The sequence below is a fragment of the Halomonas sp. BMC6 genome (genome assembly GCF_964204995.1).
Classification (GTDB): Bacteria; Pseudomonadota; Gammaproteobacteria; order Pseudomonadales; family Halomonadaceae; genus Vreelandella.
This window is the reverse complement of record NZ_CAXNSH010000001.1, coordinates 2,105,626-2,162,811: the sequence shown is the minus strand read 5'-3', so window position 1 is coordinate 2,162,811 and position 57,186 is coordinate 2,105,626. Positions and strand designations below refer to the sequence as shown.

The 57,186-nt window shown below is 57.5% G+C and carries 51 protein-coding genes and 3 rRNA genes (2 of these 54 cut by a window edge); 22 read left to right on the top strand and 32 right to left on the bottom strand.

Annotated elements, in window-relative coordinates:
- From AB6K10_RS10410 to AB6K10_RS10390, 5 genes are all read right to left on the bottom strand, one after another.
- Window positions 1-575, bottom strand: the 5' portion of a protein-coding gene (locus tag AB6K10_RS10410) for a rhomboid family intramembrane serine protease (RefSeq protein WP_339118643.1). Its footprint begins 277 nt before the window's first position; 575 of the gene's 852 nt are visible here — the first part of the coding sequence; its start codon is at window positions 573-575; its stop codon lies off the left edge, out of view.
- A 199-nt stretch (window positions 576-774) separates the two neighbouring features.
- The gene (locus AB6K10_RS10405; RefSeq protein WP_159341797.1) at window positions 775-1,761 is read right to left on the bottom strand and encodes a metallophosphoesterase; all 987 of its coding nucleotides are present in this window, start codon (window positions 1,759-1,761) and stop codon (window positions 775-777) included.
- Between the two features lies 1 nt (window position 1,762).
- Window positions 1,763-2,695, bottom strand: a complete 933-nt coding sequence (locus AB6K10_RS10400; protein ID WP_159341796.1) for an NAD(+) kinase — start codon at window positions 2,693-2,695, stop codon at window positions 1,763-1,765.
- Between the two features lie 104 nt (window positions 2,696-2,799).
- The gene (locus AB6K10_RS10395; RefSeq protein ID WP_339118642.1) at window positions 2,800-3,675 is read right to left on the bottom strand and encodes a carboxylate/amino acid/amine transporter; all 876 of its coding nucleotides are present in this window, start codon (window positions 3,673-3,675) and stop codon (window positions 2,800-2,802) included.
- 85 nt (window positions 3,676-3,760) lie between these two features.
- Window positions 3,761-4,294, bottom strand: coding sequence for a YqaE/Pmp3 family membrane protein (locus AB6K10_RS10390; RefSeq protein ID WP_339118641.1), 534 nt, complete (start codon window positions 4,292-4,294; stop codon window positions 3,761-3,763).
- Window positions 4,295-4,436: 142 nt separating this feature from the next.
- Here AB6K10_RS10390 and AB6K10_RS10385 point away from each other — a divergent pair, with 142 nt between their 5' ends.
- From AB6K10_RS10385 to AB6K10_RS10360, 6 genes are all read left to right on the top strand, one after another.
- Window positions 4,437-4,844 (top strand): CBS domain-containing protein, encoded by a 408-nt coding sequence (locus tag AB6K10_RS10385; protein ID WP_159341793.1) that lies wholly within the window; start codon window positions 4,437-4,439, stop codon window positions 4,842-4,844.
- A 305-nt stretch (window positions 4,845-5,149) separates the two neighbouring features.
- A complete protein-coding gene (locus AB6K10_RS10380) occupies window positions 5,150-5,509 on the top strand; it encodes a hypothetical protein (protein ID WP_159341792.1) in 360 nt (119 codons plus the stop codon).
- 27 nt (window positions 5,510-5,536) lie between these two features.
- The gene (locus AB6K10_RS10375) at window positions 5,537-6,403 is read left to right on the top strand and encodes an AraC family transcriptional regulator (protein ID WP_339118640.1); all 867 of its coding nucleotides are present in this window, start codon (window positions 5,537-5,539) and stop codon (window positions 6,401-6,403) included.
- A gap of 255 nt (window positions 6,404-6,658) precedes the next feature.
- The gene (gene putA, locus AB6K10_RS10370) at window positions 6,659-9,850 is read left to right on the top strand and encodes a bifunctional proline dehydrogenase/L-glutamate gamma-semialdehyde dehydrogenase PutA (protein WP_159341790.1); all 3,192 of its coding nucleotides are present in this window, start codon (window positions 6,659-6,661) and stop codon (window positions 9,848-9,850) included.
- Between the two features lie 345 nt (window positions 9,851-10,195).
- Window positions 10,196-11,695, top strand: coding sequence for a sodium/proline symporter PutP (putP, locus tag AB6K10_RS10365; RefSeq protein ID WP_159341789.1), 1,500 nt, complete (start codon window positions 10,196-10,198; stop codon window positions 11,693-11,695).
- A gap of 203 nt (window positions 11,696-11,898) precedes the next feature.
- Entirely contained in the window at window positions 11,899-12,525 is a 627-nt protein-coding gene (locus AB6K10_RS10360; RefSeq protein WP_339118639.1) for an OmpW family outer membrane protein, read from the top strand.
- A gap of 71 nt (window positions 12,526-12,596) precedes the next feature.
- Here AB6K10_RS10360 and AB6K10_RS10355 read toward each other — a convergent pair whose 3' ends face one another.
- Window positions 12,597-12,929: a YqcC family protein gene (locus AB6K10_RS10355; RefSeq protein ID WP_159341787.1), complete on the bottom strand. Its 333-nt coding sequence runs from the start codon at window positions 12,927-12,929 to the stop codon at window positions 12,597-12,599.
- Between the two features lie 285 nt (window positions 12,930-13,214).
- Between AB6K10_RS10355 and AB6K10_RS10350 the strand changes: the two genes are divergently transcribed.
- The 4 genes from AB6K10_RS10350 to AB6K10_RS10335 all read left to right on the top strand — a co-directional run bounded on the left by AB6K10_RS10350 (window position 13,215) and on the right by AB6K10_RS10335 (window position 16,234).
- Window positions 13,215-14,258, top strand: a complete 1,044-nt coding sequence (locus AB6K10_RS10350; protein WP_339118638.1) for a DUF3549 family protein — start codon at window positions 13,215-13,217, stop codon at window positions 14,256-14,258.
- 52 nt (window positions 14,259-14,310) lie between these two features.
- A complete protein-coding gene (locus tag AB6K10_RS10345) occupies window positions 14,311-14,751 on the top strand; it encodes a RimK/LysX family protein (RefSeq protein ID WP_153843938.1) in 441 nt (146 codons plus the stop codon).
- Between the two features lie 39 nt (window positions 14,752-14,790).
- Window positions 14,791-15,699: a 30S ribosomal protein S6--L-glutamate ligase gene (rimK, locus tag AB6K10_RS10340; RefSeq protein ID WP_044629759.1), complete on the top strand. Its 909-nt coding sequence runs from the start codon at window positions 14,791-14,793 to the stop codon at window positions 15,697-15,699.
- 88 nt (window positions 15,700-15,787) lie between these two features.
- Window positions 15,788-16,234, top strand: a complete 447-nt coding sequence (locus tag AB6K10_RS10335) for a hypothetical protein (RefSeq protein WP_159341785.1) — start codon at window positions 15,788-15,790, stop codon at window positions 16,232-16,234.
- Window positions 16,235-16,286: 52 nt separating this feature from the next.
- Here the strand turns inward: AB6K10_RS10335 and AB6K10_RS10330 are convergent, their stop codons facing one another.
- From AB6K10_RS10330 to AB6K10_RS10285, 10 genes are all read right to left on the bottom strand, one after another.
- Window positions 16,287-17,045, bottom strand: a complete 759-nt coding sequence (locus AB6K10_RS10330) for a vancomycin high temperature exclusion protein (protein WP_159341784.1) — start codon at window positions 17,043-17,045, stop codon at window positions 16,287-16,289.
- A gap of 18 nt (window positions 17,046-17,063) precedes the next feature.
- Complete coding sequence (sufT, locus tag AB6K10_RS10325; RefSeq protein ID WP_253018976.1) at window positions 17,064-17,633, bottom strand: putative Fe-S cluster assembly protein SufT; 570 nt, start codon at window positions 17,631-17,633, stop codon at window positions 17,064-17,066.
- Window positions 17,634-17,641: 8 nt separating this feature from the next.
- Window positions 17,642-18,907, bottom strand: coding sequence for a cysteine desulfurase (locus tag AB6K10_RS10320; RefSeq protein ID WP_253018977.1), 1,266 nt, complete (start codon window positions 18,905-18,907; stop codon window positions 17,642-17,644).
- Between the two features lie 14 nt (window positions 18,908-18,921).
- Complete coding sequence (gene sufD / locus AB6K10_RS10315) at window positions 18,922-20,262, bottom strand: Fe-S cluster assembly protein SufD (RefSeq protein WP_339118637.1); 1,341 nt, start codon at window positions 20,260-20,262, stop codon at window positions 18,922-18,924.
- Window positions 20,259-21,008 (bottom strand): Fe-S cluster assembly ATPase SufC, encoded by a 750-nt coding sequence (sufC, locus tag AB6K10_RS10310; protein ID WP_139528441.1) that lies wholly within the window; start codon window positions 21,006-21,008, stop codon window positions 20,259-20,261. The genes sufD and sufC overlap by 4 nt, the downstream gene beginning before the upstream one ends.
- A gap of 71 nt (window positions 21,009-21,079) precedes the next feature.
- Window positions 21,080-22,522, bottom strand: coding sequence for a Fe-S cluster assembly protein SufB (gene sufB / locus AB6K10_RS10305; protein WP_159341780.1), 1,443 nt, complete (start codon window positions 22,520-22,522; stop codon window positions 21,080-21,082).
- A gap of 69 nt (window positions 22,523-22,591) precedes the next feature.
- A complete protein-coding gene (locus AB6K10_RS10300) occupies window positions 22,592-23,056 on the bottom strand; it encodes an SUF system Fe-S cluster assembly regulator (protein ID WP_339118636.1) in 465 nt (154 codons plus the stop codon).
- A 245-nt stretch (window positions 23,057-23,301) separates the two neighbouring features.
- Window positions 23,302-23,643 carry a zinc ribbon domain-containing protein YjdM gene (locus AB6K10_RS10295; protein WP_339118635.1) on the bottom strand — a complete coding sequence of 114 codons (342 nt, stop codon included), beginning with the start codon at window positions 23,641-23,643 and terminating at the stop codon, window positions 23,302-23,304.
- A 91-nt stretch (window positions 23,644-23,734) separates the two neighbouring features.
- The gene (locus AB6K10_RS10290) at window positions 23,735-24,211 is read right to left on the bottom strand and encodes a YbhB/YbcL family Raf kinase inhibitor-like protein (RefSeq protein WP_159341777.1); all 477 of its coding nucleotides are present in this window, start codon (window positions 24,209-24,211) and stop codon (window positions 23,735-23,737) included.
- A gap of 52 nt (window positions 24,212-24,263) precedes the next feature.
- Entirely contained in the window at window positions 24,264-24,830 is a 567-nt protein-coding gene (locus tag AB6K10_RS10285; protein WP_339118634.1) for a hypothetical protein, read from the bottom strand.
- A 159-nt stretch (window positions 24,831-24,989) separates the two neighbouring features.
- Between AB6K10_RS10285 and AB6K10_RS10280 the strand changes: the two genes are divergently transcribed.
- A complete protein-coding gene (locus tag AB6K10_RS10280) occupies window positions 24,990-25,451 on the top strand; it encodes a flavodoxin family protein (RefSeq protein ID WP_253018982.1) in 462 nt (153 codons plus the stop codon).
- 62 nt (window positions 25,452-25,513) lie between these two features.
- On the opposite strand, the gene fadA is transcribed toward AB6K10_RS10280, so the two are convergent.
- Window positions 25,514-26,692, bottom strand: a complete 1,179-nt coding sequence (gene fadA / locus AB6K10_RS10275) for an acetyl-CoA C-acyltransferase FadA (RefSeq protein ID WP_159341774.1) — start codon at window positions 26,690-26,692, stop codon at window positions 25,514-25,516.
- A 24-nt stretch (window positions 26,693-26,716) separates the two neighbouring features.
- Window positions 26,717-28,903 carry a fatty acid oxidation complex subunit alpha FadB gene (fadB, locus tag AB6K10_RS10270; RefSeq protein ID WP_339118633.1) on the bottom strand — a complete coding sequence of 729 codons (2,187 nt, stop codon included), beginning with the start codon at window positions 28,901-28,903 and terminating at the stop codon, window positions 26,717-26,719.
- A gap of 258 nt (window positions 28,904-29,161) precedes the next feature.
- On the opposite strand from fadB, the gene AB6K10_RS10265 reads away from it, so the two are divergent.
- Both AB6K10_RS10265 and slyA read left to right on the top strand, forming a co-directional pair.
- Window positions 29,162-30,319 (top strand): DUF5924 family protein, encoded by a 1,158-nt coding sequence (locus AB6K10_RS10265; RefSeq protein WP_305947915.1) that lies wholly within the window; start codon window positions 29,162-29,164, stop codon window positions 30,317-30,319.
- 72 nt (window positions 30,320-30,391) lie between these two features.
- Entirely contained in the window at window positions 30,392-30,844 is a 453-nt protein-coding gene (slyA, locus tag AB6K10_RS10260) for a transcriptional regulator SlyA (RefSeq protein WP_159341771.1), read from the top strand.
- 4 nt (window positions 30,845-30,848) lie between these two features.
- On the opposite strand, the gene AB6K10_RS10255 is transcribed toward slyA, so the two are convergent.
- Window positions 30,849-31,400, bottom strand: a complete 552-nt coding sequence (locus AB6K10_RS10255) for a preprotein translocase subunit YajC (protein ID WP_253018985.1) — start codon at window positions 31,398-31,400, stop codon at window positions 30,849-30,851.
- A 145-nt stretch (window positions 31,401-31,545) separates the two neighbouring features.
- On the opposite strand from AB6K10_RS10255, the gene AB6K10_RS10250 reads away from it, so the two are divergent.
- Window positions 31,546-31,998, top strand: a complete 453-nt coding sequence (locus AB6K10_RS10250; RefSeq protein WP_159341769.1) for a universal stress protein — start codon at window positions 31,546-31,548, stop codon at window positions 31,996-31,998.
- Window positions 31,999-32,051: 53 nt separating this feature from the next.
- Here the strand turns inward: AB6K10_RS10250 and AB6K10_RS10245 are convergent, their stop codons facing one another.
- Together AB6K10_RS10245 and AB6K10_RS10240 are read right to left on the bottom strand one after the other, a co-directional pair.
- Window positions 32,052-33,971: an ATP-binding cassette domain-containing protein gene (locus tag AB6K10_RS10245; RefSeq protein WP_339118632.1), complete on the bottom strand. Its 1,920-nt coding sequence runs from the start codon at window positions 33,969-33,971 to the stop codon at window positions 32,052-32,054.
- A gap of 122 nt (window positions 33,972-34,093) precedes the next feature.
- Window positions 34,094-35,746: a fatty acid--CoA ligase gene (locus AB6K10_RS10240; RefSeq protein WP_339118631.1), complete on the bottom strand. Its 1,653-nt coding sequence runs from the start codon at window positions 35,744-35,746 to the stop codon at window positions 34,094-34,096.
- A 159-nt stretch (window positions 35,747-35,905) separates the two neighbouring features.
- Here AB6K10_RS10240 and AB6K10_RS10235 point away from each other — a divergent pair, with 159 nt between their 5' ends.
- Entirely contained in the window at window positions 35,906-36,757 is an 852-nt protein-coding gene (locus tag AB6K10_RS10235) for a TatD family hydrolase (RefSeq protein ID WP_339118630.1), read from the top strand.
- A 13-nt stretch (window positions 36,758-36,770) separates the two neighbouring features.
- Window positions 36,771-37,250 (top strand): hypothetical protein, encoded by a 480-nt coding sequence (locus AB6K10_RS10230; RefSeq protein WP_159341765.1) that lies wholly within the window; start codon window positions 36,771-36,773, stop codon window positions 37,248-37,250.
- Here AB6K10_RS10230 and AB6K10_RS10225 read toward each other — a convergent pair.
- Window positions 37,247-37,825 carry an elongation factor P hydroxylase gene (locus AB6K10_RS10225; RefSeq protein ID WP_339118629.1) on the bottom strand — a complete coding sequence of 193 codons (579 nt, stop codon included), beginning with the start codon at window positions 37,823-37,825 and terminating at the stop codon, window positions 37,247-37,249. The two genes, AB6K10_RS10230 and AB6K10_RS10225, sit on opposite strands and share 4 nt — an antisense overlap.
- 136 nt (window positions 37,826-37,961) lie before the next feature.
- Here AB6K10_RS10225 and AB6K10_RS10220 point away from each other — a divergent pair, with 136 nt between their 5' ends.
- From AB6K10_RS10220 to AB6K10_RS10210, 3 genes are all read left to right on the top strand, one after another.
- Window positions 37,962-39,380 carry an MATE family efflux transporter gene (locus AB6K10_RS10220; RefSeq protein WP_339118628.1) on the top strand — a complete coding sequence of 473 codons (1,419 nt, stop codon included), beginning with the start codon at window positions 37,962-37,964 and terminating at the stop codon, window positions 39,378-39,380.
- 3 nt (window positions 39,381-39,383) lie between these two features.
- The gene (locus AB6K10_RS10215; protein ID WP_339118627.1) at window positions 39,384-40,376 is read left to right on the top strand and encodes a DUF3080 family protein; all 993 of its coding nucleotides are present in this window, start codon (window positions 39,384-39,386) and stop codon (window positions 40,374-40,376) included.
- Between the two features lie 112 nt (window positions 40,377-40,488).
- Window positions 40,489-41,193 carry a hypothetical protein gene (locus AB6K10_RS10210; protein WP_159341761.1) on the top strand — a complete coding sequence of 235 codons (705 nt, stop codon included), beginning with the start codon at window positions 40,489-40,491 and terminating at the stop codon, window positions 41,191-41,193.
- Window positions 41,194-41,252: 59 nt separating this feature from the next.
- On the opposite strand, the gene tusA is transcribed toward AB6K10_RS10210, so the two are convergent.
- Window positions 41,253-41,504 (bottom strand): sulfurtransferase TusA, encoded by a 252-nt coding sequence (gene tusA / locus AB6K10_RS10205; protein ID WP_305947923.1) that lies wholly within the window; start codon window positions 41,502-41,504, stop codon window positions 41,253-41,255.
- A 27-nt stretch (window positions 41,505-41,531) separates the two neighbouring features.
- Here tusA and AB6K10_RS10200 point away from each other — a divergent pair, with 27 nt between their 5' ends.
- Window positions 41,532-41,819, top strand: a complete 288-nt coding sequence (locus AB6K10_RS10200; RefSeq protein ID WP_159341759.1) for an antibiotic biosynthesis monooxygenase — start codon at window positions 41,532-41,534, stop codon at window positions 41,817-41,819.
- Window positions 41,820-41,835: 16 nt separating this feature from the next.
- Here the strand turns inward: AB6K10_RS10200 and rlmM are convergent, their stop codons facing one another.
- The gene (rlmM, locus tag AB6K10_RS10195; RefSeq protein ID WP_339118626.1) at window positions 41,836-42,885 is read right to left on the bottom strand and encodes a 23S rRNA (cytidine(2498)-2'-O)-methyltransferase RlmM; all 1,050 of its coding nucleotides are present in this window, start codon (window positions 42,883-42,885) and stop codon (window positions 41,836-41,838) included.
- 264 nt (window positions 42,886-43,149) lie between these two features.
- Here rlmM and rnk point away from each other — a divergent pair, with 264 nt between their 5' ends.
- Complete coding sequence (rnk, locus tag AB6K10_RS10190) at window positions 43,150-43,563, top strand: nucleoside diphosphate kinase regulator (protein WP_159341757.1); 414 nt, start codon at window positions 43,150-43,152, stop codon at window positions 43,561-43,563.
- Between the two features lie 186 nt (window positions 43,564-43,749).
- On the opposite strand, the gene rrf is transcribed toward rnk, so the two are convergent.
- The 7 genes from rrf to AB6K10_RS10155 form a co-directional block, all read right to left on the bottom strand.
- A 5S ribosomal RNA gene (gene rrf, locus AB6K10_RS10185) occupies window positions 43,750-43,865 on the bottom strand.
- Window positions 43,866-44,007: 142 nt separating this feature from the next.
- Window positions 44,008-46,898 (bottom strand): 23S ribosomal RNA (locus AB6K10_RS10180).
- Between the two features lie 293 nt (window positions 46,899-47,191).
- Window positions 47,192-48,724, bottom strand: a 16S ribosomal RNA gene (locus AB6K10_RS10175).
- Together the 16S, 23S and 5S rRNA genes form the textbook arrangement of a ribosomal RNA operon.
- 526 nt (window positions 48,725-49,250) lie before the next feature.
- A complete protein-coding gene (locus tag AB6K10_RS10170; protein WP_339118625.1) occupies window positions 49,251-51,056 on the bottom strand; it encodes an acyl-CoA dehydrogenase C-terminal domain-containing protein in 1,806 nt (601 codons plus the stop codon).
- A gap of 228 nt (window positions 51,057-51,284) precedes the next feature.
- Window positions 51,285-52,052 carry an SDR family NAD(P)-dependent oxidoreductase gene (locus AB6K10_RS10165; RefSeq protein ID WP_339118624.1) on the bottom strand — a complete coding sequence of 256 codons (768 nt, stop codon included), beginning with the start codon at window positions 52,050-52,052 and terminating at the stop codon, window positions 51,285-51,287.
- A 17-nt stretch (window positions 52,053-52,069) separates the two neighbouring features.
- Window positions 52,070-53,740, bottom strand: a complete 1,671-nt coding sequence (locus tag AB6K10_RS10160) for an AMP-binding protein (protein WP_339118623.1) — start codon at window positions 53,738-53,740, stop codon at window positions 52,070-52,072.
- 193 nt (window positions 53,741-53,933) lie between these two features.
- Entirely contained in the window at window positions 53,934-54,497 is a 564-nt protein-coding gene (locus AB6K10_RS10155; RefSeq protein ID WP_339118622.1) for a TetR/AcrR family transcriptional regulator, read from the bottom strand.
- A 127-nt stretch (window positions 54,498-54,624) separates the two neighbouring features.
- Here AB6K10_RS10155 and AB6K10_RS10150 point away from each other — a divergent pair, with 127 nt between their 5' ends.
- Entirely contained in the window at window positions 54,625-55,812 is a 1,188-nt protein-coding gene (locus tag AB6K10_RS10150; RefSeq protein ID WP_159341752.1) for an acetyl-CoA C-acyltransferase, read from the top strand.
- 39 nt (window positions 55,813-55,851) lie between these two features.
- Here AB6K10_RS10150 and AB6K10_RS10145 read toward each other — a convergent pair whose 3' ends face one another.
- Window positions 55,852-57,186 carry the 3' portion of a methyl-accepting chemotaxis protein gene (locus tag AB6K10_RS10145; RefSeq protein ID WP_285262534.1) on the bottom strand. Its footprint extends 357 nt past the window's final position, so 1,335 of the gene's 1,692 nt are visible here — the last part of the coding sequence; the start codon falls outside the window, past its right edge; the stop codon is at window positions 55,852-55,854.

Below are 57,186 nucleotides of genomic sequence, written 5' to 3'. Positions count from 1 at the left end.
GCCAAGTTGGCACCAATACCGGCGACGAGAAGCAGTAATAGCATCATTTTACTGCCCTGGCGCTGTTCGATCTGTCGGCCGAAATACCATACCCACATCAGGTTGAAAATCAGGTGCATCCAACCGAAGTGCAAAAACGCGGGGGATAGCAAACGCCACACCTGCCCTCCCATCACGGTGTCCGCTAACGAGCCGTACACCAGCTGACCGCCGGAAATACCCACCGGCACGATGGTCAGGGCCACGACCAGCAAATCGCCAAACACGACGCTCAAGGCGAATACCAGCAGGCTGACACCGATCATGAGAGCCGTCACCGGGACATGGCGCAGCGTCGTGGTGAGATGCTGGACGTTGGCGGCTCGCCGCGGTTGAGCCCCGTCGAGAATCAGCGGTTCACCCCGCTCCCACCGCCCGACGACGGCCTGGAGCTCGTCACGTTGACGAGGGTCGGCCACCCAAAGCAGCTGGCCCTCGGCTTCGTCCGTAATGCGATGGCCAATACGGTAGTGCCATAACGCTTTGCGCAGTGCCTGTGTGTCTGCGCCCGTGGGTAAGAGCATGACGGGATGCATGGCATCTCCCTACTATCCAAGTGGTCGTGCGCCTGAGCGCCAGAGGGCCAACGGATAAACAAAAAAATCCGGCGGAGGGGGCCGCCGGATAAAAGCAAGGGATCATTCAAGGGAACACTTACTCTGATATCCGGCAACGGGGTTAGTTCAGCTGTTTTGCAAAAATTATGTAACCATATGTAACGCTTTAGTCGCCCGCTTAATCAAAATCGATTTCCCACGGTTTAGGTAACGCACGCTCTTCTCTAGGCACTTGAATCCAAACGAAATGATCGGCATTAAGCTGTGTTTCGCCGCTCCAACGATATGCCACTAAACGGCCAAATTTGACGGCGCTATAATCCAGGCAAGCGATATTGGGAGCTGGCAACGCAGGAATCCCTTCACACCAATAATGCCCAATGAAGAGCGGCGGCTGGTCGGGCCCATAATAACTTAGCCGCTGTCGTTCGCTCTGGCTCAACGGCTGCGTCTCTAGGTCGCCGGGCAAGTTGTCGGGTTGAAACACGACATCGCCCCACTGCTGCGGGTTGGCCGACCAAAAATGCGCACGAAAACTTTGCCGGGTGAAACCATCCCCTGAGTGAATCGCTACCCCGGTCGGTAACGGTATATGGGGGCCACGAGTGAGTCGATCAAGGATGCGATACGCCTGGGACGTCGGGTCGGTGGATTCCACCAAAAACTGGCTATCCATCCGTGCAGAGGGCGCACGCTGCTTGAGTTCATGGATCAGCGTCGCGTCCCAGCAGGCGTGCACGACGCGAATGCCGTCCACCTCTAAAAAGAGTGGGATGGTTTTAAACCATGCCAGCGTATCTTCCCATTCGTTGGTGTGGTCGCGGTATTGATCGAGCGTGTCTTGAATGATGCGATTGTGGCGCGGCGTGTGCTCACGCAGCCAGCGCTTGCCGCTGCCTCGTGGCGCAGGGTGGGTATAGGCCAGCGCATTGTATTCGTGGTTCCCCATGACGATATGCGCCTCGCCCGCCTCCACCATGCGCCGGGCAATGGTAACGGCAAGTCGAATGCGTGGCCCGCGATCGATGAGGTCGCCCAAAAAGATCACTTTGCGTCGGGGGTGACGGTAGACACCACGCCGCTGGTGATACCCCAGCTTCTCGAGCAGCGCTGCCAACGTCGCGCCGCAGCCATGGACATCGCCGATGAGGTCGTAACCCTCCATATCAATCCCCCAGCCGATGGCTCCAGCCGAGCTTACTGCGCAGCACGTCGTAGAAATTGTGCCCAATAGGATGCACCAACTGAACGCGCTCCGGCTTACGGGTGATGACCAGCACATCGTCAGGTTTGGCCACCGCGCGCGTTTGGCCATCGCAACTGATATGAGGGTACGTTTGGTTGGTTTCGCCGATATGAATGCGTATTTCACTGGCCGCATCGATCACGATGGGCCGACTCGAGAGCGTGTGTGGGAACATGGGCACTAGCGTCACCACATCCAGCTTGGGATGCATGATTGGCCCACCACCGGACAGCGCATAGGCAGTGGAGCCCGTTGGTGTGGCCACGATCAGTCCATCACTGCGCTGGCTGTAAACGAACTGTCCATCGATGAACAGCTCGAACTCGATCATGCGCACCGCTTTCCCAGGGTGCACGACGACTTCGTTCAGCGCGTCGCCGCTGCCCACCGCCACCCCATTGCGATAGAGCACCGCATCCAGCAGAAAACGCTCCTCCACCTCGAACTCGCCCGCCAAGACTTCGCCAACGCGATGCTCTAGCTCATCCGGTGAAATATCGGTAAGAAACCCCAGCCGCCCACGATTAACGCCCAAAATCAGCGTGCCGCTGCGACACAGAGTACGGGCGGCCCCTAGCAAACTGCCGTCACCGCCCACCACGATCACGAGATCGCATAGCTCGCCCAGCATACGGCGGCTCGCCTCGGGCAAACCGTGCTGCGGTAGCGCCGTGGCGGTTCGGTCTTCGATGAGCACCTTGTAGTCATGCTCGGTCAAATAGCGGACCAAGCGTTGCAGCGAGTCGACGACTTTGTCACTGCCAAGGCGGCCAATCAAGCCGATCGTCTTGAAGGGCTTCGCTGGGTGACGCGGGCTACCGGTATGGGAGCTTGACGATGGGGTGTTAGACATGGGTGACTCTCGCTAGCATCAACCCACATTATGGAGAGGAAGGCGGTATCGAGCAAATCACCCGGCGCGGCAGAAGTGCTCCTAGCGCCGGGCAAATCAGCGGTTTAGCTTGCGGCAGCCGCTACCTTTCGGCGCTGCAGCCACCAGTGGTTCAGCCATAGCGAAGCACCCATGATGGCCGCCCCCAGCAGCAGCTTGTCCAGCTCGGCATCGCGATTCCAGATGACGAGGTTGACGACCAAGCCTGCGGGGACCAACGCATTGTTCATGATGGCGAGCGTGCCCGCATCGACCTTCGTGGCGCCCTGGTTCCAGGCGAAATACCCAACGCCCGACGCCACGAGCCCCAGCCAGGCCAGCACGCCCCACTGCAGCGACGTGGCGGGCAGCGCCGAGTTATTGCCGAACAGCAAGAAAGCAGGCAGCGCCACCAGCATAGCCCCGATGAAGAACCAGCCAAACACGTTGTGCCATGCCAGCGTGGGCGGCAGGCCGGATGCCAAACGGCGATAGCCGACTTGCCCAATGGCAAAACAGAGGTTAGCGCCCTGCACGACCAGAAAACCTAACCAAAAGCCGCTATCTACTCCATCGTAGCGAATGACGCCCGCACCGATCACCGCCAAGACAGCGGTGACCAAATAGATCGGCGTAAAACGCTTGAACATCAGGTCGTCCAACAGCGCGATATACACCGGTGTGAAAATGGTGAATAACAGCACTTCCGGCACAGCGAGCAGCAAAAAGGAGTGATAAAAGAAGGTGTACATCACGCCGAGTTGAATGGCGCCCAGCGCCATCAACGCCAACCGCTGTTTACCGCGCAGCAGGCTGGGACGTAAAAAAGGGAGAAACACCAGCATCGCCAGAGTGACCCGTACCAGCACGGCAAAGTAACTGTCCACCTGACCAGCGAGGTACACCCCAATCAACGAGAACGAAAACGCCCATAGCGCCGTTACGCCTACCAGATAGCCCATTCGTAAACCTCAAACAAAGAGTTAGTTGACGGGAATTATACGTCATTCGCCTCTCCTGCCAATGGGCTAGCGGCAAAAGAGAAAGCTAGCGCTTGTTCAACCACACGAACGCATAGATAACGCCGGGGAGCCAGCCCGCCAGCGTCAGCAGTGCGCTGATGACGACGCGTCGGGCACCGCCATCGGTCAACCCCAGGGCGAGGGGCGGTAGTAACACGGCCAGCGCGCGGTACGCCCACTGCAGTGAGGCCGGCTCGTCGGGGGTGGCGCTGTCCGTCACGACGGAAGAGGGCTCCGAGCGGGTCGTGGCCTCTTTCACCACCGGCGCAGGCGTAAAGTGCTCGACGGGCGCATTGGCTCGTTCGGAGGCCGCCTTTTCCTGGGCGAGCGCTCGACGGTGCGCTTCTTTGTCGATTTTTTGTTCCAGGGAATCCGCACCGTCGGCCAGGTCGTCATGGTAACGCTCCCAATCTTCCCAATCGTGGGGCGTGCCTGCCTTGGGACGACGCTGACCCGAGCCACGAGCACGCTCCCAGGCTTTCTCTTCCAGCGTATTGGGCTTGTCAGGATCTCGATCCAGGCCGACGCCTTTACGGTTTAGGTATTCACGAGCGTCCATCGCGACTCCTCACAGCGGTTGAGGCTTATTTAAAAAAGCAAAGCGTTGAATAGAGACAGTATGGGGGCAGCGCAGGGTGAGTTAAATCACCTACAGTAAGAGAATCGGCGGCAGCCTGCCGATGATGATAAGGAGTGCCCTCATGAACAAAAACATTCCAGACACCGTTCGAGACATCATGTCCCGCGACTGCTACCGCGTCTCAGGAGAGACATCCATCACGACACTCGCCCAAGGGCTGGCACTGCATCGGCTGCCGGGGGCGCCGGTCGTGGATATGTCGGACCGTTTGATCGGATTCATTTCCGAGCAGGATGTCTTGGGGCACGTGCTCGATAGCATTTATCATGACCACGAGGCTCCCTTGGTGCGGGAACTCATGCGTCAAGACGTGCTGACCACCTCGCCCAACAAAAGCGTGACCGATCTCGCGCAGGAAATGCTCGGTGCCAAGCCGAAAATTTACCCGGTCGTCGAGCAGCAACGCTTGGTGGGCATCGTCACGCGTCGGGATATTCTCATGGCTTTACTCACGATTCGTCGTCATTAAGCACGTGAATACCTAATCCCTCGGGCTTTGCCCCATATATCTATAAAAAAACCTATAAAAAAATACCTACAAAAAAAACCGCTGCTTGAATAAGCAGCGGAAGCAAGGGATCGAAAACAATAGCCAGAACAACACTATTAGCGACTGCCATCGCGATGTTGCCTGTACACTCTCAGACACTGCTCAGGGAAAAAGTTCGCAAAAGGTTAAAATTTTCGTCTCGCCGGACGCAGGCGTATACTGGGCATCGACTCTGATACGGGCGCTGAACTTGGCGTCCATCTTGATGCGGGCGGGAGCATAAGATGGCACTTTATCTACTGGTGTTAGGCGTGTGTGTACTCGTGATGGGCGCCGTACTGCTAGTGCTGATGAACGCAGGAACACCCCGCTATCGTACCGAACCCAAGGATTTGATCGCCCTTTTTGACAAAGCCCTGGAGAGCAGCGTGAGCGAGACGGAATGGAACGCCTTGATTGGCTACCCCATTCGCCACGACGAGTATCTCGACAATATTCGCCGCCGAGCGTCCCACCTGATGGATACCCATGGCAGGCGCTGGCAAATTGCCCAAGGCAAACCGCTGCTCAATCAAGAGGGTTACGCAGAGCTAAAAGCACTGCGCGATCATTTAGCGGCACATACAGCGCTTCGTCAGCGCTAACCACGCTGCAGCGACGAGGAGAACCGTATGCCGAGCACCATTCGTCAAATTCCCTTGGAAACGGCGACGAAGCATCACTCCCACAATTTTCACCAGATCGTGATTACGCTTTGCGGCTCCTCAGAGTTCGAAATCGAAGGGCTGGGTGGACGAGTGAATGCGTTTTCCGGCTGCATCGTGCCCGCTAATCATGAGCACTACTATTCCGGCAACGGCCACAACCGCCAACTCATTTTGGACCTTCCCGAGGATGCGCCCGCCCTGACAGGCGAGCATCGTGAATTGGTGGCGCTCTTCGATGCGCCACGCTTTTTCGCTCTGGACAGCCCACTACGCCACTACCTCACCTTCGTTGAGAGTGAGCTCGCCCGAGGATTTGACAACTCTGCGACCTCTTTTCAGCAGGACCGACTGGCCGCCACGCTTCTCGGCTCGCTAAAGGCGCGCCTGGGGGCGTCGAGTACGGCAACCCAGCGTCGCATCGATCTCGATCAAATTGACCGCTTCATACGCCGCCATTTGGCAGACGAGCTGCGCGTGGCAGATCTGGCCAAACTTGCCTGTCTGAGCGAGGCGCACTTCTCCGAACGGTTTCGCGCCCAAACCGGCCTTTCGCCCTGGCAGTACGTTCGTCGGCAGCGCCTTCATGCGGCGCGCCAGCTCATCATGCAGAGCCGCCTGCCGCTCACCGATATTGCCATTCAAACCGGGTTCGCCAATCAAAGCGCCCTATCCCACGCGTTTCGACGCAGCTACGGTGCCTCTCCGCGCCAGTTACGCCAAGGATTGACGGGGCCATCTCTCGATACCGGTCACCGTTCGGCGAGCCCTTCAACGGTGTTATCTACCGCCAGCCCCCCAACGGGGTCAGGCGTTCTCTCGTCTCGTCGATAGCTAACGAGACGCTACACTATAAACGTCGTTGGATGGGCCCCTCGCAAGCGTCAGCCAACTCTACTAAAGTCGTAAATGGGCACCGCTTGCCGAGAAATTGACACGTTTTGCCACGAAAACGACATACACCTAACGGCGGCTAGCTCTACATTCGAACGTCAGCCTGGGCACCTGCCCTGCCACCACTTTTAAACGTTAGCTGACACAGCTATCCGTTCATGCTGTTCGTTTCAGACCTGTCTTACGGGGGCCTCAATGCTCAATGCTAAAAAAATGCGTGACCCTGCCACCTGGCAAACCGACCTTGATACGCTGATGCAGCGTGTCAGCGAACACTATATCGTCGATGAAGATGCCTATGTAGGCGAGCTGATCAAGCTGCTCAACGCCGACCAAGACGATTTCGCGCGCATTGAGGCCAACACGGCAGCGCTGGTGCGCGACGTTCGCAACATGGACACCGCCGTCGACACCATCGACGAGCTGCTTCAGCAGTACAGCCTGGATACCCACGAAGGGCTGATGCTGATGTGTCTTGCCGAGGCGATGCTGCGTATTCCGGACAAAGCCACCGCCGATGCGCTGATCGAAGACAAACTGGGGCCAGCCGATTGGCAGTCCCACGTGGGCAAGAGCGAGTCCTGGATGGTCAACGCCTCGACCTGGGGCCTGCTGATGACCGGACGGGTATTGAAGCTCGATCACCCAAAAGAGGGCCAGCCCGCCCACTTCATCAATCGCATGGTGAACCGCATGGGCGAGCCGGTCATTCGCCGGGCGATGACCGAAGCCATGAAAATCATGGGCAAGCAGTTCGTCCTGGGTCGCGACATCAATGAAGCGCTAAAGCGTTCCAAGCCGCTGTTCAATAAAGGCTACACCTACTCCTACGATATGCTAGGCGAAGCCGCACGCACCCGTGCCGATGCCAAGCGCTACTTTGACGATTACGCACGCGCCATCGAGCAGGTCGGTAAAGCGTGTAAGTCCCTTGGCGACAAAACGCCCGCCCCGTCGGTCTCCATCAAACTCTCTGCCCTGCACCCGCGCTATGAGTTTGGCCGCCGCGAGCAGGTGTTGGCCGAGCTGGTAGATACCGTCATCCAACTGGTCAGCAAAGCGCGCGAGCTGGATGTCGCGGTCACCATCGACGCCGAGGAAGTCGATCGTCTGGAGCTTTCACTGGAAGTGTTCCGGGCGATTTATCAAAGCGACGCCGTCAAAGGTTGGGGCCACTTTGGTCTGGTCGTTCAGGCGTACTCCAAGCGTGCGCTGCCGGTGCTGCACTACATCAACCGCTTGGCCGACGAGCAAGGCGATGAAATTCCGCTGCGGTTGGTCAAAGGCGCGTACTGGGACAGCGAGATCAAAGAGTCACAGCAGCTGGGCATCGACGGGTACCCGGTTTACACCCGCAAGGCGTGTACCGATGTGGCCTACCTAGCCTGCGCACAGTTCCTGCTGTCGGACGATACCCGTGGCCGCATCTTCCCTCAGTTTGCGACCCACAACGCCCACACCGTCACGACCATTCTGGAGCTGGCGAACCACGACAGCCGCCCGTTCGAATTCCAGCGCCTGCACGGTATGGGCGAAGCGCTTTACGATGCGGCCCTCGAGCGTGCTCCCAAAGGCACCTACTGCCGTATTTACGCACCGGTTGGCGCCCATAAAGACCTGCTGCCCTACTTGGTACGTCGCCTGCTGGAAAACGGCGCTAACTCGTCTTTCGTTCACCAGATCGTCGACCCGGACGTGCCGGTGGAGTCGCTCTGCCAGCACCCCATCGACACCCTGCGCCAGCAGAAGACGTTCTACAACAAGCGTATTCCGCTGCCGAAAGACATTTATGGGCCGAAGCGTCGCAACTCCCGTGGGGTCAACCTCAACATCCGTAGCCATTACTACCCGCTGATGGAAAAAATGAGCGGGTTCATGGACAAGCAGTACCCCACCAAGCCGCTACTGGCCTTTGATGTGGCAGACGACAGCGCTAACACGCATAGCGTGACCTCGCCTTTTGATCGCCGCCAAACCGTTGGCAGCGTGCAGTGGACCAGCAAAGAGCAGGCGGCCAAAGCCCTCGATGCGGCTTGGGAAGCCTTCCCACGCTGGGACGCAACGCCCGTTGCCGAACGCGCTGCGATTGTGCGTCGGCTGGGCGACCTGATGGAAGAGCACATGGCGGAGCTGATGACACTCTGCTCCCGGGAGGGCGGCAAGCTGCTCACCGATGGCGTCGATGAAATCAAGGAAGCGGTCGATTTCTGCCGCTACTACGCCATGCGTGCCGAGGAGTCGTTTGGCGAGCCCATCGAGCTACCTGGTCCCACCGGCGAATCCAACCGGTTGACCATGGGCGGTAAAGGCGTTTTTGCTGCCATCAGCCCCTGGAACTTCCCGGTGGCGATTTTCTGCGGGCAAATCGTTGCCGCGGCCGTGGCGGGCAACACCGTGCTAGCGAAACCCGCTGAGCAGACGTCTATTGTCGCTCACCGCGTCATCGAACTGCTTTACGAAGCGGGTATGCCCCGTGACGTGGTGCAGCTGTTGCCGGGGGATGGCCCGACCGTAGGCAGCGTATTGACCTCTGACCCACGCATTACCGGCGTGGTCTTCACCGGCGGTACCGACACGGCGCAAATCATCAACCGCGCGCTGGCCGCCCGCGAAAACGCGCCGCTCCCCACGCTGATCGCTGAAACCGGCGGCATGAACGCGATGATCGTTGACTCCACCGCCCTGCCCGAGCAGGTCGTCGTGGATGTCATTCAATCAGCGTTCCAGAGTGCTGGCCAGCGCTGCTCGGCCCTTCGGGTGCTCTACCTTCAGGAAGACGTTGCTGACCGCGTCATTGAAATACTAAAGGGTGCAATGAGCGAACTGCGCATTGGCGACCCCCGCGACCTGGGTACCGATGTCGGCCCCGTCATCGATGAAGACGCGCGCAACGGCTTGATGGCGCACATCGAAAAGCTCAAAAGCGAAAACCGCTTGGTCGCTGAAACGCCGATGACCGCGGAGCATACCCAACACGGCACTTTCGTACCGCCAGTGGCCTTTACCATCGACAGCATCGACGCCCTGACGCGCGAGCAGTTTGGCCCGGTGCTGCATATCGTGCGCTTCAAAGCACGCGAGCTTGATAAGGTCATCAATGACATCAACGGCCGGGGGTATGGCCTGACGTTTGGGGTGCATAGCCGTAACGAATCCTTTGCCGCTGAAATAGCGCAGAAAATTCGAGTAGGCAATGTGTATATCAACCGTAATATCATCGGGGCTGTTGTTGGCGTTCAGCCGTTCGGTGGCCAAGGGCTGTCCGGCACCGGCCCGAAAGCGGGCGGTCCGCACTACCTGCAGCGCTTCGTGACCGAGAAAACGATTACTAACAACACCGCCGCCCTAGGTGGCAACGCGTCGCTTCTGGCGCTGGGGGATGAGTGAACGGCTCATCAATATAACTAACCTGAACTCCTGAAAAGGAACCGTCTCATGGTTGACAATAATAGAGCAATGGCCCTGGCACGGGCGGCCTGTCTAAGCCGCCCACCGGGCACGGGGAACTTTGCACACACGCGTACCCATCAACTCTCTCATGCTTCGTCGCGCAAAGGCGCGACGGCTGGTAGTGACATCACGACTCAGGGTTAACAACAACAAGGCTGTGTCATGGCCGTGACGATTCGGCCAACGCAGCCCCTGTCGATGCTCGCCGTGTACAAAAGGGTCAGCACCCGCCGATGCTTTTGTACGTAGCGTAGCGTCGTCCTCACACATTGGAGAAGTTTCATGGCTACAGGTGTATGGATTAGCTTATTCGGTTACTTCGCGCTGATGATCGCCATTGGCGTTTATGCAATGCGCAAGGCCACGTCTTCCTCTGAAGACTACATGCTGGGGGGGCGTACCCTCAGTCCACAGGTAGCGGCCCTCTCAGCGGGCGCGTCGGACATGAGCGGCTGGCTGCTGCTGGGGCTACCCGGTGCCATGTTCGTTTCTGGCCTGGGCTCTGCCTGGATCGGCATCGGCCTTCTGGTGGGTGCGTTCTTCAACTGGCTGCTGGTAGCGCCGCGCCTGCGTGAACAAACCATTCACTACGGCAATGCCATTACCATCCCGGCCTTTTTGGCCAACCGCTTCCCGACCCGCGCGCTGTCGCTACGCACGGTATCGGCCGTCGTCATCGTGATCTTCTTTGCCGTCTACACCGCGTCAGGCCTCGTCGCGGGTGGCAAACTGTTCGAAAGCGCTTTCACCGGCGTTTACAACTTCGGTGACATGAGCAACTACGCCATGGGCGTGATCATCACCCTGGGCGTGGTACTGATCTACACCGTCGTAGGCGGCTTCCTCGCCGTGAGCATGACGGACTTCGTTCAGGGCTGCATCATGATGCTGGCGCTGATCATCATGCCTGCCGTCGTACTGTTCGGTGAAGGCGGCGGCGGCTTCTCGCAGGCGTCTCAGACGCTCAATGAAGTCGATCCCACGCTGCTGTCATGGTCAGAAGGTCTCACGTTCATTGGTTGGCTCTCAGCGGTCACCTGGGGCTTAGGCTACTTTGGTCAGCCGCACATCATCGTGCGCTTCATGGCGATCCGTTCGCAGAAAGACGTACCGACGGCCCGTAACATCGGTATGGCGTGGATGCTCATCTCGCTGATTGGTGCCGTGTCTCTGGGTATCTTTGGTCGCGCTTATGCCATTCGCAACGGCTTGGACGTTCAGGATCCGGAAACCATCTTCATCGTGCTGGCCAACCTGCTGTTCCACCCGCTGATCACTGGCTTCCTCTATGCCGCGCTGCTGGCGGCCATCATGAGCACCATTTCCAGTCAGCTGCTGGTGTCCTCTTCCTCGTTGACCGAAGACTTCTACCGCCTGTTCCTGCATAAGAAAGCCTCGGAGCAGCAGTGCGTCGCCGTGGGCCGTATCTGCGTCGTGCTGGTGGGTATCGTCGCCGCGATCATTGCTTCGGACGAAAACTCTCAGGTACTGGGTTTGGTGAGTAACGCCTGGGCAGGCTTCGGTGCGGCTTTCGGCCCGCTGATCATCCTGTCGCTGATGTGGTCACGCACCAACGGTGCGGGCGCCGTTGCCGGTATGATCGTAGGTGCGGTCACCGTCATGCTGTGGATTGCCCTGGGCTGGAACGGCTCCTTCATGGGAGGACCGGGCATCTATGAAATCATTCCTGGCTTCATCGCCTCGTTCATCGCCATTCTGGTGGTGAGCAGCGTGACGGCGGATGCTGGCGAATACAAGCACATCGACCGTCAAGACGCGTAATACGTCGGTTTGATGCAGCAGGCTCAGCGGGGAAACCCGCTGAGCTTTTTTATGGGCAGCGTTCTCACGCCAGCACTCCCTACGAACTCCCCAACTCCCTCCCCCTTTGCCCCAGGTCAATAACGCCCTCGAACTGGCTCGATACACTGGCTCCAGGGTTAACGCAACCCACCATCCTCACACGATCGTCCAGGAGCCACGCTATGCGCCTTTTATCACTGCCTACTCTATTCACCGCCGGACTTGCCGCCGCTACCTTAGCCGCCAGTTCCCAGGCGTTCGCCTATGGGGCGGGCGATATTTTCACCCGCGTGGGGGTCGCCAAGGTGGCGCCCAAGAGCGACAACGGCTCGCTGGCCGGTGGGGCTTTCGCGGTCGATGTTCAAGACAAAACCGGCCCTGCGTTTACACTAGGCTACCGCTTCCACGATAAAGTAGGTGTCGAGTTACTGGCCGCGCTTCCCTTCGAGCACGACATTGCCCTCAACGGCCACCATCTCGCCTCCACCAAACACCTGCCGCCCACCTTGACCCTACAATATTATCCGTTAGGCGGTAGCGAGTCGCCGGTGCAACCCTACGTCGGCGCGGGCATCAACTACACGCGTTTTTCCGATGAGCGCCTAGCCATTGGCGAACTCGAGCTCGACGACGCCTGGGGCGCCGCCGCTCAAGTGGGGGTCGACCTACTGATCGACGAACACTGGGCACTGAACGCTGCGGCGTGGTACCTGGACATCGACACCGACGCCAAAATCAATGGGGCTGCTGCAGGCACCGTGGCCATCGATCCCATGGTCGTCATGGCGGGATTGAGCTACCGCTTCTGAGTCCACGCAGTCGCGGCAAAAAAATGCCCAGGGCGTTCGCCCTGGGCATTGTCGTTGACGGCACGTCGCTCTTAGTTCTCGGTGACGATTTGGTCGACCCGCTCCACCGCCTTGACGACCAGCACCTGATCGCTGGCACGCGCTTTCTCCTGCATCATGTAAGCCGCCACCGCCGGAGCGACATCGCACTTGGCAGGCATGGCAGCTTTGGCATCGATTAACGCGTTCAAACGCGCAATGAACACATAGCGCACCCACTGAGGCAGCGACATGGTATCGATACAGAAAGGCTGCTGGCTGGCAAATGCCGACGCATCGGGCGTGGGGGTGCGCCACAAATTCGCGGCCTTCATGGCGGCTTCAAGCTCAAGAAGCGCGGTTTGAAGCTGTTGATGGACGCTCATAAACACCTTGGGGTTGGTCAATGTTGACGCCCATTATCCCAACTCTGTGGGTAAGTTGCCACTCGCGAGCCTCTCTCTAAGGCGTTATTCACAGATTCACAGAAAACCTGCAAGAGGCTGTGGATAAACTATGGAAAGGTGTCGCCACCGCTACTCTCACGCGGCTTACGCAAAGTTGTTCAATTTTTAACCACTTAGACAATAAAGCACGGATTAATCAACGGTTGCGGCTGACAGTGGCAAACCAGCAAGGTAGAGTGCAGGCTTGAAAAGCGGAAGGATGTCATGCAGCCAATTCACACCCTTGATGAGTTTTTTACGCGCAGCGGTGCGGAGGTATCGCTTTACCATATGGGGCGCCGGGTCACGGCGTGTCCACGAGACGTATTGCGCGCTTTCGAGAACGCCGAATACGCATGGCCCGAGCCTTGGCAGGGTCAGGCACGGCTCGCCATTGTCTTCCGTTTGGGGGCCATGGAAGAGCCTGCCATTTGGTTCTTGGCACTGCCGCTGGATGAGCAAGGCATGCTCTCGCCTGCCCAGCGTGACGGGTTTATCAATCGTCTGTTGGAAACCCTAGGACGCAACGCCGCCGCGACCGACCTGGACGCAGCCGACACCGCCGATGTCGATCACCTGATGAAAGATAATCCACTGGCGTTTACGCCGGACATTACCTTTCAGGCCATGCTCAATGCCCGGGCCACCCATGCGAGCGGCTTACCGGCCAGCCAGCACCTTGAGCCAGTAGAGGCGTATTTGAGCGGTCAACAGTCGATCGATTGGCAAGCCTTGGGGCTACAAGGCATTGCCGATTACGTCGTTCGCTTGGATACCGCGACGGCAGACGCGCTCGCCGGTCGCATTCCCGATCTGCCGACAAGCGTCATCCACTCCCTCTGCTACTGCTTAGAGCACCACGCCCTACCGGACGCCCTGGTCGATGCCCTACGTTTGCGAGGTGAACACGCCGCCAGTGACGGTGACCTAGAGACGCTGTGCGCCTGCGTGCGCGCAGTAGGCAGCTCGTCTGCGTCAACGGCAGGCACGTGGTACACCCAGCTGCTAAACGACTCGGCCGCGTGCGGCCCCGACTTGATGGCCGCCATGGCCGGGCGCGGGTGGCCGCTGCTGGAAGACGCCGAACGCCTCCCTCTCTTCCTGCAACGTCTGGCGGAAGACGAGCGCAGCCACTTTGCGGCTGCGGTACGGGACATTGCGTTGATTCCTCGGCTACGCTTACCCGTTATGCTAACCCTGCGTGACGCGCCCACGGGGTCCGCCATTCAAACGCGTTTATCGGCCATGCAGCCTTCCCCAAAAGGCTAGCAGGAAGCGTCATCACTATGTCTTGTTTCTCTTATATCGTCAGGAGTGCGCTGTGAAGGAATTACCCTATCAGGCCAAAGCTGTCATCGGCCGCCGCGAAATGGTGACGTTACCTGAATTAGGGCTTCACCTTTGCTGCAAAGCCGATACCGGCGCGCGAACATCGGCGCTGCACGCCGAAGAGATCGAAACCCATGAAGATGCCGACGGGCAGCTATGGGTAAGTTTTCTGACCCACAGCGGTGGGCCCGAGACGCCTGCCCACCGCTACCGGTTACATTTGCACGACCGTCGCCGCGTTACCAGCTCGAACGGCCATAGCGAGTGGCGTTATGTCATTCGAACTCCCATGCAACTGGGCGAACTGAATTTTCCGGTTGAACTAACACTGACCGACCGTAGCAATATGCGCCACGCGATGCTGCTAGGCAGACGGGCCATGCGCCGCCTCCTAGTTGCCCCCGGCGCGGCTTTTTTGCACGGCGAGCCTTAAACACATTTCAACAATCCCTTTTTTGGCCCGGAGCCCTGCATGCACATTGCCCTACTTTCCCGTAACCGCAACCTTTACTCTACCCGCCGACTGGTAGAAGCCGCCGAGCAGCGCGGCCATACCGCTCGCGTGGTCGATACCTTGCGTTGTTACATGAGCATCGCCTCACACCACCCCTCCATTCATTACAAAGGCGCAGAAATCGAGCCGTTCGATGCGGTCATCCCCCGCATTGGCGCATCGGTGACCTTTTACGGCTGCGCGGTGCTGCGCCAGTTCGAAATGATGGGCACCTACGTCATCAACGACTCGGTGGCGATTACTCGCTCACGCGACAAGCTGCGTTCGCTCCAACTGCTCTCTCGCAAGGGGCTGGGTCTGCCAATCACCGGCTTCGCCCACTCCCCGGACGACATTCCCGACCTGATCACCATGGTGAAAGGCGCCCCGCTGGTCATCAAACTCCTAGAGGGCACTCAGGGAATCGGCGTGGTCCTGGCAGAAACCAACCAAGCGGCAGAGTCCGTGATTCAGGCCTTCATGGGCATGAAAGCCAACATCATGGTGCAGGAGTACATCAAAGAAGCTCGCGGTGCGGACATTCGCTGCTTTGTGATTGGCGATAAGGTCGTGGCCTCGATGAAGCGTCAGGCAGCGGACGGCGAATTCCGCTCCAACCTGCACCGCGGTGGCACCGCCAGCGTGATTCGCATTACGCCGGAAGAGCGCTCTACCGCCATTCGTGCGGCCAAGGCCATGGGGCTTCGCGTGGCGGGGGTAGACTTGCTGCGCTCGAACCACGGCCCGGTGATCATGGAGGTCAACTCATCGCCGGGACTGCAGGGCATCGAGAGTGCAACCGGTAAGGACATTGCGGGCATGATTATCGAGCACATCGAAAAGAACGCCGTTCCTGCGCGCAAGGCGCCGCCCAAGCCTAAAGGCTAACGGGCAAATGCAAAAATAATCCCTATTAGGGGTGGCAAATCAACGCTGCCACCCCCACAATCTGCGTCACCGAAGGAGGTAGACGCTCATGTTTCTCGACAATCGCCAAGTGGCGATGGACAGCGTTCTGGAAGCGCTGGCCGATAGCATTGATTATTTCCAGGACAATATCGAACGCCTGCGCCCCTCCCTGCGCGATGCACTGAAGCCGCACTATACCGAGCGACTCAAGCAGATGCGCAAGCTGCAGGAACTCGCCCGTGCGCACTTGAAAATGCTGCCTCGGGATGCCGATGTCGAGCGGGATGACTTTCTATGGCTGTGGAGCCGTTTGAAGAGTTTCGTGGGCAACGATAGTCAAGTACTGATCAATGAGCTGTTGGAACAAGAGCGTGTGCTCATGCAGGCCCTCTCGACACTATTCACGCACCCTCTGCCCGACCCCATCGAGCCCGTCGTGGATGAGTGCATGCAAGGGTGTCGCAAACTCATCCGTGAGCTCTACAGCCTGCAAAAACGCAAGACCCGCCGTTGATCGGCGGCTCTTTGAGGGTGTCGACCTTGGCATACTCAAAACCTGTGATGCCCTACTGCGTCTCCCTACCGGATTCTAAGCGGTCTTGTAACAGCCATACGCCGTCTAGTTCTAACACTTCCGACGCCTCTCGGGCATCTTTGCTACGGCGAAGCTCGATGGGTTCGGCGGGACCAAGAAAGTACGGCTCTCTTCCCCAGAGATAGAGATCACCCACGGTCGCAATACGCGCCACCCACTCCCGCGCCCTCAATCGCCACTCATCGGCGGCTGGTTGCTCTTCCGCTATGCAGCCCGTCACGTCCATTCCCAGTGCTCGACCAATGAACAGCGCGCGCGGCAAGTGCCAACTTTGAGTGACCAGCAGTGCCTCTTGTAGCTGAAACACATCCCGCGCGCGCACCAGGGTGTCGTAGGTACTGAAGCCCGCGAAATCCATCGTCAGCTGGTCGGCGGCCACGCCACGGCGGTATAAGTCTCGCCACATGGCGCGCGGCTCGTTGTACGCTTGAGTGCGGTTATCTCCCGATAGCAACAAGTGCTGCACGCGCTGATCGGCCACCAGCCGGGCAGAGGTGCGCATTCGGGCATGGAAGTGCGGATTTCTGAGCCCGCTGCGGGTCCAGTGGGACGTGCCAAAGACGATGGCCACATCGGTAGGTCGGCACTGCTCCAAATGGCCATCAATGTAGCGGGAAGTGCTAGCCAGCACCCATAAATTACCCGCTATAAACAGCAATGTCGCCAGCAGCAACAAGGCTCCTAGCGACATTAGCAAACGCTTCATCCAACGTAATAACAGGCTGTGCATCCAGCTCCCCAACAGGGGTTAGAACATGCCGAGCTCTAGCTTGGCTTCGTCGCTCATCATGTCACGGCTCCAGGGCGGACTGAAGACGATTTCGGTATGCACCTTGTTGATTTGCGGTGCCCCCAAAATTTTATTGCGCGCATCGGCGGCAATCACGTCTCCCATCCCACAACCTGGCGCGGTCAGCGTCATACGGATAGTGACCATCCGTTCACCGCTAATCAAGCGTTCGATACGGCAGCCGTACACCAACCCCAAATCAACGATGTTGACCGGAATCTCCGGATCGAAGCAGGTGCGCAGTTGGTCCCATACGAACTGCTCGATCTCTTCATCGCTGGCACTCTCAGGAAGCGTCGGCCGGGGGAGCGGTTCTAGACCCAGCGCGTCCAAGTGCCGCCCCTCGATCAAGTACAAACGCCCTTGAAATCCGACACTCACCGAGCTGCCCTTGGCTTGCATCACACTGACGACGCTATCTTCCGCCAGCGTTTCCGTTTTTCCAAACGGAATGGCAATGGCGTCCACATCACGCTGCAGCGGTAGTTGTTGGCCTCGTTCGAGGCTAGCCACTTGCTCGATATCCATAGCAGTCCTTAACGTACCATCCCAATTACGCGGTTAAGCGCCGCCACGAAGGTATCCACTTCATCGAGCGTATTATACGCAGCAAACGATGCGCGACAGGTGGCCTCGACACCAAAATGGTGAAGCAGCGGCTGAGCGCAGTGGTGCCCGGTGCGAATCGCGACGCCCAACTGATCGATGAGCAGACCAATGTCTTGGGCATGTGCCCCCTCGACCACAAAGGAGAGCACGCCCGCTTTGTGTGGCGCGGTTCCCAGAATACGCAGCCCGTCGATTTGACTGACGGCCTGAGTGGCATGATTCAGCAACACGGCCTCCCAGGCGCCAATCGCATCGACACCGATGCCTTCCATCCACTCCAAAGCGCGGCCCAGGGCCACGACCTCGGCAATGGCGGGGGTGCCCGCTTCGAACTTGTGGGGAATGCCCGCAAAGGTAGTGCCAACGTCGAAGGAGACGGTTTTAATCATCTCACCACCGCCCTGCCATGGCGGCATGGCCTCCAACAGCGCCTGCTTGCCGTAGAGCACGCCAACACCCGTAGGACCGTATACTTTATGGCCCGAGAAGGCGTAGAAATCGGCATCGATCTCCTGCACATCGACCTGCTGATGCGGTGTGGCCTGCGCGCCATCGACCAGGATCAGTGCGCCCTGCTGATGCGCCAATGCCGCCATCTCTTTCACGGGGTTGATCGTGCCCAGCGCGTTGGAGACGTGGTTGACGGCCACCAGCTTGGTACGCTCATTCAACAGTTCACGGTATGCCTGCATATCGAGCGCACCGTGGTCATCGACCGGAATCACCTTGATGGTGAACCCACGCTCGGCTGCCAGCAGCTGCCAAGGCACGATGTTGGAGTGGTGCTCCAGCATCGAAATCAACACCTCGTCGCCCGCCTTGAGCTCACTGCGCCCCCAGCTTTGAACGACGAGGTTGATCGCCTCGGTAGTACCCCGCGTGAAGATGATTTGACGGGCATCTTCGGCATTGAGAAACGCTTTGACACGATGGCGCGTGGCTTCGAAAGCCGCTGTCGCTTCATCGGCCAGCGTGTGCAGCCCACGGTGAATATTGGCGTTATAGCGCGAGTAGTAGTCGCTAAATACCTCGATCACCTGCTGGGGCGTTTGGCTGGTGGCCGCATTATCCAAATAGACCAGCGGCTTACCGTGCACTTGACGATTTAAAATCGGAAAGTCGCCACGCAGCGCCTCAACGTCGTACGCCGCAGTGCTGCCCGCCATGGGCTTCTCAATCACGCTATGGGGCATCGATGACTCCTTGATTAATCGTTGAGCGCAGCCGCCGCTTCGACCAGTCCGGCCAAGTTGAAACGCTCCGGCAACTTGCCCGCCACCGCTAGCTCGACGCGCTCGGCAATGGCATCCAACGTCACTTGCTCTAGCACTTCCCCAGCGAACGCCAGCGTCAGCAGGCCACGGGCGGTGGCTTCGTCGATACCGCGGGTACGCAGTGCGTAGATCGCGTCCTCGTCCAACTGACCGGTGGTGGTGCCGTGCGAACACTTCACATCGTCGGCGTAGATTTCGAGCTCGGGTTTTGCGTCGATTTGCGCGCGATCCGATAACAGCAGGTTCTGGTTGCTCTGGAATCCTTCGATCTTCTGGCTGTCACGCTTCACGTAGACCTTACCATTGAAGACACCGTGAGCGCGGTCATCCAGAATGCCTTTGTAGTTCTCGTTCGAGAACGTCAGCGGGGCGTTGTGGTTGACCTTGGTGTGGTTATCCACGTGCTGACGCCCCTGGCCAAAGAACAGCCCATAGAAGTTCGTTTCAGCGCCCTGCCCGTTCAAATCGCTAATCAGGTCGTTACGTACCAGCGCGCCGCCCAGATTCAGGTTGTACGAGGTGTAACGGCTATCACGATTTTGCTCTACATGGATGCTCGCCACGTGCAGATCGCCAAGCGGCGCTTCCTGCAGCTTGTAGTGGTTCAAAATCGCCCCACGATCCAGCATCAACTCAGCCACCACGTTGGTGAAGTTGGCTGCGTCCGCCTCGCCTACGTAGTGCTCGATCAACGTGGCTTCGCTACGCCCAGCCGCTTCCACCAGAATGCGCGGGTGGCTCATCACCGGCGTGCCCGCGCGGGAAAGAAACTGCAGCAGAATGGGCTTTTCGACGACGGTACCCGGCGCGATGCGAACCACGGCACCCTCTTCCATGAACGCCGTGTTCAGCGCGGCAAAGGGCGAGAAGTCGACGCCGGTTAAACGGCCCAACGGACCACCAACGGCTTCATGGTTATCCGTCAGCGCCTTGGAGAGCGGCATGACCTGAACGCTGTCGGGAAGCGCATCGAGGTCCGACAGCGCTGCCGAGAACACACCGTCCACGAACGTCAACCGGTAAGCATCCAGGGGCAGCGTGATGGCAGCCGCCTGGGCCTGGGAGAACTCGGCGCTCTCTGCCAACGCAAAGTTGCCCTGGGCGATGGCACGGACATCGGTGTATTTCCACTCTTCATCACGGCGGGTCGGAAAGCCCATCGCTTCGAAGCGGGCCGCGCCCGCCTGACGGCGAGCGGCGATCCAGGTGGGCTCGCCAGCGCGCTGCTGACTGCGCGCCGCTAGCGTGTCCAGAAAGGTTTGGGTATCGCTCATGCCACGGACTCCTCAATGCCTTCGTAACCGTTGGCCTCTAGCTCTTTGGCAAGCTCGGCATCGCCGGTTTTGACGATGCGGCCGTCGACCAGTACGTGGACTTTGTCCGGTACGATGTAGTCCAGCAGGCGCTGATAGTGGGTGACCAGCAGAATGGCGCGCTCTTCGGCACGCAGGCTGTTCACGCCATCGGCGACGACTTTCATGGCGTCGATGTCGAGGCCAGAGTCGATTTCGTCCAGCATGGCCAGCTTCGGCTGCAGTACCAGCATCTGCAGAATTTCGTTGCGCTTTTTCTCACCGCCGGAGAAACCTTCGTTCACCGCACGCTGCAGGAAGCTGGCGTCCATTTTCATGAAGCCAAGCTTCTCTTTCACCAGCTTCATGAATTCGGGGGCAGGCATTTCACCTTCACCACGGGCAGCGCGCTGAGCGTTCAGCGCGGACTTCAGCAGGTATATGTTTTTCACGCCCGGAATTTCGACCGGGTATTGGAAACCCAGCAGCAGACCCGCTTGGGCGCGCTCTTCGATTTCCATTTCCAGCACGTCCTGACCTTCGAACGTGATGCTGCCTTGGGTTACTTCGTAGCCATCTTTACCAGCAATAACCGCTGACAACGTGGATTTACCCGCGCCGTTGGGGCCCATGATGGCATGCACTTCACCGGCGTTGATGGTGAGTGTCAGGCCTTTCAGAATCTCTTTGCCTTCGACGGTGACGTGTAAATCATTAACTTGCAACATAGTGATCGCCTTTTGAATACATGCGGGTCGCGAGCGCGACGCCCTAAAAATGGTGTTGGGTGCCGGAGCGGTTAGCCCACCGCGCCTTCCAGGGTAACGTTCAGCAGCGCTTCCGCTTCTACCGCGAACTCCATCGGTAGCTCTTGGAAAACGTCTTTACAGAAGCCGTTCACGATCATGCTGACCGCGTCCTCTTCGGAGATACCGCGGCTCTGGCAGTAGAAGAGCTGATCTTCACCGATCTTGGAAGTCGTTGCTTCGTGCTCGATGGTCGCCGTGCTGTTACCGATCTCTTGGTACGGGAAGGTGTGCGCCCCGCACTTGTCACCGATCAGCAGCGAATCGCACTGGGTAAAGTTACGCGCCCCCTTGGCACGAGGCCCGATCTTGACGAGGCCACGGTAGGACTGGTCGCTCTTACCCGCCGAAATCCCCTTGGCCACGATGTAGGAACGCGTGCCCTCACCAATGTGAATCATCTTGGTGCCGGTATCCGCCTGCTGGCGGCCGTTCGTTACTGCAACAGAATAGAATTCACCGATGCTGTCTTTACCGCGCAGCACGCAAGAGGGGTATTTCCAAGTAATCGCAGAGCCGGTTTCTACCTGTGTCCAGCTGATGCGTGAACGCTCACCGCGGCAGTCGCCGCGTTTGGTCACGAAGTTGTAGATGCCGCCTTTACCCTCTTCGTCACCGGGATACCAGTTCTGAACGGTGGAGTATTTGATGTAGGCGTCATCCAGGGCGACCAGTTCGACCACGGCAGCGTGCAGCTGATTCTCGTCGCGCATTGGCGCGGTGCAGCCTTCCAGGTAGGAGACCTGGGCGCGGTCTTCACAGATGATCAACGTCCGCTCGAACTGGCCCGTGTTGGCCGCGTTGATACGGAAGTAGGTGGAGAGTTCCATCGGGCACTTCACGCCTTCCGGTACGAAGACGAACGAGCCATCGGTGAACACCGCAGAGTTCAGGGCAGCGAAGTAGTTATCCGCTACGGGCACGACGGTGCCGAGGTACTGCTTGATCAGATCCGGGTAGTCGCGAATCGCTTCGGAAATGGAGCAAAAAATCACGCCTGCTTCGGCCAGCTCTTTCTTGAAGGTCGTCGCGACAGAGACGGAGTCGAAAACCGCATCGACGGCCACACCTGCCAAGGCTGCACGTTCATGCAGCGGAATACCCAGCTTTTCGTAGGTTTCCAACAGTTTGGGGTCGACTTCGTCGAGACTCTGGGGACGATCCTCAGGGCGCTTGGGCGCACTGAAATAGGAGATCTCTTGGTAATCGATGGGCGGATAGTTCAGGTGTGCCCAGGACGGCTCTTCCATCTTCAACCACTGACGGTAAGCGTCCAGGCGCCACTCCAGCATCCACTCCGGCTCGCCTTTCTTCTTGGAGATGAAGGCGATGGTGTTTTCATCCAGGCCAGGTGGCAGTGTGTCGCTTTCAATATCGGTTACAAAACCATCTTTGTACTCGCGACGAACCAACTGTTCCATTTCTTCGCTTGCCATGGTGATACCCTCCGGGCAGTTGGGTGGCGAGGTTAGCTCGCCGTGAATAGGGTTAAATTGCCTAACGGTTTAAGCCGATGCCGCCGATAGGCTGATACTTTGAATCGGTAACTGTACGGGTAGCTTGATGGGCGCGGTGTCCGCTAAGTGAGCCAGCGTGACGCTCTCTAACAGCGTGCGAATAGCCAACGATACCCGCTGCCAGTTATCTGCTACGCCACAGGTGGCGACCAGTTCACAGCCGCCTTCCGCTTGGCTGCACTCGGTCATCGCGACAGGCCCCTCGATGGCGCTAATGATGTCGGCCGCCGTGATGTGCGACGCGGGGCGTGCCAGGCGGTACCCCCCTTGAACACCGCGCTGAGACTCTAACAGTCCAGCCTTCACCAGCATTTTTAAGGTTTTACTCACGGTGGGATGGGGCAGCTGTACCGCTTCTGCTAAGTCAGCCGCCGCATGCGACGCCTGGGGATGACGGGCAATTTGCGCCATCACCACAGCGGCATAGTCTGTCAGCCGAGAAAGCTTGAGCATAGTCACTCCGTTTGCCATCGCGTGGGGCCGAGCCGTTGGCCTACCCGTTAATTGGGTACCATTTTAGTCCTGTATAAATTTGATGTGAAGCCCTTCTGCAAAATCCTTATCAAATAGCGCGACTTCTTAGCACGTTCGCGGCTGATAACATCAAAAAAGCCAATCATTATCATTTAGGAAAGCTATGGCACACGACAAAAGAAAGCCTGCTCGCAAGCGGCAGGCTTTAAAAGAAGGAGTGACGTTTAAGCTTTCTTGACGAACACCGACTTCAGTTTCATTGGGCCGATACCCTCGACTTTGCAGTCGATGTCGTGATCGCCGTCCACCAATCGAATGTTCTTCACTTTGGTGCCTACTTTGACGACCAAGGAGCTGCCTTTGACTTTGAGGTCTTTGATCACGGTCACCGAGTCACCATCGGCGAGCAGGTTGCCGTTTGCATCACGAATGCCGCCATCCGAGACCACCTCGCTGTCGTTCGCCTCTTCCGACCATTCATGGCCACACTCGGGGCAGACATATTGCAGGCCATCATCGTAGGTAAACTCGGAGGCACAGGCAGGGCAGTTAGGCAGGTTACTCATCAAAGGCTCCATCGCAGCAGACAGTCAGGCAAACAATAGCAAGCGACGGAGCCTACACGGCTTGAGCGCAATGCTCCAGCCTGGTGCCGTATTAGCCGCGCTGGTAGGTACCAACCAGACGATTCATTCCCAGTAGATGGGGCTCCACGGCGGTGAGTAACTCAGGCAATGTCAGCCCCTCGGGCAGTGACGTCTGTTCGTCCAGCGCCAGCACCCAGAAATAGTAAAGGTGGCTGCCATGCCCCTCGGGAGGCATGGGCCCACCGTATCCTGGCTTGCCGAAATCGGTCATGCCAGACGTTCCCAACGCGGTATTTTCTTCCAGCGAGGTGGTCTCAGCAGGCAAGTTGTAAAGCACCCAGTGAACGAAACCGTAACCGCCCTCCTTCACCAATGGCGCATCCGGATCATGACAGATCACCGCATAGCCCTTGGTACCTTCCGGGGCGCCCTCCCACGACAGCGCTGGGGACACGTCTTCGGCCTCGCCGGTGTGCTTGGCAGGAATCGCTTGGTGATGTGCAAACGCCGAGCTGGTGACGCTCATTGAAGATAGTGCAAAAGCCATAATGCTCTCCTATGCGACGGGTGTGATAGCAAAACGTAATGTAGCGAAGAATTTAGCGTAACTCTAACTGCGTGGCGTAACTCTCCCACCACTGCCGTGCAATGCGCCGATTCTCCTCATTGGCACTAGGGTCGAGTACCGTCGGCAGTCGAACGGACTCCCCCCCTGTCTGAAAAGTCACGAGTGGGTCCTGGGTGGCTAACTGCAGCGCATACAGCACCAACATCAGTTCATAAGCGTCATCGGTATGAAGCCTAGCAAACAGCAGGGGCACGGCCGGCATGCCAATCTCACCCAAACGTTCCGCAGCAATGTACCAAGGCCTTGGGTTATCGGACCCGCCATACTGGCTGACGAATCGACGGTCCGCTAATCGGCTGACGTAATAGGCGGCGGCTTCTTCTGGGCTCACCTGTAGCGGCGGCGCCCAATCGTCGGCATGCGCCACGGAGGAAGGTGGCCCTTCTTGCGCGCTGGGCGCTGACGCCGTTTGATGGAGAGCGGTAGCCGTCGGGCGGTCGTCAACGGCAGTCGGGCGTGATTGCCCTGCACAGCCCGCCAGTAAGAGTGTCAATGTACAAAGAGTGGCGATCCCTATCGCTTTGGCCTGCTGACGCATGACGCAATTCCCTGGTTGATCGTTCAACGCTTGATACCTTATCCAAGATGCCGTGTAAGAGCGTTTGATGGGTGTACCCAAAGGCGACTAGGCTATGCCATGGAGTGCTTACAGTGTGGCACCTCTTGAACTCACCGCCAATTGCCTGAAGAACGTCGAATGAAACGCTTATTAATCGTCGCCCACTCCCCTTCCGTCAATACCCGTGCCTTGCGCGATGCCGTGCAGCGAGGGGCAGAACATGACGATATCGAATCCGTGACGTGCATCGTCAAAACGCCTTTCGAAGCAGGGCCAACGGACATCCTCCATTGCGATGGCATCGTCCTGGGAACGACCGAAAACCTAGGCACCATGAGTGGCGCGCTGAAAGATTTTTTCGACCGCAGCTACTACGGGGTACTGGACGAGAAGCAGGGCCTGCCCTGCGCGCTTTATATCCGTGCGGGACATGACGGCACGGGTACTCGTCGGGCGGTGGAGGGCATCGTCACAGGGCTACGTTGGCGCTGGGTTCAGGACCCGCTGATTTTTCGTGGCGAGTGGCAGGAGGCGTTTATCCGCCAAGCCGAGGAGTTGGGCATGACTCTCGCTGCCGGGTTGGATAACGGATTGTTTTAACGCCTTGAAACGAAAAACGGCACCGCTCAGGGTGCCGTTTTCATCACGGGGAAGAGCGCGTATTACTTCAAACGCTCGAACACCGTGGCAACCCCTTGCCCCATGCCAATACACATGGTGGCTAGGCCCAAGGTGGTATCGCGCTGCTGCATGACGTTCAGCAGCGTCGTACAAATGCGCGACCCGGAGCAGCCCAACGGGTGACCCAAGGCAATGGCACCGCCGTGCAGGTTCACTTTTTCGTCCATGGCGTCCAGGAAGCCTAGGTCCTTCAACACTGGCAGCCCCTGTGCGGCAAACGCCTCGTTCAGCTCGACGGTTTCAATGTCCGCCGCGGACAAACCAGCCGCTTTCAAGGCTTTCTTGGACGCGGGCACCGGGCCATAGCCCATGATGGAGGCATCGCAGCCCGCCACACCGGTCGAGAGCACTTTGGCAATCGGCTCCAGCCCCAGCGCCTGGGCGCGCTCGTAGCTCATGACGGCCATGGCAGACGCCCCCACGGAGAGCGCTGACGAGGTGCCCGCCGTTACGGTACCGTTGCGAGGATCAAAAACCGGTTTCAGGTTCGCCATGGATTCCAGGCTGGCATCGGCGCGAATCACTTCGTCGTTTTTTACCAGTACTTTGAAGCCGCGCTGGTCGTGGCCTTCAACGCCGATAATTTCGTTATCGAAGTAGCCTTTCTCCATCGCCGCTTGAGCGCGCTGATGGGAACGGACACCGAACTTGTCCTGGTCTTCGCGGGAAATGCCGTGCATTTTACCCAGCAGTTCCGCCGTGAGGCCCATCATCATGGCGGCTTTGGCTGCGTACTTGCTCGCCGCCGGGTTGACATCGACCCCGTGGGCCATGGGCACGTGCTCCATGTGCTCCACACCGCCAATCACGTAGAAGTCGCCCATGCCGGCTTTAATGTTCGCAGCGGCAATATGCAGCGCGGTCATCGAAGAACCGCATAGGCGGTTGACCGTTTGCGCGGGTACCGAGCGCGGAATGCCGGTCATGATCGCCGCGTTGCGGGCGATGTTCATGGACTGTTCCAGCGTCTGGTTAACGCAGCCCCAGATCACATCATCCACTTCCGACGGATCCAGGTTCGGATTTCGGGTAAACAGCGCCTGCATGACGGCAGCGGAGAGGTTTTCGGCACGCACGTTGCGGAAGGCGCCGTTTTTCGCTTTCGCCATGGCGGTACGAACACCGTCAACCACCACGATATCTCTCGGATTCAAACTCATCTTATTTCTCCTGTGGGTGGTGACTTAGGCCTGAGCGTTTGCCGTGGTGCCAGCGTAGAACTGCTCGTTGTTCTTGGCCATGGCGCGCAGCTTCTCGGTGGGCGCGTACAGCGGCCCCAGCTCTTCGGCCAAACGGTCGGCCAGCGCAACAAACTCGGCTACGCCCAGCGCGTCGATGTAGCGCAGCGCACCGCCACGGAAGGGAGGGAAGCCAATGCCGTAAATCAGCGCCATATCGGCTTCTGCTGGCGTATCGACAATGCCATCTTCCAGGCAGCGTACGGTCTCCAGGCACAGCGGCACCATCATGCGAGCGATGATGTCTTCATCCGAAAACTCTTTCTGCTCTTTCACCACTTCTTTTACTAACGCGTAAGCCTGCTCGTCGCTGACCTTCTTCGGCTTCCCCTTCTTATCTTCTTCGTAAGCGTAGAAGCCTTTGTCGTTCTTCTGGCCCAGGCGCTGGTTGTCGTACATCACTTGAATCGCCGTTTTGCCTTCACGTGCCATACGATCCGGGAAGCCTTCGGCCATCACGTCGTTGGCGTGCACGGCGGTATCCATGCCGACGACATCCAGCAGATAGGCCGGGCCCATGGGCCAGCCAAACTTCTCCATGACTTTATCCACGCGCTGGAAGTCGGCGCCCTGCTCGACCAGGAAGCTAAAGCCACCGAAGTAAGGGAACAGTACGCGGTTGACCAGAAACCCTGGGCAGTCATTCACCACGATGGGGGTTTTACCCATGGCGCGGGCGTAGGCGACGGTCGCTGCCACGGCGGCGTCCGAGGTTTTCTCACCACGGATGACCTCGACCAGCGGCATGCGATGAACCGGGTTGAAGAAGTGCATGCCGCAGAAATTTTCCGGGCGCTTCAGGTTTTTGGCCAGGCGGTTGATCGAAATGGTCGACGTATTGGAGGTCAGAATCGTGTTCTCACCTACCACGCCTTCCACTTCGGTCAACACGGCATCTTTGACGTTGGGGTTCTCGACCACGGCTTCCACGACCAAATCGACGTTACCGAAATCGCCGTAGGAGAGCGTCGGGCGGATGTTGGAAAGTTTCTCGGCCATCTGCTCGGTGGTCAGCTTTTTACGCTCTACCTGCTTGGCAAACAGCTTGCGTGCCTCTTTGAGGCCGAGCTCGATGGCGTCATCCTTGATGTCTTTCATTAGGATGGGCGTGCCTTTGCTGGCACTTTGGTAGGCGATACCGCCCCCCATGATGCCGGCACCCAACACGGCGGTCTGTTTGACCGGCTGGGCCTGCTTTTCGTACTTGCTGCCCTTCTTCTTAACGACCTGGTCGTTCAGGAACAGGCCGACCAGGTTAAAGGCAACGCTGCTTAGCGCCAGCTTGGCGAACGATTTGGCTTCGATCGCCTGAGCGCGGGCGCGGGTTTCACCGGCGCCTTTTTGGATCACTTTGATCGCTTCCACCGGGGCGGGATAGTGCGGGCCTGCTTTGCCAGCCACGTACCCTTTAGCGGTTTCAAACGCCATCATCTGCTCGATGGCATTGAGCTTGAGCGGTGATGTTTTCTCGTCGCGACGGGCGTGATAGTCCAACTCGCCTGCATTGGCGCGGTCGAGAATGTCCAGCGCCGCTTCTTCGAGCAGCTCATGAGCAACGGCCGCGTCTACTGCGCCTACTTTTAGCGCGGCGTCAGCGCGATTTTCGGTACCACCGGCAATCCACTCGACGGCATTATCGGCACCGATCAGACGCGGCAGGCGTACGCAACCACCCCAGCCCGGCAGGATACCCAGCTTGGTTTCCGGTAAGCCAATTTTGGCTTTCTCACTCATCACGCGGAAATCGGTGGTCAGCAGAACTTCGCAGCCACCGCCAAGCGCTAGGCCATTGATCGCCGTCACGGTGGGGAAAGGCAGGTCTTCGATGGCGTTGAAAATATCGTGAACCTTGAGGTTCATCTCTACCAAGTACTCTTCACCCTTATCGAACAGGCTATGGAATTCGGTAATGTCAGCACCGACGATGAAGGCGTCTTTGGCACTGCGAATCATCAACCCTTTCAAACCGTTTTCGGCTTGGAGGGCTTGGACGGCGTCGCCGAGTTCAGCCACGACGGCGCTGGATAGCTTGTTGACGGACTCATCTTTCAAATCGAAAGTGAGCATTGCGATGTCATTGCCACCCTGGGTGTCACGACGCTCCACCGTGATGGCGTTGCCTTGATAGATCATCCGCGCTCTCTCCACAAGTTCGGGCTGGCACGCCGTGGACGTGCCTGCCACGCATTTCATACGGTCGTTTGATTGCCTTAGCTTGGTTGAGTTACACCGGAACGTCAAGCCCTGACTTTTGGCTAATCCGCTCGCAGGAGCCGCTCGTTGACTCATGCACACATTTCTTGCGCTTTTTTCCCTCACACTGACGCATCGCATCGACTTTACCTGCGATCCCAACGATCATATACGTTTCATTGATGAGTTTTTAACGCTATGGGGACACTCTTAACGCCCGCCCGCATGGAAGCCTTGCAAGGGCGCGTCGAACGGATCGTCGAGCGGCTGAAACCTTGGAGCTGGCTCTGGCCGCCGTTGGCATTTGCGGCTGGGCTGGGCAGCTTTTTCCTCGTAGACCGTCAGCAGTGGCTGGGCGCGGCCCTGGCACTTGGGCTGCTGTTGGCTTGGTTGCTGCTGCTCTCTGAAAGCTTGATTGGCCGCTGGCTTTCCCATCGCGGCCACCCCACGTTGCCAAAAGGCGTGACGGCCTTCATTGCGCAAATGATTCACCAGGAGACGCTGTTTTTTACCCTGCCTTTCATTCTGGTGACCACCGTGTGGAACAGCGGCCAAGCGCTATTCGCGCTGTTGGTGATGGGTATGGCCGTGTGGTCGATCATCGACCCGCTCTACTACAAGCTCGCTGGGCGCTGGCGCAGTCTCTATTTCATGTTTCATGCCCAGTGCGTCTTCCTGGTGCTTCTGGTCATCTTGCCTATCATGGTGCATCTCACCACCGGCCAGAGCCTGCTGCTCGCCTTGGTGCTGACCGTCCTGGTGGCCCTTCCCAGTTTCTGGCATCTACTCAAAAAACGCTCGCCAGCTCGCTGGTTGGGATTTTTCGCGCTCACCGTGGCGCTGGCCTATGGGGCGTGGCTTGGCCGTGTGTGGGTGCCGCCCGCCAGTCTATGGATGACCAGCACGGCGCTCTCCCCCGCTTTTGATACGCAGCAGCGCACTCCCCAAGGCTCGCTGACACTGACGCCCGAAGCCATTCGCAACAATGGCCTGTATGTCTATACGGCCATTCGCGCCCCGCGAGGGCTGAGCGAAACGATTTACCATGCGTGGCATCATAATGGCGAAGCGATGGACACCGTGGCATTAGCGATCAACGGCGGTCGGGAACAGGGTTATCGTGCCTGGAGCCATAAGCAGAACTTTCCCGAAGACCCCTCGGGCGAGTGGCGCGTCGATATCATGACCGACGGCGGGCAGCGTTTGGGGCTGATTCGGTTTACCGTCTCGGAAGATGCCAACGCCGCCACCGTGGCCGATGGCACGATTCGACCAAGCGGTCTGAGCGCGTTGAATCTGCGTCGTTTCGTTCCGGGTAACGGCGCTTCCCCAGACGATGCCCAAGCGACCGAGTAACGGAACGCCTTGCATTCAGCGGCGCAGCTTATGACAATTCGCCCACTTACACTTTTTGGCAGTTAGTTACCTATGGCATCAACAATTGGTTTTCGTATTGCTCGCTTGCCCCACCTGTGGCGCTCGATTCTCGATCGCAGGCTTGCGCCACTGGGGCTGACCCAGACCCGCTGGGTGACGCTGTATCATCTTTGGAAGTTGGGCGAAGGCAACCCACAGTGCGATTTGGCTCGCGCGATTGGGGTGGAAGCCCCGTCCCTGGTGCGGACGTTGGGGCAGTTGGAGGAGCAAGGTTTAGTTGAGCGTCGCGCCTGCGATAACGACCGCCGCAGCAAACGCATCTACCTCACCCCGGCAGCGATGCCGCTGTTGGAGCAGATCGACAGTGTCGTGCTCGCCGCCCGCCAGGAGATGCTGGCAGGCTTGAGCGAAGACGACTTGGAACAGTTGGAAAAGTGGCTCGCGCTGATCGAATCCAACGGCCTCGCCATTCAGGCCAGAGACCAAGACGGGCCCTCCGCTTAACGCTCTACCCCTTCTCGCTTCCTTCTTCTTCCGTGCCACCTGTCTCCAGCGGCTTGACAGGTGGGCGGTCTGACAGGCCGCTCAATGCCTCTTTGAGCGGTTCGATATCCGACAAATAGCGGGTGAACCGTTCGGCGGTTTGTGATTCCCACCACCATAGCGTCAGCGAATGGGCGTTAGACTCTAGGACCAACGCGTCCTGAGGCAGGTGTTCGAGTAAGGTTTGCAAATGTTGACTGGCCACATCGGGCAACGGACGCAGCGGCGCGATGCGCCAGCGCCAGCCGGCGTGGTAAGGTTCTAATGCGTCGCTGGCGTTGGAATCCCTCACCAGCAAAAAATCTGGCCCGGGTGCTGACTGCGGGTAGTGCCAGCGATAGGCGGGCATGGTGCCTCGAAAGTGATGCAACGGCGGTTTGGCCATTTTTACCGTCACGCCCTGTTTTCCGGCACTTGAGCGCAGCGCCATTTGACGCTGCTGGCGCGGGCTGGGTTTTAGCCACATGACCGGCGCAATCACAAACATCAGAATAAAAACGATGATCAACCATTCCATTGCAACACCTACCCTCTTTTCGTCAAACTCATTTGGCAATGTATCGAAACCCTGATCTAGGTCGTTGTTAAGAGTCACCTCTACGCCTAAAGTGAAGGTATCGAACACAGCCTTTACGTGTGGCACATCACCAAGGAGATACGCCATGAGCTATCGCCATATCCTGGTCGCCGTTGACTTAACCAAGGACTCTCACAAAATTCTTGAGCGTGCGGTGGCGATTGCCGAGCGCAATAACGGCGCTAAAATCTCGATCATGCACACCCTGGAGCCTTTAGGTTTTGCCTACGGCGGCGACATTCCGATGGACCTTACCAGCATCCAGGACCAGCTCGATGACCACGCCAAGAAGCGTCTAGCCGAGATCGCCGCTCCCCACGTCGAAGCCGCAGATCAACACGTGGTCGTGGGTATGCCCGACACGGAGATCCACCGTTTCGCCGATGAGCACAACGTCGACTTGATCGTGGTCGGCTCCCATGGACGCCACGGCTTCGCCCTGCTGTTAGGCTCTACGTCGACAGGCGTTCTTCACGGAGCCCAGTGCGACGTGCTTGCCGTTCGGGTTGGCAAGAAAGGCGAAAAAAGCGACGAGTGAGACGCCCAACGCCAAAGGCCCCTTGCGGGGCCTTTGGAACATCGATAGACACGTTACTCACCGTTTGCCATGGCTTCCAGCTCCATCCACCGCTCCATGGCAGCGTCCAACGCCTGCTGTACCTTTTCGAGCGCCTGCAGTTTGGCGGTCACCACCGTGGCTTCCTGCTGATAAAAGGCCGGGTCTCCTACCTCTTGCTCCAGCGCTTCGATGTCACTCTCTAGCCGCTCGATCTCCGCAGGCAGCGCATCCAATTCACGCTGCAGCTTATAAGAGAGTTTGACGGTTTTCTTTGCAGGCTCCCCGGCGGGTGCCGGTGGCGCCTTTTCCTCTGCGGTGCGGGTGGGTTCGGTGTGCTGACGTGCCGTACCCTCCCAGGGCGCTGGCGGCAATTGGCCACCCTGGCGAATCCAGTCCGTGTAGCCGCCGACGTACTCGCGCACGCGCCCTTCCCCTTCGAACGCCAGCATGCTGGTGACGACGTTATCCATGAAGGTTCGGTCGTGGGAGACCAGCAGCAGCGTGCCGTCAAAATCGAGCAGTAGCTCTTCGAGCAGCTCCAGGGTTTCCATGTCTAGGTCGTTGGTCGGCTCATCCAGCACCAGTACGTTGGCGGGCTGGGTGAACAGCTTGGCCAACAGCAGACGGTTGGATTCGCCTCCTGACAGCGCTTTTACCGGCTGGCGAACCCGGTCTGGAGTGAAGAGAAAATCTTGCAGATAGCTCATGACATGGCGGTCTTTACCGCCCACGTTCACCCGGTCACTGCCTTGCGCTACGTTGTCATACACCGTTTTTTCCAGCTCGAGACCGGCCCGCAGCTGGTCGAAGTAGGCCACTTTGAGGTTGGTGCCTAACTGAACGCTGCCCTCGGTGGGTGCCAGTTCGCCGAGCAAAATCTTCAGCAGCGTGGTTTTACCGGCACCGTTGCGCCCCAAGAAGCCAATGCGGTCACCCCGCATGACTTCCAGGTTCACGTTGCGCAAGATTACGTCGTCACCAAAGCGCTGGGTGACCCCTTTTAGCTCGACCACGCGCTTACCGGTCCGCTCGCCGCTATCCACGGTAAGATTCGCCGTCCCCTGCCGCTCGCGGCGCTGGCTACGCTCCACGCGCATTTTTTCAAGCTCGCGCACACGGCCTTCATTACGCGTACGCCGCGCCTTGACGCCCTGACGAATCCATACCTCTTCTTGGGCCAATTTTTTATCGAACAGCGCATTCTCGCGCGACTCGACCTCCAGCTCGTGCTGCTTGCGCTCTTGGTATTCGGCGTAGACACCGGGATAACGCCCGAGCTTCCCACGGTCGAGCTCCAGGATGTTCGTCGCGAGTTTCGACAAAAATGCCCTATCGTGGGTGATCAGCAGTACCGCACCGTTGAAGGCCAATAGCTGCTCTTCCAGCCACGCAATGGTGTCGAGATCCAGGTGGTTGGTCGGCTCGTCGAGCAGCAGTAGGTCAGGCTCGGAAACCAGCGCACGGGCCAGCGCTACTCGCCGCCGCCAACCGCCGGATAGTGCGCTCATCTCGGCGTCTGGGGGCAAACCGAGCCGGGTCAGTACCACATCGATTCGCTGATGGAAGGACCAGCCATCGATGGCTTCAAGGCGCGTCTGTAGCGTCGCCATGCGGTTCATGTCCGGGTCCGGGTCATTGATCAGGTGCTGATACTCCGACAGCAGCTCGCCCGCTTCCGGCAGGCCTTGCGCCACCATATCGAAAATGGTCATACCCGAGGATTCAGGCAGCTCTTGAGCCAGCACGCCAATTTTCAAACCGGGCGCACGCCAAATGGTGCCATCATCCGCTTGAATGTCGCCCGCCACGAGCTTGAGCAGGGTGGATTTACCGGTGCCGTTGCGCCCGACCAGCGCCAGCCGCTCGCCTCTTTCAACCGTTAGGTCGGCGCGGTTAAGCAGTACTTGGGTGCCGTAAGCGAGTTGCAGCTGTTCGAGTCGTAACAAGGTCACGCAGTGTCCTCCTTCGTCGTGAGGCGCACAGTGTAACGCATGGACCGGGCTTACGGGGTAACCGAATGACGTCTCGATGGCAGGAGCGCCTGCGGTGGGCATCGCAGGCGCGTGTTGGCGGGTTACATCTCGGTGCGGATACGCTTTTTATCCAACTTGCCAACGCTGGTTTTGGGTATCTCATCGACGATACGAATCAGGGATGGAACCCCCCAGCGGTTGAGTTTTCCCTGCGCCACGAACTGCTCCATGAAACCTTGAATCGCCTCGACGGTAGGCGGCGTTTTATGATCGCTGGGCACTACGAGCGCGGCGGGCCTTTCGCCCCATTTATCGTCCGCTACGCCAATCACCGCGACCTCTGCCACGCCGGGGCACTGGCTGATATAGCTTTCGAGGGCCAGCGATGAGAGCCATTCGCCCCCGGTTTTAATCACATCTTTCATGCGGTCACTGATCGACAAAAAACCGTGCTCATCGAGCGATCCCACATCCCCGGTGTGTAGCCAGCCATCGCGCCATAACTCCTCACTGCGCGCGTCCTCTTTATAATACGCCTGGGTCAGCCAGGGTGCTTGCACGCGCACCTCGCCAATGCTGTGGCCATCATGGGGAAGTGGCTCACCATCGGTATCGACGACTTGAAGTTTGACGAATGGCACGGGTAACCCTGCTTTGCAGCGCCAGGGCAGCTGATGCTCGAAATCGGCATCGGCGACGTCTTTGGGTAATATATCGGCGGTCAATAGCGGGCAGGTCTCCGACATACCGTAAGCGCTGCGCGTATCGATGCCCAGCGCCCAAGCACGACTGGCCAACGCTTGGGTCAACGCACTTCCTCCCACCAACACTTTCCAACCCGAAATATCGATCTTCTTCGTCGCGATGGCATCAGCACTCACCACCATGTTGAGTAGCGTCGGTACGCAGTGTGAAAAATCGACTTTTTCGCTCACCAACAGTTTGACCAACATGTCGGGTTCGTACTTGCCGGGGTAGACCTGCGTGGCCCCCAACAGGGTCGCGGTATAAGGCACGCCCCACGCATGCACATGGAACATGGGCGTAATGGGCATGTACACCTTATCCCGATTGAGCAGCTCGAACCCTGGCGCCTGGAAGGTGCTGGCTTCGCTCAGGGTATGCAACACGAGCTGACGATGGGTAAAGAAAACCCCTTTGGGGTTGCCTGTCGTGCCCGTGGTGTAGAACAGAGTGGCTACCGCGTTTTCGTCAAAGATGGGAAAGTCATAATGGGGCGGCTGTCGAGCGAGTAAGGCTTCAAACTCGCCCACCAGTGGCAGCGAAGTCTCTACAGACTGCTCGCTCTCTTGGCAGAGCACGTACCCTCGAATGTTCGGTAGCCGAGCGGCAAGCGGCTCTAGCAAGGGAACGAAGTCTTCGTGCACCAGTACGAACACGTCTTCCGCGTGCTCCATGGTATAGAGAATCTGCTCTGGCGCTAACCTGACATTCACGGTGTGAAGTACTGCGCCTATCATGGGAATGGCAAAAAAACACTCCAGATAACGATGGCTATCCCAGTCGAGCACGGCGACCACATCCCCTGCCTGCACTCCTTGGGCGGTGAGCGCGTGAGCCAATTGATGCACCCGCTCTTGAAAGCGACGATAGTCATGACGACATTGATCGCGGTAAACGATGTGATTGTTACCCGCCATGCGAACACCCGATTCCAGCAGCTCTTTGATCAATAGAGGCGGCTGTGTGGCGGAAGCGGTCGCCGGCAATATCTTGGGGGTTATCGTTGCCATGGTCACTCCTTGATGTCGTTATTGTTCATAGAGACTCACCGTTGCAGTGTTCACCACCGCGTAGGGCGACGCAATGCGAACGGGCACACCTTTGGTATTAGCCGAGGCGCGTACCGACCTTTACAATACGCTTTTCACCATCTGGACAAGGGGACACGCTTGACGACCACGACAGCCGATACGTTTTTGCCCGAGGCGCTACGGTTTCGCCCGGAAACTCCTTTGGTGGACATTGGCGCGAACTTGACCCATGAGAGCTTTCAGCGCGACCTAGACGACGTGATCGCCAGAGCCAGAGTCGCACAGGTGCGGACGTTGATCGTGACCGGCACCGACGTGGCCCATGCCAAGCAGGCAGTGGCGATGGCCCAGCGGTTCGAGGGCGTTTACGCCACGGCGGGCGTGCACCCCCATGACGCCAGTAGCTGGAACGACACGGTGGCACAAGACATGCGGGCGCTCTACCGCCTTCCTGAGGTGGTGGCCGTGGGCGAGTGCGGGCTGGATTTCAATCGCAACTTCTCCACACCGCAAGCGCAAGAGCTCGCCTTCGAAGCCCAGCTGGCGCTGGCCGCCGACAGTGGCCTGCCACTGTTTCTACATGAGCGGGATGCCGGCGAGCGCATGCGCGATATCCTGCGCAGCTGGCGAGATGACATTAGCGATGCAGTGATACACTGCTTCACGGCGGATCGAGCGACCCTACATGGGTATCTCGATCTCGACCTTCACATCGGCCTCACCGGCTGGATTTGCGACGAGCGCCGAGGGCACCATCTACGTGACTTGGTGCGGGACATTCCTCTGGAGCGACTCATGGTCGAAACCGACTGCCCTTATTTGCTGCCCCGCAATTTGCCGGCCAAGTTGAAGGGCCGTCGCCATGAACCGGCCCTGCTGCCGTGGATCGTGCAAGAGATCGCCCGTTGGCATGATGTGAGTGACACCGAGCTGGGGGCTGCCACGACGCGCACCGCCCAGCGTTTTTTCCGCATCGATACGGACGCTTAAAAGGAGCAACTGCGTGGCTGACTATCCTGGCTTCATTGCCATCGAAACAGGCGAAGATAATGGCCTGCCGCTCTCCATCGCCTGGTCGTTACCCGATGGGCGTATCAAGCAAACGTTGATTCAGCCGGACGATAGCTGGATCAATGAAGATAGCAACGTCATGGGCGCTTACAGCATCGAAGAGCTGGAGAGCTTGGGGGTCAGCCCGCTGGACGTGATCCGCGAGCTGGAGAACGACCACTTCTCGGCGACGCTCTATACCAGCGATAACGGCGATGACGACGCCGCACTAGCACGGTTATTCGATACCTACGGCTTGGACCCGTTCGTCGAACTGGCCCCCGCCAAGGTACTGTACGATCATCTCGGCCCCGGAGAGTGGCACCGCCTGCGCAGCGATGCCTTCAACGATCTTGGCTTGGAGCCAATGCGTCCAGAGCACGAAATCGAAGTGATGCTGACGCTACACCGCCAGCTAAACGAGCAGGATTAAGCAACCCGACACGCGGCTAGACACGCTTTCCCCTTGGCGATGGCGTCATTGCGCGAGCCTTGCTGCTGATAATAGTGCGTCAGTGCTGTATGAAAGGCGTTGGCACGCGCTGGCAGCCCTTCGTCCATATAACGCTGGGCTCTCGCAGCGACCTTCTGGGCGAAGGCATCGCGATCCACGTCGACGTCACCGCCCAGGTTATCGACACTGACATGGAAGGTACGCCCACACGCGTGGGTGAACAGCTGCTCGAGTGCCTGGGGCGCAATTTCTGCCCGCTCGAAAGCCCGCTGCTGCTCGGCATTACGCCCGTCCGGCAGGTACCAATACCCATAATCTTCAAGCTGCCGCCGCTTGTCTCCTGCGATACACCAGTGGCTGATCTCGTGCAGCGCGCTCGCGAAATAGCCACGAGCAAAAATCACCTGATGATAGGGACACTCGACATTCGCGGGGCGATAAAGAGGCTCATCACCGCCCTTGATGAGTCGCGTGTGAAAGTGTTCCATAAATACGCCATCGAACAGCGCCATGATATCGTCCAGGGTCCAACGCTCTTTCTCGTGTGTCACCATGTTGCCACTTTCGTCATTCATTTCGCGCAGTATACCCGTGCCCCTCCACTAGGCTAAAGAGGAGACGGCAAACCACAGCGACTCCTGCTACTCTATCGGCTTTTCTTAGGTCTCTTTGCTAAAGAGGAGCCATACCTTGGGCGGCTTTACTAGCGATATAAAAACAATCTACTGGCCTGAAACCCGCACCCTGGTCGCGTTGGCACTGCCCATTTGTGGTGCTCAGCTCGCCCAGGCGGGCATGAGCGTGGTGGATGTCATGATGACGGGCAGGCACAACGCCACCGACCTGGCGGCGGTGTCGGTCGGGTCGAGTTTATGGATGCCGTTGATGCTCTTCATGACCGGCACCCTCATGGGCTTGACCCCGATCGTGGCACACTTGCTGGGTGGACAACGCCATGGCGCCATTCGCCCCGCCGTACATCAAGCGCTGTGGGTGGCGTTGGCCTTAGGGTGCGTCTCGGCGGTGTTATTGTGGGTCGCCGTAGCGCCGATTTTCGAACGTATGGACGTGCCGCCTAGCGTTGCCCGGGAGTCCGCCGCCTATCTTAGTGCGGTGGCGTTTGGTATGCCGGGCATTGCTCTCTTTCAAGCGCTTCGGGCCTTTTCTGACGGCATGAACCATACTCGCCCGGCCCTGTGGATCAGCTTGGTCGGCTTGAGCGTTAATATTCCCTGTAACTATTTACTCATTTACGGCGGCGAGGGTTTAGTGAGCCTATTCGGCTCCGGCCTTCCAAGCAGTTGGCAGCAGCTTCCCGCCCTCGGCGCATTGGGTTGCGGCATTGCCACCGCCATCTCCATGTGGACCATGGCTATCGCCATGGCGCTCTATACTCGCCGCGGCACGACGTACCGCAGTGTCGCGCTGTGGCAGCAGTTGACGCCGCCCAATTTGGCGGGCATTCGCGAACTCGTCGTTGTAGGCGTACCGATTGGTGTGGCCATCTTTGTCGAAGTAACGCTGTTCACGCTGATCGCACTTTTCATTGCCAGCTTCGGTGAAGTCACCGTTGGTGCTCACCAAATCGCCCTCAGCTACACCACCATCCTGTTCATGTTACCGATGTCGTTAAGCATGGCGCTAACCGTACGGGTGGGAAACACGCTGGGGCAAAAGCGTTTGGCCATGGCGCGCAAAGTGGCTTGGAATGGCATCGTCATCAGTGTCATCGTCGCGGCCATCAATAGCACACTTTTGTGGTTTTCAGCCGCCCCGGTCATATCGCTCTATACCTCGAATGCGGACATTCAGGCATTAGCGCTCACCATCATTGCATTGGCGGTGGTTTTCCAGCTCTCCGACTCCTTACAGGTCAACTTAGCCGGTGCGCTCAGAGGCTACAAAGACACGCGTATCGTCATGGTGATTACCGTACTCTCGTATTGGATCGTGGGCTTGGGCGGAGGACACTGGCTAGGAACCTACGGCCTAGGGAGCATGTCTGAACCTATGGGTGTACACGGCTACTGGATTGGGCTGATTGCAGGTCTCAGCACGGCTGCATGTTTACTGGCTTGGCGATTTAAAAGAATCAGTCAACAGGAGTGATCTATGCCCCTACCTTCCCGTCTCTTGTGGCTCATCGCTGCCACTGGAGTGCTGCTGTCTGGCTGTGGCGACCATAGCGCTGAACATGCCTGGGAACAGTATCATCAGCAATTGGCCGCTGCGCTGGATACGTCGCCGCCAGCGCCATCCGAACCGCGCAACATTGACGCCTTCCCTGAACGCCAGCAGCGCTTGATCGAGGTAGCAGAAATTCGCGATGGAATGCTCAACATCTATGCGTTGCGCGAGTGCCAAATCACCTCCTTGGTTGCTGCCCGTAACAATCAGCTGGGCCGCGTAGCACCTCCTAGCCAACACTGGCTGTACGAACGCGCCCTTTGGCAGCGTCTGGACGCCTGTTGGAATAGCGACATCCCCGATACCCTGAGCGACGACGACAAAGCGCGCTTGGCGCAGTTGACCGAGCTTAAAACCGAGCAGCTACCCGCCGTCAGTTGGAACGCGATTTTTGATTCTGAAGAGTGGGAAAAGAGTTTTTCAAGGGCCAGCAGCCCCTTGCCTCCACAGGCAAGCCTCGATATCAGCGAGCAGCAAGCGGCCCTCAGCTACCTGCAACGAATGGTCGATCAGCAGTTCAGTCAGACATGGGAGCAGGACTCTTCAACGCTAGAAAATCACTTGAAAGCCCTTCAAGAGAGACCGTTGAGCGCCGAGATGCTGCGCTCGCTACTGCTCGCCGAACAGCGACTGAGCGAAGCCAACCACATGCTCGCGGCAGCGGCTGACGACGAGGCCTGCCTGTCGGTGGAAACGCCTGTTTGGATCGAGACGTTGGCAGAAAACGCCCAACAGTGGCTCGTCAGCGTGAACCAGTTGATTGAGGCTCATCCCGTCACCCCTCCTGATTCGGTTGCCGCGTATCAACAGAATTGGCTCTCTTTACACCGCCCGGAAGCTCCGTGGCAGCAGTTTCAAACCGCGTGGGACAAGCATACCGCGTTAAAAAGCGCCTTTTCCCCCTGCGTGTCGGATTAAAAATGACGTTTACGCTTAACCTCGTGGTCAAGCTGTGCTATTGGTGAAGTGTGCGGCAGGCGGTTACCGCTGTCTGCCAACGTCGTGACCACGCAGTACAAGGAGGGACACCATGGGCGCACCCCTGTCAACTCGCTCTGCCCAGGTCATCGACCTGGAAACCGTGCGTCAGCGTCAGCAGGCGCGCAAGTGTTTAGTTCGTTTAGCTCCAGAGCTAGATGGATTGGAGATGGTCTACCAGCTCGCTGCGAGTCCCGACACCTACTACGGCCTGCCGATTCTTGCTTGGGGGCTGAGGGAAGATGGCAACGTGGTAGGACTCGTCCCATGGATGGAGTCGCTCGTCGCGTGCCATGAGCTGGATAGCCATGAGAGCGGCGTTTTTATCGGTTATCGTGACCCTGAAACAGACGAAATCTTCGACCTCCCTCCCGATCACAAATACGACGAGCTGACTGCGGCAGCTAGCTACTTCGAGTATGAGTCGTCGGGCGATATCACGCTCATTCAGCAGCTTCCCGATACTCTAGGGACTCACGCCCTCTGCATGAACCACCCCAATGCACCTTGGCACATGAAACCCGTGTACGGATGGCGTTTATATAGCGACGGTAACATCGAAGCGGTGCTGGCAGACGAGCAAAAAGCCACCATGACGCCGATTTTACTCGGCGATGCATGCCTTTACGATGCGCACTCACAACACCAAACCGTCTACTTCTTCCAGCGCCATATCGCTAACCGTATTCTGGAAGAGGACCCCGCCACGTTAGAGGCACTTGCCATGATGGTCGTGCCCAGTAGTGACAGTCCATAACCCTTCTCCGCAAGGCGTTCACCCTTTAGTCGGTAAACGCCTTGTCTCGCTCTACAGGGTCATGCCAAGCGGATAAAGTAGACGTACTGATCGTCCCCACTTTCTTGATGCAACAGGTCGTGGCCGAGAAATTGGCAAAACTTTGGCACATCGCGAGTCGTGGCAGGATCGGTCGCCACGACTTTCAAAATTTGGCCCGATGCCATATCACGCACTTTGTTATGCATCAGCATGATCGGTTCCGGGCAGTAAAGTCCGGTAGTGTCCAATGCAGTATCGAACGCGGCGGGATCATTCGTAGTATCAGTCATCGACTCTCTCGGTTAGGAAACAGACCTATGATAAAAATCATCATTGAACGACGCATCATGCCCGGTTTGGAAGAGGAATATGAACACGCAGCACGCGAGGCGATGCGTGTCTCCTTGGGCGTCCGGGGCTTCGTTGGTGGTGAAACCTTGGTGGAGCTTGGCCACACCGACCGCCGTTTGATGATTACCAAATGGCGCGACCTGCGTGCCTGGAAAGAGTGGCACGCCAGCGAAGAGCGCGCCATGGCGATGCAGCGTATTTTACCGCTACTCACTGAAGATGAAACCATCCGACTCTATGAGCCGGGCTACTAACCCGTCGTCCCCCACGTCAGTGAGCTAGCCTGACGTGTACCGTCACCTCTTCGCGGTCGTGGTAGAGGTGGCGGCATCGAATCGTGGCGCTGACACCCGAGGCTGCTAACGCCTCTTCCAGCGTTGCCAGGCAGCGGGTCACCTCGTCCCAACGCTTCTTCATCGGCAGCTTGAGGTTGAAGATCGCCTCGCGGCACCACTTGCGCGTTAACCAACGCTCTACCATGGCCAAAACGCGCACCGGCTTATCGACGATGTCACACACCAGCCAATCCAACCGCTGCGGCGGTTCCCAGGTAAAGCCGTCCTCGCGTAGATGATCGATCTGGCCGGTGGCCATGAGCTGCTTGTCCATTGGGCCATTATCGATGGCATAGACATACATACCGCGCTGTACCAGTTGCCATGTCCAGCCACCCGGAGCTGCCCCCAAATCTGCCGCCTGCATGTGTGCGGCTAAACGCTCTTCCCACTCGTCGCGAGGGATGAACTCGTGCCAAGCCTCTTCTAGCTTCAATGTCGAACGACTGGGCGCACGAGAAGGAAAGCGCAGCCGACGAATGCCATTGATTAACTCGCTGCGGTTATCGGGAAAACTCATCCCTAACTGAACCCGGTCACCATCCGTCCAAAACACGTGCAAGCGACGCCCACCCGCCTTGCCACGCAGTGCGCCTCTTTTCTTCAGCATGCTCTGTAGGGGCTTGGTTAACGCCTTGATCAAGCCCGCTAAGGCTTTCCCCTCGTTCGTATCCGGCGTTTCATGCCAGATCTCTTCGAAACTCCAACGGCTTGCTTTGATCTGTTCGAGAATGGCCGTGAGGCGGTCATCCCGAGATAGCGTCAACGCAGGCAGTGCCGCTAAACTTTGTCTGGCGAATATGAGTCGCTTGAAGGCAGCCTGACGATGTAAATCATTAATGGCTTCTCCGTCTTGGCGCGTGACACTTACCCAGCCTTCACCCCGCACCGGATCACAGGGCACGCCCAGCTGCTGCGCATGGTGCTGCATTTCAGCCAACGCATCGTTTTCAAACCCGGGCCGGCAGTAAACAAGCCATGACATGGGTACCGTATCACTCACCTTTCACCTCAACATAATCTGCAACCCATAAACGCGATATCACATACTTGCTCACGCGGCGGCCTGCATCATAGCACTTTGCGCGCGTCACTCTAAGCGCGTCGTCTTTTCATTAGAAGTGTCGTACACTATTCGGACGGTATCTCGAGTCCTTCCTTCATGGAGGGGCTTTTTTTATGCCGGACAGCACCATTTGACTAACAGCGCGCGCCGTCTCGTCCGGCCGCGTTTGCCAAGGAGAGCATCATGGGGCAGCGTCCTCCCCTTTTGATCAATCGGCTCGACGCAGATCGTCTGCAGCGCTTGATCGATAACGCCACCGACAAGGATCAAATGGTGGCTGAGCTTTTACAAGAGGAGCTCAGTCGCGGAGAAGTGGTCGATCCTGAAGAAATTCCCGATAACGTCGTCAGTATGAACAGTCAAATTCAGTTCACTGACCTCACTCGCAACCAACAGATGGTGCGTACGCTGGTGTATCCGCACTCGCTCGGCACGACGAAAGACGCCATTTCGATCATGGCGCCCATTGGTGCCAGCCTGCTAGGGCTTAAAGTAGGCGACACCATCGACTGGCCTCTACCCAACCAGCAAAACGCACATTTACGAGTAGACGCGATTCTCTGGCAACCTGAACGCGAAAAGCAGTACCACCGCTAATTCGTACCGCGCTTCCTAAGCCGCTTCTGTTCTGATAAGCGGCTTTTTTTTGTTTCCCTCCCGCGTTTTCCTGAGACCACACAACCCAAAAGCCCCGAGCACAGGGTGCCCGGGGCTGGTCATGGCGCGCTTTCAAGCGCGCAACAAAAAACCCAGCCGACTGGCTGGGTTCTTTGCGGTATAAGTGCCTGACGATGACCTACTCTCGCATGGGGAGACCCCACACTACCATCGGCGCTAAGCGGTTTCACTTCTGAGTTCGGCAAGGGATCAGGTGGTTCACGCGTGCTATGGTCGTCAGGCGTAACAGGTAATGCATATCATGCTGAGTATTGTGTGATCGTCTCTTGTCCGTCAGCGCTTTGGCTGGCGGATGCGTATCCGGTTCTCTGAGTGCATTCACACTCGTTCGTTATCACTGCGACCAGACCCCTTGGGTGTTATAGGGTCAAGCCTCACGGGCCATTAGTACACGTTAGCTCAACGCCTTGCAGCGCTTCCACACCGTGCCTATCAACCAGCTGGTCTCGCTGGGCCCTTTAGGAGACTCTAGGTCTCAGGGATGTCTCATCTTGAAGGGGGCTTCCCGCTTAGATGCTTTCAGCGGTTATCCCGTCCGACCATAGCTACCCGGCAATGCCACTGGCGTGACAACCGGAACACCAGAGGGTCGTCCACTCCGGTCCTCTCGTACTAGGAGCAGCTCTTCTCAAACATCCAACGCCCACGGCAGATAGGGACCGAACTGTCTCACGACGTTCTAAACCCAGCTCGCGTACCACTTTAAATGGCGAACAGCCATACCCTTGGGACCGACTTCAGCCCCAGGATGTGATGAGCCGACATCGAGGTGCCAAACACCGCCGTCGATGTGAACTCTTGGGCGGTATCAGCCTGTTATCCCCGGAGTACCTTTTATCCGTTGAGCGATGGCCCTTCCATACAGAACCACCGGATCACTAGAACCTGCTTTCGCACCTGCTCGACGTGTCTGTCTCGCAGTCAAGCACCCTTATGCTCTTGCACTCATTGCACGATGTCCGACCGTGCTGAGGGTACCTTCGTGCTCCTCCGTTACGCTTTGGGAGGAGACCGCCCCAGTCAAACTACCCACCACACACTGTCCTCGATCCGGATAACGGACCTGAGTGAGAACGCCAATGATGCCAGGCTGGTATTTCAAGGTTGGCTCCACCCGAACTGGCGTCCGGGTTTCAAAGCCTCCCAGCTATCCTACACAGGCAACATCAGCGTCCAGTGTGAAGCTATAGTAAAGGTTCACGGGGTCTTTCCGTCTAGCCGCGGGTACACCGCATCTTCACGGCGATTTCAATTTCACTGAGTCTCGGGTGGAGACAGCGTGGCCATCATTACGCCATTCGTGCAGGTCGGAACTTACCCGACAAGGAATTTCGCTACCTTAGGACCGTTATAGTTACGGCCGCCGTTTACCGGGGCTTCGATCAAGAGCTTCGGCCGAGGCCTAACACCATCACTTAACCTTCCGGCACCGGGCAGGCGTCACACCCTATACGTCCGCTTGCGCGTTAGCAGAGTGCTGTGTTTTTACTAAACAGTTGCAGCCACCTGGTATCTTCGACCGGTTCGGGCTCGGGGAGCAAGTCCCATTACCCTACGCCGGCGTGCCTTCTCCCGAAGTTACGGCACCATTTTGCCTAGTTCCTTCACCCGAGTTCTCTCAAGCGCCTTGGGATTCTCACCCTGACCACCTGTGTCGGTTTGGGGTACGGTCGCACATGATCTGAAGCTTAGAGGCTTTTCCTGGAAGCGTGGCATCAATGACTTCCGGACCGTGGTCCGTTCGTTTCGTGTCTCGGCCTTAGCGTCCCGGATTTACCTAAGACACCAGCCTACTCACTTTCACCAGGACAACCAACGCCTGGCTCACCTAGCCTTCTCCGTCCCCCCATCGCAATCATGTCCGGTACGGGAATATTGACCCGTTTCCCATCGACTACGCCTTTCGGCCTCGCCTTAGGGGCCGACTCACTCTGCTCCGATTAGCGTCGAACAGAAACCCTTGGTCTTCCGGCGAGGGAGTTTTTCACTCCCTTTATCGTTACTCATGTCAGCATTCGCACTCGTGATACCTCCAGCATGCTTCTCAACACACCTTCATTGGCTTACACGACGCTCCTCTACCGCTCATCCAGAGGATGAACCCGTAGCTTCGGTACCTGGTTTAGCCCCGTTACATCTTCCGCGCAGGCCGACTCGACTAGTGAGCTATTACGCTTTCTTTAAAGGATGGCTGCTTCTAAGCCAACCTCCTAGCTGTCTGAGCCTTCCCACATCGTTTCCCACTTAACCAGGATTTGGGGACCTTAGCTGACGGTCTGGGTTGTTTCCCTTTTCACGACGGACGTTAGCACCCGCCGTGTGTCTCCCACGCTCGCACTCACCGGTATTCGGAGTTTGCCTCGGGTTGGTAAGTCGGGATGACCCCCTAGCCGAAACAGTGCTCTACCCCCGGCGGTGATACGTGAGGCGCTACCTAAATAGCTTTCGAGGAGAACCAGCTATCTCCGAGCTTGATTAGCCTTTCACTCCGATCCACAAGTCATCCAAATCTTTTTCAACAGATCCTGGTTCGGGCCTCCAATTGATGTTACTCAATCTTCACCCTGCTCATGGATAGATCGCTCGGTTTCGGGTCTATATCCAGCGACTGTGTCGCCCAGTTAAGACTCGGTTTCCCTACGGCTCCCCTATACGGTTAACCTCGCCACTGAATATAAGTCGCTGACCCATTATACAAAAGGTACGCAGTCACGGAACGAGTCCGCTCCTACTGCTTGTACGCACACGGTTTCAGGATCTATTTCACTCCCCTCTCCGGGGTTCTTTTCGCCTTTCCCTCACGGTACTGGTTCACTATCGGTCAGCCAGGAGTATTTAGCCTTGGAGGATGGTCCCCCCGTCTTCAGTCAAGGTTTCTCGTGCCCCGACCTACTCGATTTCACATGATCAGATTTTCGGCTACGGGGCTATCACCCACTATGGCCACGCTTCCCAGCGTATTCGCCTAATCAGTCACATGCTTAAGGGCTGGTCCCCGTTCGCTCGCCGCTACTAGGGGAATCTCGGTTGATTTCTTTTCCTCAGGGTACTTAGATGTTTCAGTTCCCCTGGTTCGCCTCCTACACCTATGTATTCAGCGTAGGATACTCAGCTGATGCTGAGTGGGTTTCCCCATTCAGAGATGTCCGGGTCACAGGTCGTTTGCCACCTCACCGAACCTTATCGCAGGCTACCACGTCTTTCATCGCCTCTGGCTGCCTAGGCATCCACCGTGTGCGCTTCATTGCTTGACCCTATAACCCGAAGGGGTCTGGACTCTCGCAATGACAACGATTGCCGGATACGCTTGAGACGTATCACTTAACAATTACGTATGAACATTTCAATAAACGTTCATGTCAGCATGATATACATTGTTAAAGAGCGACTGCTATGCGCAGTGATAAGCGGATGCTTTTTTCACTTTAAAAGGAAAAGAAAGACCTTTTCTTTTTTTAACGTGAAAACAGCGCTTATCACTGCGTAACAACAGCATTCTGATCAGGTAATTCATTGTGAGCGCTTACCGCGAGGGGAAGACATCGTTTAAGGAGGTGATCCAGCCGCAGGTTCCCCTACGGCTACCTTGTTACGACTTCACCCCAGTCATGAACCACACCGTGGTGATCGCCCTCTTGCGTTAGGCTAACCACTTCTGGTGCAGTCCACTCCCATGGTGTGACGGGCGGTGTGTACAAGGCCCGGGAACGTATTCACCGTAGCATTCTGATCTACGATTACTAGCGATTCCGACTTCACGGAGTCGAGTTGCAGACTCCGATCCGGACTGAGATCGGCTTTTCGGGATTGGCTCACTCTCGCGAGTTGGCAACCCTTTGTACCGACCATTGTAGCACGTGTGTAGCCCTACTCGTAAGGGCCATGATGACTTGACGTCGTCCCCACCTTCCTCCGGTTTGTCACCGGCAGTCTCCTTAGAGTTCCCGCCATTACGCGCTGGCAAATAAGGACAAGGGTTGCGCTCGTTACGGGACTTAACCCAACATTTCACAACACGAGCTGACGACAGCCATGCAGCACCTGTCTCTGCGCTCCCGAAGGCACTAAGGTATCTCCACCAAATTCGCAGGATGTCAAGAGTAGGTAAGGTTCTTCGCGTTGCATCGAATTAAACCACATGCTCCACCGCTTGTGCGGGCCCCCGTCAATTCATTTGAGTTTTAACCTTGCGGCCGTACTCCCCAGGCGGTCGACTTATCGCGTTAACTTCGCCACAAAGTGCGCTAGGCACCCAACGGCTGGTCGACATCGTTTACGGCGTGGACTACCAGGGTATCTAATCCTGTTTGCTACCCACGCTTTCGCACCTCAGTGTCAGTGTCAGTCCAGAAGGCCGCCTTCGCCACTGGTATTCCTCCCGATCTCTACGCATTTCACCGCTACACCGGGAATTCTACCTTCCTCTCCTGCACTCTAGCTTGACAGTTCCGGATGCCGTTCCCAGGTTGAGCCCGGGGCTTTCACAACCGGCTTATCAAGCCACCTACGCGCGCTTTACGCCCAGTAATTCCGATTAACGCTTGCACCCTCCGTATTACCGCGGCTGCTGGCACGGAGTTAGCCGGTGCTTCTTCTGCGAGTGATGTCTTTCCTAGCGGGTATTAACCGCTAGGCGTTCTTCCTCGCTGAAAGTGCTTTACAACCCGAGGGCCTTCTTCACACACGCGGCATGGCTGGATCAGGGTTGCCCCCATTGTCCAATATTCCCCACTGCTGCCTCCCGTAGGAGTTCGGGCCGTGTCTCAGTCCCGATGTGGCTGATCATCCTCTCAGACCAGCTACGGATCGTTGCCTTGGTGAGCCGTTACCTCACCAACTAGCTAATCCGACATAGGCTCATCCGATAGCGGGAGCCGAAGCCCCCTTTCTCCCGTAGGACGTATGCGGTATTAACCTGGGTTTCCCCAGGTTATCCCCCACTATCGGGCAGATTCCTATGCATTACTCACCCGTCCGCCGCTCGTCAGCATCCAGCAAGCTGGATCTGTTACCGCTCGACTTGCATGTGTTAGGCCTGCCGCCAGCGTTCAATCTGAGCCATGATCAAACTCTTCAGTTTAAGATCAATGCGGTTCTTGCCTGTGACCAAAGCCACAGAAGCGAACCAAACTTGGCTCAAGGGTCAAACGAATTCATTCATCAGGCCGAAGCCTGTTTGACGAGTCGCTTGCCTTGATAATAGGTGATGATTCACCCTCATCGGCAAGCGCCCACATGAATTACCTGATCAAATTGTTAAAGAGCTGTTTCGCTGTGCCGGCTCGATGACCTGAACCGTGTTGCCTCAGCGAGGAAGGCGTATTCTACGCATTCCGTGGTGTTTGTCAACCGCTGTTTTCAGCGAGCGAAGCGAGCGATCCAATCAATAACGAGACGGCGCTAACTTCCTGACAAACCAGAGGTTTTTAGCCTCTTTCACCGCTGGTAACGCTTGGCGTCCCCGGCAGCGGATGCGTACTTTACGGATTCGAAGCCGGGTTGGCAAGAGGGTTTTGTAAAAAAAGCGGCAGACGATGCCAAAAGCAAGTCTGCCGCAAACCACCGATCAGTACCCTGACCAGAGAGTGCCTGGTAAATACTTGGGCTTAAATCTCGAAGCCCAGGCCAAAATCGTCGCTTGAAATGGCCATCAAACTGCCCGCCCCCGCTTGGATCATGGCAGCGTGCGCTTTAGTGCGCGGTAACAAGCGCTGGTAATAGAACCGCGCTGTATTCAACTTTGCCTTATAGAAAGCAGCATCATCGCCGTCTTGGGAGGCGGCGGCCTGCTTGGCCGCACGTGCGAACAGGTAAGCAACCGTCACGTAGCCTGAGTACATCAAGTAATCGACGCTGGCAGCTCCTACCTCTTCACGGTCCTGCATCGCTTTCATACCGATACCCATGGTGAGCTCGCCCCACTCGGCGTTCAGCTTAGCCAGCGGCTCAATAAACTCTTTCAATGCGGAGTTATCCGCTTCTGCTTTGCAGAACTTGTGAATCTCTTTGGTGAATACTTTCAGCGACTCACCTTGACTCATCAGCACTTTGCGCCCCAGCAGATCAAGCGCTTGAATACCGGTCGTACCTTCATAGAGGCGTGTGATGCGCGCATCGCGCACCAGTTGCTCCATGCCCCACTCTTTAATAAAGCCGTGGCCACCAAAAACCTGCACGCCCTCATTGGTACACTCGAAGCCCACTTCCGTCAGGAAAGCTTTAACGATGGGTGTTAATAGACCGAGCAGCGTCTCCGCTCGCTCTTTCTCTGCCCCCGACGCACCGTGCTCAACAATATCCAGCATTTGAGCGGTGTACAGCACCAGCATGCGGCCGCCTTCGGCAAAGGCTTTTTGAGTGAGCAACATACGGCGTACATCAGGATGCACGATGATGGGATCAGCAACTTTGTCGGGCGCTTGGACACCCGACAGCCCGCGCATCTGTAAGCGGTCACGGGCATAACTTAGCGAGTTTTGGAAGCTAGCCTCCATCAACCCTAAGCCTTGGATACCCACGCCTAGGCGAGCAGCGTTCATCATGGTGAACATGCAGGCCAGGCCTTTGTTGGGCGCGCCCACTAGGTAACCCGTTGCGCCGTCAAAGTTCATAACGCAGGTGGCATTACCATGGATACCCATTTTGTGCTCAAGCGAACCACAGCTGACGCCATTGCGCTCGCCTGGATTACCCGCAGCGTCCGGCAGAAACTTGGGCACCACGAATAGCGAAATACCTTTAGAGCCTTCAGGGGCATCCGGCAGCTTGGCCAGCACGAGATGCACAATGTTCTCAGCAAGATTGTGCTCACCGGCCGAGATGAAAATCTTGGTGCCCGAAATGTGGTAAGCATCACCTTCAGCGGGCACCGCACGAGTCTTAATTAAACCAAGGTCAGTACCGCAGTGTGGCTCCGTCAAGCACATCGTGCCCGTCCAAACACCCTCTACCAGCTTGGTGAGGTATGTCGCCTTCTGCTCGTCGGTACCGTGATGACGCAGCGCATCCGCCGCGCCGTGTGAAAGGCCCGGGTACATTCCCCACGCTAGGTTAGTGGCGCAGATCATTTCGGAAAGCATCATCGCCAGCGAATGAGGAAGGCCCTGACCACCCTGCTCAGGATCTGCCGCCAAACTCGGCCAGCCGCCCTCGACATACTGCTGATAGGCCTCTTTGAAGCCTTTGGGCGCTTTGACCTCTCCGCCCTCCAGCAAACACCCCTCTTCATCCCCACTCTGATTGAGTGGCAGCAACACTTCGCGAGCAAAGCGCGCGCCCTCTTCCAAAATCGCCCCTACGACATCAGGAGACGCTTCATCACCATGGGGAAACGCCGCGTAGTGGCTTGGGTAATCAAACATTTCGTCCATCACGAAACGCATGTCGCGCAGAGGGGCTTGATAGCTGGGCATGTCACTTCTCCTAAACAGGGGGCTGAAAGGGCTGGGCTTCATCAACGCCTTTCAAACACATGTTTGAAAATTAGCGCGCACGCTCGACACAGTCAAGCAGTCGTTTGAATTAAACCTCCAAAGGCGCTACTACTTTGGTATCCACTTACATAAACCCTTGTTCTTAAATACAAAAAATCCTGCTCGAAACCTCGAGCAGGCTAACCAGAAAGGCTTACTTGGAAGCTGTTATTGCATTCGGATACCGCCGTCCAAACGAATTACCTCTCCATTAAGCATGGGGTTGGTAATGATCTGCTCTGCTAGCCGTGCAAACTCCTCAGGCTTACCCAAACGCTTGGGGAAAGGCACGGCAGCAGCTAACGCCTGTGCAGCCTCGTCAGGGATTTCACTCATCATCGGCGTTTCAAATACCCCAGGCGCAATGGCCATGACGCGAATGGCATGTCGGGACAGTTCTCTCGCCGCTGGCAGGCTCATTCCCACGACCCCCGCCTTAGAGGCGCTGTAGGCACACTGCCCCACCTGCCCATCGAACGCCGCAATAGACGCTGTGTTGATAATCACACCACGCTCACCGCTATCACCCGGCGGGTTTTTAGCCATCGCAGCGGCCGCGAGCCGCATCACATTGAAAGTGCCGACCAAATTGATATGGACCGTGCGCGCATAGCTATCAAGATCGGCAGGGTTGCCTTCTCGATCCACTAGCTTGGCGACGCTCACCACACCCGCACAGTGAACCACGCCAGAAAGCCCGCTTTCGCCACCCAACGCCACCGCCCTATCTATAGCCTGCTGCATATCGGTGGCAGAGGTAATATCAGCGACACAGGCTTTGGCCTGAGCACCCAGCTGTTCTGCTAGATTCGACACGCGATCACTCATATCGCACAGCAGCACATTGGCGCCAGCGCTTACCAGCCGTTCTGCCGTGGCCGCACCAAGACCTGAGGCAGCCCCGGTGATCAAAAACGTACGATCCTTTACCTGCATGGCACATGTCCTATGAATTATGAGTGATGACGTACTTGCTCTGCCGCTTGAGCACGTAACTTGAAGCGCTGAATCTTGCCGCTGGGTGTTTTAGGTAGCTCATCGACAAACTCAATCACCCTAGGGAAAGCGTGAGTAGAGAGCCGTTCGCGCACCTGCTGGCGAATTTCTTCGGCCAGGGCATCACTCGGCTCGTAACCATCGCGCAGTACGATATAGGATTTGATCACTTCGCCACGAATCTCGTCTGGCTGCCCCACCGCCGCAGATTCCGCCACCGCTGGATGTGTCATCACGCTATTTTCAACGTCTGTCGGGCCTACCCGATACCCTGCAGTCGTGATGATGTCATCGTCACGGCCTGCAAACTGGAACGAACCATCCTCATTGCGAATCACCACATCGCCGGTCAGGTAGTAGCCATTAACGAAGGGGTCTTTCTCCTGCCAGGTATAGCCTTGGAAAAAGTGAGCGGGTGAGTTCTTGATATCCACCGCCAGCACACCGGGTTCACCGGGTGGCAGCTCATTGTATTCCGCATCGAGAATGGCCAGACGGTAGCCCGGCATAGGAACGCCCATGGCCCCCACATGCTTAGGGTGCTCGAGAGAGTGGTGGTTATTACAGGTCATTCCGGTTTCCGTTTGGCCATAATGATCCATGACCGGGCAACCCAAGGATTTTTCGACCCAGGTGACGACCTCGGTGTTGAGCGGCTCCCCTGCAGAGCTGGCTGCTCGCAGCGTCAACGTTTGATGAGCGTCGTCAAACAGGCCTGACGCTTTCATCAATCGGTAAGCCGTAGGTGCCGCCGCGAAGTTGGTAATGCGATGACGTGTCATAAAGGCCAACGCGCCCTCAGCACTAAAACCAGCCTCGCAAAAGTGCGTGGTAACGCCCAACAGCAGCGGCCCTGCAATCGCATAATAAAGTCCATAGGCCCAGCCAGGGTCCGCCATATTCCAGAAGCGGTCATCTTCACGAAGGTCAACCGCCAGCTCCATATAGAGCGCAAATGCGGTCATACCCGATAACGGCACGGCGACCCCTTTGGGCTTACCCACCGTGCCGGAAGTAAACATCTGAAGAAACGGCTTATCCGGCGAAAGCCGGGGCGGTGCTTCACTCGTTGACGTATACGTCAATGCGGTCTGCCAATCGAGGTCGTTGGCATGTTCACTGGTTGCACCGCCCACGGCTAAAACGGGCGGACACTGGCTCAACCCATCAAACTTGTAGCGATTGGCATGATCGGTAATAACCAACTTGGTATCGGCACGACCAAGACGGTAATCCACGGCGTCCGGCCCAAAGGCAGTAAATAGCGGCTGGTAGACGGCTCCGATGCGCCACGTTGCCAGCACGGTGATCAGCAAATTAACAGAACGGGGCAGCATGCAGGCAATCCGGTCGCCCTCACAGAGCCCTTGGCTTTTGAACCAGCCCGCTAATTGGCAGCTCTGCTGATCAAGTTCGGAATAGGTCAGCGTATGGGTTTGGCCCTGGGTATCTTCATGTACTAGCGCCAATACATCACCACGCCCTTGGCGCACGTGCCGTCCACAACAGGCGTCAAAGGCGTTTAAATATCCATCCTGATGGTCGTCAAGTTTGGCGATAACGCTATCAACTGAAAAGCTTTCAAGAAAAGTCGAATACGGGGGAAGTGACGTGGATGTTGCTGTCATGACGGCTCTCTTATGTTGTTGGTCGTGAGCACTCGGACAGGCAGGCTTCTTCATCGCATTGCTGTTATTGTGCGTTTACGTTAACGGAAACCTGCCGATAGACCAACGCTAAAAGCATTTACCCAAGAGCGCAAGCCACAAGCGACGCAATAAGGTTAGACGTTGGTCGATTGAGAAGAGGAGCCATCCCGCCTTAGCGGGAGAGGATCATGGCCACTAACTCATCGGCGAGTTCATCGGGCGTACGCGGGCCGTTAGGGTCATACCAGCGGACGGTCCAGTTCAACGCGCCCAGAATGAAGCGAGAGACGAGAAAGCTGTCACCATGAATTAGCCCTGCCGCTAGGGCATCATCGATCACTTCGACCCATAGCCCCTCGTATGCATCACGCAAATGGCTCAGATGCGCGCTGGCAGCGGGGTCTAACCGTCGCCACTCGAACAGCGCCACCACGTGGGCGTTGCGATCGGTAAAGAGCGTTTCCAGGTGGGCTCTTGCCATGGCATGAAGCCGTGCCTCCGCATTGTTAGGGCAAGACTGCAGCGCGGCTTTTGCAATGCCAAGCGCATTTTGGGTGCCCTCCTCGATCACGGCCGCCAAAATTTCCTGCTTGTCTTTGAAGTGATGAAACAGGCTGCCGGATTTGATGCCCATTTCCTGGGCCAGCATGCGCACCGTGGTGCGATCAAAGCCCTCTTGGACGAATAGCTGAGCTGCTAAGCGCGTCAATTCCTTGCGGCGAGGAGATGCATTCATTACATTCATGTCATTTACACTAGCGCTTGCTTGGTTACGTAGGAGAAGACCACAGCCCCGCGAACGGGTCAACGCATCGCTAAACACTCAGCCCGATAATCACAAAAAATCTATCAGGAGATAGACAATGAGTAGCGCTACCGACGTCGTCTTTTTATCCGCCGCTCGCACCCCGATGGGCGGCATGATGGGCAGCCTTTCCAGTATGAGCGCCCCTGAACTTGCCGCCGTGGCGATCCGCGCTGCCATCGAGCGCGCAGGTATCGATGCCGCCTCCATCGAAGAGGGTATCATGGGCTGCGTGCTGCCTGCTGGTGTCAAACAAGGCCCTGCCCGCCAGGCGATGCGCCAGGCAGGCATTCCAGATGCCAACGGTGCCACGACCATCAATAAGCTCTGTGGCTCGGGGATGAAAGCAGCCATGCTTGCGCATGATTTGATCAAAGCAGGCACCGGCGACATTCTGCTGGCAGGCGGCATGGAGTCGATGTCCAACGCTCCCCACGTGCTGACCAAAGCGCGCAGCGGCTACCGCCTGGGCCACGGCGAGCTGAAAGACCACATGTTCTTGGACGGTTTGGAAGACGCCGAAACGGGCAAGCTAATGGGCGTTTTTGCCCAAGAAGTAGCCACAGAAAGGGGCTATACGCGCGAGCGGCTGGATGATTTCGCCATTGCGTCCTTAGAGCGGGCGATGGCCGCCACCAACAACGGCGACTTGGACGCCGAAATGGCGCCAGTCACGGTGACGACGCGCCAGGGTGAGACGATCGTTTCCCACGATGAGCAACCCTTTCAAGCCAAGCTAGACAAGATACGGCAGCTGCGCCCAGCGTTTGCCAAAGATGGCACCATCACCGCAGCCAACGCTAGCTCCATCTCCGATGGCGCGTCGGCACTCATTTTGGCAAGCCATGCAGCCGCGCAGCGCCATGGCGTTAAACCATTGGCAAAAATGCTGGGGCATGCGACACACTCGCGTCACCCAAGCGAATTCACCATTGCGCCGGTGGGTGCCATCGATAAACTGATGAAAAAGCTGGGCTGGGGCGTCAACGATGTCGACTTGTTCGAAATCAATGAAGCCTTTGCCGTCGTGACGCTCATGGCCATGGACGACCTAGGCTTGCCCCATGACAAAGTGAACGTCTTTGGCGGTGCTTGCGCTCAAGGCCACCCGGTGGGCTCCACGGGATCGCGGATCATCGCTACGCTGATCCATGCACTACGCGCCAAGGGAGGAAAACGCGGTATTGCCAGCCTCTGCATTGGCGGTGGAGAAGCCACCGCCGTTGCCGTTGAGCTGATGGATTAAACGCCCAACAGCTCGCCCATCGCGTGCCTTGGCTTTGCTTTATGCCAGGGCGCGCATATCGTCCTTATAGTCACGATCCTCCGATTCAGCGCTAGCCATGGCCTGCCAATCCAATTGCTCTAGAGGCTGCGACTCTTCCACCGACTCTTCGCTGGCCTCAGCACTGTCGATACCTTCGGCTATTTGGAACTGCCCTGCATATTCACGCATCTGCAGAGCTTCCTGTGTCAGACCTTCCGCACTCTGCGCCGTTTGATTCACCAACCGCATCGTGTCTTGCGTCGTCGCATCGATCTGCGTGACCGCCACGTTGACCTCTTCGATACCGCGCCGCTGCTCCTCGGACGCTTTGGCCATTTGTGCCATCAAGTGCTCGACTTCGGTCGCCGCCTGCATGATGGCCCGCGTGTGCTCACCCGCCTGCTGAGACAGTTCACTCCCCTCTTCGACGCTCTTGCGGGATGCCTCGATGCGCGCACGAATATCGTGGGCGGCATCGGCACTGCGCGTGGCGAGCGCTCGCACTTCGCTGGCGACGACCGCAAAGCCGCGACCATGCTCACCGGCACGAGCGGCTTCGACCGACGCGTTCAATGCCAAAATATTGGTTTGGAAAGCAATGCTTTCGATCACGGTAATGATGGTTTGGATTTCTTCGGAGTGCTGGTTGATCGACCGCATGGTGGCGATGAACTGGGAAATGACCTCATCTCCCTGCTGCGCCTTGTGAGACACGTCAGTGGTCGAGCGATTGACGTGGGCAGCACTTTCCGCATTCTGATTGACCGTGGCGGTGAGCTGTTCGAGGCTGGCGGCCATTTGTTGCAGTGCCGACACCTGAGAGTCGGTTTGGCCAGCCAGCTGCTGGCTTTGTGTCGCCATGGCTTGGCTATCGGTATAGACCTGCTGGCTACTGTTATTGAGCTGATTCACAGTCGTGGTCAGCGAGCGCTGCATATTCGCCAGCTCGGTAAAGAGCAGGCCAATTTCATTATTGGCGTGCGCTTCCACCGGCGAGGATAAATCACCTTTAGCAATACGTTTGAAGTGCTGAGTAATGACGCGCAGTGGACGCAGTACGTTACGACGCACGCCCCATACCACGAGCCCCACCACCAGCAGTGCCAGGACGACGACTCCGATCACACCCATGAACAGCAACGATGAGACGTTTTCGAAGCGTTCGGACAGACCAGCACCACGCGCTACCGAGTAGCCGTAGAAGGCTTCCGCCGTATTGACGAACTGTTGGCTGCTGTCATCGACCCGCGACTCGCCAGATAAAAAGCCGCGCACGTCGCGCTCTTCCAGCATCATCATCTGCAGGCTGAGGTTGTTATTCACCAGGGATTGGAAATCGTTAGACAATTGCCC

Excerpts from the sequence above, each read along its gene's own strand:
- AB6K10_RS10405 (WP_159341797.1), bottom strand. The coding sequence starts at position 1,761 with ATGGAGGGTTACGACCTCATCGGCGATGTCCATGGCTGCGGCGCGACG.
- AB6K10_RS10400 (WP_159341796.1), bottom strand. The coding sequence starts at position 2,695 with ATGTCTAACACCCCATCGTCAAGCTCCCATACCGGTAGCCCGCGTCAC.
- AB6K10_RS10395 (WP_339118642.1), bottom strand. The coding sequence starts at position 3,675 with ATGGGCTATCTGGTAGGCGTAACGGCGCTATGGGCGTTTTCGTTCTCG.
- AB6K10_RS10390 (WP_339118641.1), bottom strand. The coding sequence starts at position 4,294 with ATGGACGCTCGTGAATACCTAAACCGTAAAGGCGTCGGCCTGGATCGA.
- AB6K10_RS10385 (WP_159341793.1), top strand. The coding sequence starts at position 4,437 with ATGAACAAAAACATTCCAGACACCGTTCGAGACATCATGTCCCGCGAC.
- AB6K10_RS10380 (WP_159341792.1), top strand. The coding sequence starts at position 5,150 with ATGGCACTTTATCTACTGGTGTTAGGCGTGTGTGTACTCGTGATGGGC.
- AB6K10_RS10375 (WP_339118640.1), top strand. The coding sequence starts at position 5,537 with ATGCCGAGCACCATTCGTCAAATTCCCTTGGAAACGGCGACGAAGCAT.
- putA (WP_159341790.1), top strand. The coding sequence starts at position 6,659 with ATGCTCAATGCTAAAAAAATGCGTGACCCTGCCACCTGGCAAACCGAC.
- putP (WP_159341789.1), top strand. The coding sequence starts at position 10,196 with ATGGCTACAGGTGTATGGATTAGCTTATTCGGTTACTTCGCGCTGATG.
- AB6K10_RS10360 (WP_339118639.1), top strand. The coding sequence starts at position 11,899 with ATGCGCCTTTTATCACTGCCTACTCTATTCACCGCCGGACTTGCCGCC.
- AB6K10_RS10355 (WP_159341787.1), bottom strand. The coding sequence starts at position 12,929 with ATGAGCGTCCATCAACAGCTTCAAACCGCGCTTCTTGAGCTTGAAGCC.
- AB6K10_RS10350 (WP_339118638.1), top strand. The coding sequence starts at position 13,215 with ATGCAGCCAATTCACACCCTTGATGAGTTTTTTACGCGCAGCGGTGCG.
- rimK (WP_044629759.1), top strand. The coding sequence starts at position 14,791 with ATGCACATTGCCCTACTTTCCCGTAACCGCAACCTTTACTCTACCCGC.
- AB6K10_RS10335 (WP_159341785.1), top strand. The coding sequence starts at position 15,788 with ATGTTTCTCGACAATCGCCAAGTGGCGATGGACAGCGTTCTGGAAGCG.
- AB6K10_RS10330 (WP_159341784.1), bottom strand. The coding sequence starts at position 17,045 with ATGCACAGCCTGTTATTACGTTGGATGAAGCGTTTGCTAATGTCGCTA.
- sufT (WP_253018976.1), bottom strand. The coding sequence starts at position 17,633 with ATGGATATCGAGCAAGTGGCTAGCCTCGAACGAGGCCAACAACTACCG.
- AB6K10_RS10320 (WP_253018977.1), bottom strand. The coding sequence starts at position 18,907 with ATGCCCCATAGCGTGATTGAGAAGCCCATGGCGGGCAGCACTGCGGCG.
- sufD (WP_339118637.1), bottom strand. The coding sequence starts at position 20,262 with ATGAGCGATACCCAAACCTTTCTGGACACGCTAGCGGCGCGCAGTCAG.
- sufC (WP_139528441.1), bottom strand. The coding sequence starts at position 21,008 with ATGTTGCAAGTTAATGATTTACACGTCACCGTCGAAGGCAAAGAGATT.
- sufB (WP_159341780.1), bottom strand. The coding sequence starts at position 22,522 with ATGGCAAGCGAAGAAATGGAACAGTTGGTTCGTCGCGAGTACAAAGAT.
- AB6K10_RS10300 (WP_339118636.1), bottom strand. The coding sequence starts at position 23,056 with ATGCTCAAGCTTTCTCGGCTGACAGACTATGCCGCTGTGGTGATGGCG.
- AB6K10_RS10295 (WP_339118635.1), bottom strand. The coding sequence starts at position 23,643 with ATGAGTAACCTGCCTAACTGCCCTGCCTGTGCCTCCGAGTTTACCTAC.
- AB6K10_RS10290 (WP_159341777.1), bottom strand. The coding sequence starts at position 24,211 with ATGGCTTTTGCACTATCTTCAATGAGCGTCACCAGCTCGGCGTTTGCA.
- AB6K10_RS10285 (WP_339118634.1), bottom strand. The coding sequence starts at position 24,830 with ATGCGTCAGCAGGCCAAAGCGATAGGGATCGCCACTCTTTGTACATTG.
- AB6K10_RS10280 (WP_253018982.1), top strand. The coding sequence starts at position 24,990 with ATGAAACGCTTATTAATCGTCGCCCACTCCCCTTCCGTCAATACCCGT.
- fadA (WP_159341774.1), bottom strand. The coding sequence starts at position 26,692 with ATGAGTTTGAATCCGAGAGATATCGTGGTGGTTGACGGTGTTCGTACC.
- fadB (WP_339118633.1), bottom strand. The coding sequence starts at position 28,903 with ATGATCTATCAAGGCAACGCCATCACGGTGGAGCGTCGTGACACCCAG.
- AB6K10_RS10265 (WP_305947915.1), top strand. The coding sequence starts at position 29,162 with ATGGGGACACTCTTAACGCCCGCCCGCATGGAAGCCTTGCAAGGGCGC.
- slyA (WP_159341771.1), top strand. The coding sequence starts at position 30,392 with ATGGCATCAACAATTGGTTTTCGTATTGCTCGCTTGCCCCACCTGTGG.
- AB6K10_RS10255 (WP_253018985.1), bottom strand. The coding sequence starts at position 31,400 with ATGGAATGGTTGATCATCGTTTTTATTCTGATGTTTGTGATTGCGCCG.
- AB6K10_RS10250 (WP_159341769.1), top strand. The coding sequence starts at position 31,546 with ATGAGCTATCGCCATATCCTGGTCGCCGTTGACTTAACCAAGGACTCT.
- AB6K10_RS10240 (WP_339118631.1), bottom strand. The coding sequence starts at position 35,746 with ATGGCAACGATAACCCCCAAGATATTGCCGGCGACCGCTTCCGCCACA.
- AB6K10_RS10225 (WP_339118629.1), bottom strand. The coding sequence starts at position 37,825 with ATGGTGACACACGAGAAAGAGCGTTGGACCCTGGACGATATCATGGCG.
- AB6K10_RS10215 (WP_339118627.1), top strand. The coding sequence starts at position 39,384 with ATGCCCCTACCTTCCCGTCTCTTGTGGCTCATCGCTGCCACTGGAGTG.
- AB6K10_RS10210 (WP_159341761.1), top strand. The coding sequence starts at position 40,489 with ATGGGCGCACCCCTGTCAACTCGCTCTGCCCAGGTCATCGACCTGGAA.
- tusA (WP_305947923.1), bottom strand. The coding sequence starts at position 41,504 with ATGACTGATACTACGAATGATCCCGCCGCGTTCGATACTGCATTGGAC.
- AB6K10_RS10200 (WP_159341759.1), top strand. The coding sequence starts at position 41,532 with ATGATAAAAATCATCATTGAACGACGCATCATGCCCGGTTTGGAAGAG.
- rlmM (WP_339118626.1), bottom strand. The coding sequence starts at position 42,885 with ATGTCATGGCTTGTTTACTGCCGGCCCGGGTTTGAAAACGATGCGTTG.
- rnk (WP_159341757.1), top strand. The coding sequence starts at position 43,150 with ATGGGGCAGCGTCCTCCCCTTTTGATCAATCGGCTCGACGCAGATCGT.
- AB6K10_RS10170 (WP_339118625.1), bottom strand. The coding sequence starts at position 51,056 with ATGCCCAGCTATCAAGCCCCTCTGCGCGACATGCGTTTCGTGATGGAC.
- AB6K10_RS10165 (WP_339118624.1), bottom strand. The coding sequence starts at position 52,052 with ATGCAGGTAAAGGATCGTACGTTTTTGATCACCGGGGCTGCCTCAGGT.
- AB6K10_RS10160 (WP_339118623.1), bottom strand. The coding sequence starts at position 53,740 with ATGACAGCAACATCCACGTCACTTCCCCCGTATTCGACTTTTCTTGAA.
- AB6K10_RS10155 (WP_339118622.1), bottom strand. The coding sequence starts at position 54,497 with ATGAATGCATCTCCTCGCCGCAAGGAATTGACGCGCTTAGCAGCTCAG.
- AB6K10_RS10150 (WP_159341752.1), top strand. The coding sequence starts at position 54,625 with ATGAGTAGCGCTACCGACGTCGTCTTTTTATCCGCCGCTCGCACCCCG.